Here is a 57671-nt window from a genome sequence, read left to right on the forward strand (position 1 = left end):
CGCCACCCCCGCCGGAGCCTTCGGCTGTGCCACGCGCCGGGCCGCGGCCTTCTTCGCCACCCCCGCCGGAGCCTTCGGCTGCTCCACGCGCCGGGCCGCGGCCTTCTTCGCCACCCCCGCCGGAGCCTTCGGCTGCTCCACGCGCCGGGCCGCGGCGATGCAGAGCACCTCGTCGAGGCTGGCGGTCTGCAATCCGACAGCGCCTGCCCGCCAACCGAGTTCGGCAATGGGATCTGGGTCGCTGCCCACTATGCTGCCGGCCCGATCTAGGCGTGCGGTGTCGAACATCGCCGGGCCGCTGGCCACCGCCTCGGCCAGGACGTAGCGGCCGGCGTTGGGTGAGCGGCGTACCTCCTGCTCGGCCGCGCAGACGCCGGTCAGCTTGACCGCATCGGCGAAGTTTATCCCCACCTGGAATACCTGCGGTTCGGATTCGAGCACCGCGATCAGGCGGGTGATGTAGGTTTCGGGCGCAAAAAACCGCCAGCCCTGCCCCAGGTGCAGCCAGAACCGTCCGACGATCCGCTTGCGAAGCTGCGCGAGCTGGGCTCCGGGCCCGTCGCCGGGGCTGCAATCGACAAACTCGAGGAACCGGTAACGCTCACGCAGCAGTGCGCGATCGTAGGTTGACAGGCCGGCATCGACCACGAGGAAGCGCCCGAACCAAAGCGGAAGATCGAGGCAGCAGTTCAGAAACGAGTTAATGGCCTGCTCGGTGGCCTCGCGGTCCGGTCCCGCGACCAGGCTAACGACCACTTTGGCCTCACCTGGCGCGGCGACCAGGCGCTGGACCAGCGTGCCGGGATACGACGACGACGCCTCGAGCATGACCGGCACGCTGATGTCGCGGTTGACCGCGATTCGTTGCCGATCACCGTCGGGGATGTCGGAGAGGGCAAGCAGGCGCCGGCAGAGCATGAACGCCTCCGCATGCTGGCCGAGCTGGGAGGCGCACACCGCCTGCTCGTCGAGCGCGCGCCAGGCATAGACGTCCGCGGCGATAAACAAGAGGTCGTTTTCGGGAAAGGGGATTTGCGCGGCGCGCTGGGCGAACAAGTGACCGGGTAAGTAGCGCTCATCTTCGCGATACCGTCGAGCGATGGCATACAGCGCCTCGGCGCGGGTCGGTCGAAACTCCCACGCCTGGAGGTAGATGTCCTGGACGACCAGCCACGGCCATTCGAGTCTCGTCACCGACTCCGCGAGCCGGAGCATCGAGTAATAGACTTCCTCCTCCCGGCCCTCCATCTCGATCCGCCGCTCATACCACTTGTGCGCGTTGACGAAATCTTCCAGATCGAAGTAGCTCTGCGCTAGATAGAACACCGAGCGCGCATCCTCGGGGTTGCGTTCGACCTCTGCTAGCAACAGATCGCGGTCATGCGCATATTTGTGCACATCCTGGTTGCGGCCACCGAGGCGACGAGATTCGACGTAGTAGTCGCCCTCGAGGCGCCCAACGACGCAGTCAGACTCCCAGACGGCCGTTTCGTGGACGACGCCTTCATAGCGCACGCGCACCCCGTCGCGGAACAGCTGCGGGCGCCAGTAGATGAAGGAGGCGTCTCCGAGGCGCATGCGGTAGATGTCGGCGCTTAGTTGGGTGAAGTCGGGTGTGCCCACGACGATGTCGTCGGCGTCGATGACCCAGATGTAGTCGCCGTGGCCTTGGGCGAGGTTGAGTGCTTCGGTGCGGTTGTGGCCGAAATTGCGCCATGGCCGTTCGTGAAGCTCGCCTGGAATGCCCAGGCGTGCCATGTGTTTGCGGATCACGTCCTGGGTTCCGTCCGCGGAACCGGTGTCGACGATCACCCACGAGCTGATGTAGGGAGCGACCGAATCAAGCGTCTCCGCGACGACGTCCGCCTCATTTTTCACGATCATGTTCAGGCAGATCGCGGCACGTGCTGTCACTGGCTTGGACACCGTTCAGAGTTTACAGAGCAATCGCGTGTCGCGGATCGGGTTGCACGCGAAATAGCGGCGGCTGTGGATCTTTGGTCGTGCTTTTCGGTGAACACCGCACCAGGCCAAGGCCGGCGATCCGCGACGGTTTAGTCGGGCGTGTTGCCGTGATGACAGCACCGCCTCCCCGCTGGTGCTTCGGGCTGGAGCAAGGTTAGCGAAAGTGCCTGTCCTGCAACGGACGACGACACTGTTCAAAGTCCATGATTCCGAACGGGAGCGCACTCTAGGTCTGCTCCTGCATCGCGATCGCGGTGGGCACTGAAGTAGCGAACCACCGTCACCGGCAACCCGTAGGCCGTGTGCACCGCGAAGACGAGATGCTCGGCCATGGCCTTGCTGGCGCTGTAACTCCACTGCGCCGTCCTGGTGGAACCGAGCACGCGGTCATCGTCCTCGGCGAAGGGGCGGGGTGGGGGTTCTTGCCGAACACCTCGGAGATGCTGGCGAACACCACGCGGGTGCCACGAACCGGAAGTTGGGGTACCGGTCGAAATCGATGCTGGTGTCGCGGGCGTTTTTGCAAAGTCGAACACCGTGACCGTGTCGCCGCGGTCCAGCAATGCGGAGACCAAATGCGATCCGAAGAAGCCGTAGCCGCCCGCCACGACATTGGACATAATTTGCTCTTTCGTTTCCATGGACGGCTTGCTTTCCCTGCCGACCGACTACCGGCCAATGCCTTTGTAGAGGAATCCGGCGGCGCGCACGGCCGCCGGGTCGAAGCTGTTGCGCCCGTCGAGGAACACGCAGCCGGGAGCCACCAGATCCGCAAGCCGCACCAGCGGGATCTGGTGGAACTCGCGATGCCCCGCCAGGACCACCAAAGCGTCGGCGTCCTTGACCGCCGACTCGATGTCCGGGCTCAACGGGATCTTCGTGACTGTGCGAGCTTCTTCGTCGGGCACCCAGGGGTCATGGATGGACAGCTCGCAGCCGGACTCCTCGAGCAAGGCGACGACGTACTTGGTGGGCGTGAGCCGGCAGTCGCCGGTGTTGTTCTTGAACGCGATGCCCAGGACCGCGATCTTGCTGGTCTCGATCGTCTTGTCCTGCTCGGCGAGCAGTTGCGTGAGCAGCTCGTAGGTGTAGGCGGGCATCGTGTCGTTGACGGTCCGCGACGTCCGCGAGATCGCTAGATCCAACCCGACGGACTCGCCGAGATGGTTCATGAACCATGGATCCTTCGTCAGGCAGTAGCCGCCGACGCCCATGCTCGGCCGCAGGATGTTCACGTTGTGGGTGCCCTTGGGCATCGAATTGGCCGCCTCGATCACCTGCAAGGCGTCCATCTCGAGCCGGTCGCATACCTTGGCCAGCTCGTTCGCCAGCGCAACGTTGAGGTCGACCCAGAGACTGTCCGCAAGCTTGACCATCTCGGCCGTGCGCGGATCATCGACGACGATCGATTCCACCCCCAGGGCGTATCGCCACAGCGTCGAGCAGGCGCGAGCGCTGCGCTCCTCAACCGGACCGACCACCACGGGGATCGACGTCAGCTCACGGATCGCTTGACCTTCGGCGAGCCGCTCCGGGCAAAACGCCAACCCGAAGTCGACGCCGGCCCGCAGCCCCGAGGCCTCCTCGAGGATCGGCAGCACCAGGTTCTCGGTGGTGTCGGGCGGCACCGTGCTCTTGAGAATGACCAGGTGGCCCCGTTGTAAGTGCTCCCCCACCGCCCGCGCCGCCGCCTTCATGTCATCGACAATGGGCTCGTAATCCGGACCCAGCCGCGTCCCGACGGTCACGATGACGAAGTCGTTATCCGCCAGCGCGCCGAAATCGGTCGTGGCGCGCAGCCGACCGACCCGGACGCTGTCGGAGACGAGATCGCCAAGCCCCGGCTCGGGCACGGTGGTCCTGCCCGCGTTGATCTCGTCGACCACGTTCTGCCGCACGTCGATCCCGGTCACCGGCCAGCCGCGGTCAGCCAACACAGCACCAATCACGGTGCCCATGTAGCCGAAGCCGACCACTGCGATCCCTGACCGCATGCCTCGGACGATCAGATCAATCTCAGCGTCGCTGCGCCCGAACACACCTTCAGCCATCGCGGACCTCGCCCTTCACTCCCCCGTGCGCGCCCTAAATCGACAGCGGTGGCCTCGCCATCCACGACGACAACTCAAGTCGATACGGCCAACACAGTCGATATCAGCCAGTCAAGGCACAGCCGCCCCGGCTGATTAGCTACCCGGTCGCGCCGTGGGCACCCTGAGCACCCTGGGCGCCCTCTGCACCCGAGGCACCCAAGATACCGCCGGGACCGCCGTGGCCGCCTTGACCGCCGATGCCGCCGGTACCGCCGGGAGCGGCAAGACCGCCGGTACCACCGGCGCCGCCCTGCCCGCCGGTTCCGCCGTCACCGCCAGCGCCCATGAAGAGCCCGCCGGCACCACCGGCACCACCGGCACCACCGGCACCACCGGGGCTACCACTCACGCCAGGGAGAACGCCATTAGCACCCGGGGCGCCCGCCCCGCCGGGACCACCGGCACCGCCATGGCCGAAGAAGAACCCGCCGGCACCACCGGCGCCCCCGGCACCACCGGTCGTGCCGGGCGTAATGGCCGAACCACCGGCACCACCGACACCACCGTTGCCCCACAACCAGCCACCGCGGCCGCCAGCACCACCGGCACCGCCGGGACCGCCTAGGCCGCCGGCGCCGCCATTACCGATCAAGCCCGCCGCGCCGCCGGCACCGCCGGCATTGCCCGCTCCCGTGCTATTACCACCGGCACCGCCGCTGCCGAACAACCACCCGCCGGCGCCGCCGGCCGTCCCCTGCACCCCAGAGGTCCCATTCGCGCCGTTTCCGATCAGCGGACGTCCCGACGCCGCCGCGACTACCCCGTTGATCGTCGCGGCCGGCGAGCGCATCGCAGCTTCCACCATTTGCGCCGCATTCGCCGCCTCAGTACCCGAATACGCAGCCGCGCCGGCCGCCATGTTCCGGGTGAACTGGTCGTGGAAGGCCACTGCCTTTGCGACCAGCGCCTGATACTCCTCCCCAGCCTGGGAGAACAGCGAACCGATCGCCGTCGACACCTCATCGGCCGCCGGGCCCATCACCCCGGTCGTCGGAACAGCCGCCGCCGCACCGGCGTTCGCCAAGTTCGCGCCGATGCTGTCAAGGTTCGCAGTCACCCACTGGACGACGGCGGGGTCAATGAAAAACGGAGAGCTCATGACATTCCACCCTCATGTTCATCGCCAGCCCTGAGTAAGGGCGTTAATGCGAGACTGTATTCGAGCAACCGAATCGAAACGTACCGCACGCGGTCGGTCATCGAAATAGTTTTGCTAACACTGGAAATGGTCGAATTTATGAACTGGATTGGGTCGGAATTACGAACTGGATCAGGTCGGAATTATCAAATAAAACTGGAATCAATCCGAATTATGAACTGGATTCGGTCGGATCTACAAACTGGACTCCGTCCGTTTAACGCTTCGTCCAGACCCGTTCGCCCTTGAATCGTGGTGAGTCGGCGGGCCGGGCAAACAGCTCCAGCACGCCGTTGCGCCTCCCGCGACAGGCCAGTCAGCGAAGTAGTGCGGTGGCATGGCACGAACCAGGTTGTCGCGCTGCGCTATTCGGTCGCGCTACCGTCCCAACTGTTCGGCAGCAGCGGGACGGTCGGGGCACCGTTGCTTCCGTCGTCGGCCAGTGTCACCAGCCCGGCCGGACGGCCGGCGGCGGGCGTGACGGTGGTACCGACGAATCCGAGTGGCCCGGCCCCTTGACCCGAAGCCTCCGGACGCGGGCTCCCGTCGTCGTCGAGGTCCATGAACTCGTGGCGATGGGCGCGATCCTCGATCGTCGCGCCCCGACGGCGCCGCCGCGTTCGGCCGTTCGCCGCGGCTGAGGCGGCCGCCGGCTCGTCGGCGTCCTCCGGCGCCGGTTCCGCCGAGCGACGACGCGCGCGAGCGCTTGCGCTGCCGCGCGCCGACAACCCGGAGAGGCCGACGGCGTAGAGGACGTCGGAGAGGCCCGCGCTAATGCCCGTTGACGCCGACGGACCGAACCCCACCCCCGGCCCACCACCGACCGGTCCCCCGCCGATGGCGGACGTCGGGCTCGGCGCCGCGGGACCGGGCACGGTTCCGGCGCTGCTCGCGCTGGCGGGCGCGGCGACGGTCGCAGGGGCAGGCATCGAGCCGGGCGCCGGCGCTGTCGCGGCCGTCGGCACGGAGCTGGCGACCGACACGGGGACCGCGATGCCGGTTGCGACCGCGGCGCCAGCCGCCACCCCCGCGGCGCCGGCGGCCGGAACGACGGCGGCCAGCGCCGGGGCGAGCGACACCGCCAACTGGACCGCCTGCTGCCCGAAGGGCCAGAAGATCATCAACGTGTGGAAGGTGGCCCAGGCGAGCGCGCTGGCCAAGACTGGCGACATTCCGGGGATCTGCATGAGGGCGGAGGTGAGGCCGTTGGCGAACGGGACGGCGGGAATGGGCCACCCCGCGGGGTTGAGGTCCTTCGACACCGGCCACGCGAAATTCTTGGTGTATTGCTGCAGGAGCGCCGCGAGCTGATCCTGCCAAGATGCGGTAGCGCCGGACGCCGCTGCGGCGCTTGTGCCGCCGCCCGTCGCGACGATCTGCGGCGCCGACGTGGCCGTCGGCACCGCCGCCACCGCCGACTCGGTCGCGGCCTGATAGGCGGTCATGATTTCGGCGGCCTGCAGCCACATGCGCGCGTAGTCGGCTTCATTGACCGCGATGGGAATGGTGTTGATGCCGAAGAAATTGGTTGCCACCAGTGCCGCGTGAGTGGCGTGGTTTGCGGCGAGCTCGGCGAGCGTCGGCATGCTGGCCAGCGCGGTGGTGTGGGCGGCCGCCGCATTTCGGTGTGATGACGCGGCGAGCGCGCTGTGGGACGCCCTCTCGAGTAGCCAGCTCAGGTAGGGCGCGTGGGCGGCGACGTACCGTTCGGCGCTGGGACCATCCCATGCGGCCTGCGCCGCACCCAGCACGCCGACGAGTTCGTCTGCCGCGGCGGCGTATTCGGCGCCCAGCGACGACCATGCCTCCGCCGCGGCGAGCAGCGGGCCAGAACCCGGGCCGCTGCTGAGCAATGAGGAGTGCACCTCTGGCGGCAAGGCGATCCAGATCGGGGCGGTCATCGTCGGGAGCCTTCGGGCAGGGACACGAATACCTCTTCGGTGGACGTCGTGGCGGGCGCGCTTGTCTTCAGTGGTCGGTTTGCCGGGCGGTTTGGTTCCCCGTCGCCGCTTTTGGGCTTCTTTGCGCGCCGACGGAGCATGCGCAACGATGCAGGGATGCGGTGTGACGTTGCGCGTGAAGCGCTTTCTGCGCGGCTGGACGGCGAGCGTCCGCAGGTGCTCGCACAACAGGTCGACGCCCACCTGGAGTCGTGCCGGGGTTGCCGCACCTGGCTGATCGGCGCGGCGGTCCAGTCGCGCCGGCTGTCCTCCATCGCGCCCGGCGAGGGACCGGACCTGGTCGACAAGATCATGGCGAGCCTCGATCAGCAGTCCCCGGCGCATCACCGCTCGGTGCGTTGGTTGCGGTCGCGCTACCGGCGCTGGGGGCTGATCGCTGTCGGCGTCTTCCAGGTGGCAATCGCGGCGGCCCAGATCAGCGGCATCAATTTCGGCATGGTGTCAAGCCACATGCATGGCGCCATGTCGGGCGAGCACCTGATGCACGAGTCCACCGCGTGGTTGCTGGCGTTGGGTCTGGCCATGATCGCCGCGGGGGTTTGGCCCGCGACCGCGATCGGCGTGGCCGCGATTACCGGCGTGTATTCCGTCGCGCTGTTGAGTTACGTGATCGTCGACGCCTTCGCCGGCGAGGTGACCGCGACACGCATCGCAAGCCACATGCCCCTGCTGTTGGGGCTGGTTTTCGCACTGCTGGTGGCGCGCGAACATGTGCGGACACGGCGGCCGCGCTCCTCCGGCACGGACGCCGATTACCCCGGGCGGCCGTCGGAGGCGCCCGGCGGTCGGCGGCATCGGCATCTTTGGCCGATCAATCGCACGGCGCCACACCCCACCGCCCCGTCTACGACAAGCGGTCGTAGACTGACGACGCCCGCACAACGAAGGTGGTTGGCCATGACCGCGTCAAGCGACGACGAGGCCGTCACCGACCTCGCGTTGGCCGCCGCACGCGGGAACGCGCGAGCGCTCGAGGCCTTCATCAAGGCGACCCAACAAGACGTCTGGCGATTCGTCGCCTACCTGTCCGACACCGGGACCGCAGACGACTTGACGCAAGAGACCTTCCTGCGGGCGATCGGCGCGATCGAGCGGTTCTCCGGACGGTCCAGCGCGCGAACCTGGCTGCTGGCCATCGCGCGCCGTGTCGTGGCCGATCACATCCGCCACGCGCAATCGCGGCCGCGCACGGCTGCCGGCACCGATCCGGCTCACTTCATCACGGGCGACCGCCACGCCCGTGGCTTCGAAGACCTGGTCGAGGTGACCACCATGATCGCGAACCTCTCCACCGAGCAGCGCGAAGCACTGCTGCTCACGCAGCTGCTCGGGCTACCCTACGCCGACGCCGCGGCGGTCTGCGGATGCCCGGTCGGTACCATCCGATCCCGTGTCGCCCGCGCCCGGGACGCGCTGCTGGCCGACGCAGAACGCGAAGACCTCACCGGCTAGCCCAGCGCCGCAACCCAATCGGCGGCCTCGTAAACGGTGCCCACCGCTGACACGCCCGCCGGAAGTTTCGGTCTCGCGATCATGACCACCGGAATATCAAGCGCGGCAGCCGCATCCAGCTTCGCTCGGGTCATGTCGCCGCCGCTGTTCTTGGTGACCAACGCGTCGATGCGGTGGTCACGCAACAGCGAGAGTTCATCGTCGTAGCGATACGGCCCGCGGGACAACAGCAGCCGATGGTGACGCGGCAGCCCGGTGTCCGGCGCGGTGACCACGCGGATCAGCAACCATGCGTCGCTGTCGGCGAAGGCTTGCAGGCTTGAGCGGCCGGTGGTGAGGAAAACCCGCGAATATCGTCGCTTTGCAACAGCTTCCGCTGCTTCGACGTCCGAGTCAGCGACGAGGGCATCGCCCGTCGCCCAGGCCGGGCGTGCCAGCACCAAGTGCGGTATCTGCAGCGCGGCGCACGCTTCGGCCGCGTGGGCCGTCATGGTCACCGCGAAAGGATGGGTAGCGTCGACGACGGCGTCGATGTGCTCGTCCTGCAACCAACGCTGCAGTCCGTCCACGCCGCCGAAACCCCCGACGCGCAGTGGGCCGACGGGCAGGGCCGGGTCGGGGACACGGCCGGCCAGCGAACTGACGATATCGACGCGCGGGTGCAGCGTTTTCGCCAGCGCGCGAGCCTCGCCGGTGCCGCCGAGCAGCAGGACCCGCATCAGTGCCGGCTCCCCCGGATCCGCCCGGTGGAATACAGGTAGCTGTCGGTGAATCCCTCGGCCGCGAGGACATTGCCGACGATGATCACGGCGGTCTTGGTGATATTGGCGTCGTGCATCTGACCGGCGATGTCGGCCAGCGTGCCGCGCAGCACGATCTGCTGCGGCCAGCTCGCGAAAGCCACCACGGCAGCAGGTGTTTCGGGGTTATAGCCGCCGTTGAGCAGCTGCGGGACGATGGTCTCGACCTGGGCGGCCGCCAGGTGCAGCACCAGGGTGCCACCGGTCTGGGCGAGGGTCTGCAGCTCTTCGCCGGGCGGCATGGGTGTCGAGAGGGTGGCGACCCGGGTCAGCGTCACCGTCTGCGCAATCCCGGGGACGGTGAGCTCGCGCTTCAGGGCGGCCGCGGCGGCGGCGAAAGCCGGTACGCCCGGGACGATTTCGTAGTCGATGCCCAGCGCGTCGAGGCGGCGACACTGCTCGGCCAGCGCGCTGTACAGCGACGGGTCTCCGGAGTGCAGGCGCGCCACGTCGTTGCCCGCAGCGTCGGCTTCGGCGATTTCAGTGATGATCTGGTCCAGCGTAAGGGGGCCGGTGTCAATGATTTTCGCGTCGGGTGGGCACAGCGCCAGCAGGTCGTCGGGCATGATGGAGCCCGCGTAGAGGCACGCCCTACAGCGTTGCAGCAACCGCTGGCCGCGGACCGTGATCAGGTCCGCGGCGCCGGGGCCCGCGCCGATGAAGTACACCGTCATTTCGTCATCGTCCACTGGGTGACCGGATATTGAGGGCGCCAACCGGTGAAGCCGCCCAACGGCTCCCCGTGATGGTGCTGGAAGCGACGCAGCTGGCCGCCGAGTCGGGAATAAGACTGTGCCAGAACCGCTTCTGACTCCGAGGTGACCGCGTTCGCGACAAGGCGTCCCCCTTCGACCAGCTTGTCGAGGCACGCGTCGAGCAGGCCGGGTTGGGTCAGGCCGCCACCGATGAAGATCGCCGATGGTGCGTCGATGCTGTCGAACGCCTGCGGCGCATCGGCGTGGACGTCGATGGTGACGCCGAACGCCGCAGCGTTGGACGCGATGTTGCGGCGGCGGCGCTCGTCGCGTTCGAACGCCACCGCGCTGCAACCCCGCCAACTCAGACACCACTCGACGCTGATGCTGCCCGAGCCCGCGCCGACGTCCCACAGCCGCTCCCCCGGTCGCGGTGCCAGCGCGGCCAGGGTCACCGCCCGGATCCCGTGTTTGGTGATCTGCCCGTCGTGGACGAAAGCGTCGTCCGGGTATGGCGACATGCGCTCGTCGGGCAGGTAGCGGAGGGCGATCACGTTGAGGTCGTCGACTTGCGGTGGGGCGTCGGCCCAGTGGCGCGCGGTGCCGTCGCGGCGTCGTTCGGTTGGGGCGCCGAGGTTTTCGAGCACGCTGAGCTCGGAGTCGCCGCGCCCGTGTGCGCTGAGCAGTGCCGCCAGTTCCTTGGGTGTGGCCGCGCTTTTCGACAGCACGATCGCTTGGCCGCCGCGGCGTACGGCGGTGTGCGGCGGCGCGGTAACCAGGCTGATGATCTCGGTTTCGTGGGCGTTCCAGCCCATCCGCGCGCACGCCAACGTCACCGACGACACGTGCGGCAACACCCTGACTTTCTCGGGGCCGTACAACCGGATCAGCGTGCCACCGATGCCGTGCAGGAGCGGATCGCCACTGGCGACGATGTGGATTTCGTCGTCTACGGGTAGGGCTTGCAGAGCCGGGAGCATCGGTGACGGCCACTCCCGACGGGGTGCCGCCACCGTGTCGTCGAGCAAGTCGAGCTGACGTGGGGATCCGTAAATGACTGTGGCCCTGCGTAATTCGGCACGCGACGTTTCGGCGAGCCCGGCCATGCCGTCGGCGCCGATGCCGACAACGACGATCATCGCGGCATCCTGCGCCAGACGAACTGCGGCAACAGCCGGAACACAAATGCCACGGGACCCAACGCCCACGGGATCCACACCGTGCGGCGGCCCTTGGCCAGGGCCCGCGCGGTGGCGGTGGCCACCTGCTCGGGGGTGATGGAGAGCGGCGCGGGCTCCATGCCCTGGGTCATGCGCCCGATGACGAAGCCCGGGCGCACGAGCAGCAGCCGGACCCGGGTGCCGTGCAGCGCGTCGGCCAGGCCGTTGGCGAAGCCGTCCAGGCCGGCCTTGGCGGAGCCGTAGACGTAGTTGGCGCGACGCACGCGGGCGCCGGCGATCGAGGAGAACACCACGAGTTGGCCGTTGCCGGCTTTGCGCATGGCCGCGGCCAGATGGGTGAGGATGCTGACTTCGGCGACGTAGTCGGTGTGCACGATGGCGACCGCGTGCGCGGCGTCGGTCTCGGCGCGGGCCTGGTCGCCGAGGATGCCGAAGGCCAGCACCGCGGTGCCGATGGGTCCGTGGTCGGCGACGATCGAGGCGACCAGCGGGCCGTGCGAGGCCAGGTCGTCGGCGTCGAATTCGGTGGTGTGCACCGCCGTGGCGCCGGCACCTTTGAGGATGGCGATCTGCTCGTCGAGCTGATCGGATCTGCGCGCGGCAAGTACCACCGTCGCCCCGGGGGCCAGCCGGCGCGCGAGCTCGATGCCGATCTCGCTGCGGCCGCCCAGGATTAGTACCGGACCTGCGCCCGTGTCGTCCACGGCTGCGATTATGACCTGCGCTAGCGTGGGCGGTGATGGCGAATACCACTACGCGGCTGACCGACGATGCGCTGGCTTTCCTGTCAGAACGTCACCTGGCCATGTTGACCACGCTGCGAGCCGACAATTCTCCGCATGTGGTCGCCGTCGGTTTCACCTTCGATCCGAAGACTCACATCGCGCGGGTGATCACGACCGGCGGGTCGCAGAAGGCCGTGAACGCCGACCGCGCCGGGGTGGCCGTGCTCAGCCAGGTCGACGGCGCGCGGTGGCTTTCGCTGGAGGGCCGGTCGAAGGTGAACAGCGACGCCGACGCCGTGCGAGACGCCGAGCTTCGGTATGCCCAGCGCTACAGGACTCCCAGGCCCAACCCGCGGCGGGTGGTCATCGAGGTGCAGGTCGAGCGGGTGCTGGGGTCGTCGGATTTGCTGGACCGGGGCGAGTAGGTTCGCGCGCAGTTAGCCTCGGATGTCACGCCAGAGCCTGAAGAGCGGCTTGCCGTCTTCGGCCAGGTAAGAGCTCCTGATGGTGTCGACAGCTGCGTCCAGATAATGCGATAACTCGACTAGCCTGTCGAGGGCTCCAATTGCGACAACATTGCCATTGCGATCAATGAGAGTACGCCGCTCCCGCCCAGCGAACTCCTGCTTGCCAATTTGATATCCCTCTCGCAATTCATCTCGCTCAAATGGGGCTCGTATGGATGGAAGTTCGTCGCCGCGAACCGAGCCCCCGAACACTCCATACAGATACTTCTCTATGACCGGCATGGAATCTGCTGCGAACTCATAGTACTCCGGGCCCATGCGGTCAGAATCACTAATAACATACCACCCGTCCGTGGTATCGATAAAATATCGAACTTCGCCACCTTTGTTCCATATAATGGTCCGGCCATCATTCGTTTGTGACCCCTGGATCATATCGAGTCCAGCGAGTTGAATCCACGCAGCTAAATCTGGCGAAAGATCCACAGCGGTCGTCACTTCAGCAGCACCCCTTTTTGTACCAGCTCGTCGACAGGGCGTGGGAAGCCCTCGTCGTCGAATACTCGAACCTGAATCGATCCGCCCGGTTGTCCTACACCGGGCGCAACCTCCGACACCTCGATGCTCCACCCCTCAGGCAACTTACCGAATTCATATGCGTTATATGGGTCGCGTAGCGAATCGACATGAAGGGCGCGTTGTTCCCACGAGGCCGGTTGACCATCTTCCATTACGGCTAAGTATTTGCCATTAGTCTTGCCGACGCGGTCAAGTTGAGAACCATAGTCTCTAAAGAAGCTTTCCGGGTCTGTATAGGCAACGCGTGTGCCGGGTACAGCGCCGTCGTTCAGAGGAAAATTGTACCAATGTTGGCCTTTGTCTCCCACCATATTAAAGCGCTCTGCATATTGCTGCTCAGTGTACGCGTGGCCCAGGGGATCACGGCCAAACGGCGCGTCAGGGTCCTTAATCAGTTGAGCAACCGACGGCTTGATGTGGCTTGGATCGGCTGGATTATCTGTAAAGTCCCAATGCTCCGGCAAGGGTTGGCCGTAGTCGGGGTCCATCGGTCCATCTGGCAACCGATGCCATCCATCACCGGAGGGCTCGTGGGAATGTATGGGATCCTGACGCTCACCGTCTGAGAAGCCGCCATGACCAGGCCCGGGCGAACCATCGCCTCCCGGCGGGAGTCCGGCCGGGCGATCACCCGGCGACCCTCCATCGGCGGGGCGGTGCGGACCGCCGCCGTCGCCTGAGTGGCCACCCGCAGGACCGCCGTGACCGGGCCCGTGCCAGCCGCCACCCGGCAGCTCAGTCGCACGACCTTCCGGCAGCGTGGAATGCGGAGCTGCAGCAGAGAGCGACGGCGTCGATGAGTGTGCTGCGGCCGATGCGGGTTCACCGACTGCCCCGCTGGGTGCTGCCTGCACCGGAGCCGGCGAATGATCCGCCAGTTGCGGAATGGTCGACGGCGCGCGTTCGGCTACCGCAGCGGCAACAGCCGGCGGATGCGATGCGGGCGCGGTTGCCGGAATGGGCTCACGCGGACCGCCCGCAGGCAACGAGGCCGGATCATGCGGACCACCTGCGGGCGCTGACACCGGTTCGCGCGGGCCACCCGCGGGATCGTGCGGACCACCCGGCGGTGCCGGCGCCGGCGGCGGCGGGCCACCGGGATCGTGCGGACCGCCCGGCGAGGCATGGGCCGGCCCCGGCGCGGCAGTTGGCTCGTGAGGCGCTCCGGGCCCCCCTTCCGGCGCACGCGGCGCCGGCGCGACCGGCGCCTCAAGCGGCTTCGGAGGCAACGCGACGGGCTGGCCACCGACCGGAGGCTCGATCTTGGGCAGCTTCCCGGTCACGCCTTCGAGGTCTTTGGTGAGGCTGCTGCCCGTCCCGGCGATATCGGCCAACACACCTCGGGGTCCCGCGACACCCGCAATCCCATCCACCGCCCGCCCAGTCGCACGCTCCGCCTGCGCAGCGGCTTCGGCGCCGCGCGCGGCGGCCCCGGCTCCATCGGCCGCGGCGGCGGCCTCTCCGCCTCCCGGTATCAGCAACGTCGCGACGTCGAAGACGTTCTCCCCCAGACCTAATCCCGGCCGGGCCGTACTCCAATCATCGAGGTGCAGAAGGCCTTTGAGCTGCTGCCAGTTCGATTCGACAAACTCCTGCGGGTTGGCCAACCCATTGATCACGCTGCCTTTCCACATGCCCTTCCCGAGGCCCGCCCAGGTCTCGGCCGCGCCGTGCGGATCTAGCGCGAACCACCGCGGGTCGAGGTCGGCAATCGACAGCGCCATCCCGACGGCGCCCTTCAATACCCCTTCGTTCGCGTTGGCGAAAACGTCGAAAACCGTTGCCACCTGGTTGCCGACGGCATCACCCAGATATTGCTTGAGTTCGCCGCGCACGTACTTCTCGAGCTTGACGACCAGGCCGTCGACGACCCCCAAACCGATCTTGATCGCCTGTTCGGAGGCCCGTGCTTCGCGGCCCAGGTTGTGCAGCACGTCGTTGACGTCCTTGGCGATCTTCTTGATCTCATCGAGCGCGTCGCCCTTGACGATCAACATCAGGTCGTGGCCCAGGTCGGCCAGTGACCCCAGCCGGTTCAGCAGGTCGCGGATCGCGTTCTGGGCCCGACCCACCTCGTTGGCGAATTTGTCGAGGCCCGCGGCCAACTCTCCGCTCGCGTCGCTGATCTTGACAACGCAGTCGCGGATCTGCGACAAAGCGACATCGATCTTGCCGCCTTCGGGAATCTGATGCGCATCCATCAGCACCATGGCGGCGTTGAGGGAGTCGCGCATCCCCGCGGCCGCGGCGCTGAAGCCCCGCCACCGAGCCGCGGCGGCATGCATCCCCGCCACGTCACCGTCGGGCCACACGTCGTCGACGAACGACTGCACCACCGCCCACAGCAGCGGCGGCGGCTGGCCCGGCCCGAGCGTTCCGGGAGGCCCGGGCGGCGAGATGTTGGCCGGTTCGGGTGGGGCCTGTAGGACGCCCTCGCCACCACGAATATTCGATGCGGCCTCGACATTCGAATAGTTGGCCGCGCCTTGTTGGATTTTGGCGCCGCTCTGCCGGCACGCGTTGACCGCGGCGGCCGCGGCCTGCAACAGCTTCTCGGCCGCGTCCTGATACCCGAGGCCGAACACCTCGCCGGCGGCGTCATGGCCGGTGTTGGCCGAAAACCCCGCCGTCAACACCGTCAGATTGGCGGCCAGACCGCCTCCGGCGGCGACCACGGCGCTGCCCACGGCGAACAGCGCTTGAGGATCGACGACCAAGGGCACCACGCGCCAAATTCTCGCCCAGGCCGACCAACGCCGCTATTCACCCAGGTCCGGCCATCAGCGAGCTCACTCGTCGGCGCGCAACGTGATCCGGTGCCGCCCGGCCGGCACGGCCACGGCGGGCCCGGCGGGCTCACCGTCGAGTTGCACCGACACCCCGTCGGGCAAACCACCGAGCGTGATCTGCGCGGCGGTGTCGCTGACCACCGTGATCGTCGACGACGGCAACCCGGCCAGCCCGGCGCGCGCGACGTCGACCCTGAGGCCCGCGACCCCGATCAGGCGCAGCGTCAGATACGGCAGCGGCGCGACGGGGCGCCCGACTTGCCAGTCCAGCTCGCTGTACAGCCCCGGCGTCGGCTCGAAGTTCAACACCACGCCGCGGTGGTGGCGAATCGCGTGCGTCGGGTCCGGCCGCGCGTACGACCGCGCGTCGACCTCGGCGACGGCCCCGCGCCGCGCGGTTACCGAGGGATCGGCGGCGAGCTCCGAGAGCCACCACACCTGGTGCGGCCCGATACCCAGATCCGCCCGCACCAACTGCGGGTACCACGCGAACGTGATGTGTCCCGGATCGGCTTGGCGCAGACCGGTTCCCATGTGCGCGATCGGGTCCTCGAACTTGTCCTGCAGCACCCAGGCGATGTGATCCTCGAACGGATACACGGTGAACCGGTGGCGGTAACCCAGCCGGTCAAGTTCGAGCACCTGCTCGGCCGCCGACGCGAACGGCACCAGTTCGTCGACCAGCCCGTGGGCGATGACGTATGGCAGCCAGCGGGCGTTCACCAGCAACTTCCAGGAATCACCCTCCCGGGCGCAGGGCGAATCCAGGTCAAGGTCCGCCGGAATGTCGACGTTGGGAATCAGCCGCACCCCGCACGCCGGCGGCCCGGCCAGCACCACCGCCTGCGAGAACACCTGCGGATAGCTCAACCCGAGCTTGTAGGCCGCGTACCCGCCCATCGAATAGCCGGACACGACAGTGCGATTGGGGTCGGTGCCCAGCTGCTCGGCGACCCGGGCCCACACCTCCCACACGTCGAGTTCTCCCGTGTCGAAGTACCACGTCGACGGGCCCCGGGCCAGCGGCGTCACCACCACCGAGCCCCGGCCCTCGCACACCTCGTGCAACAGCCGGGGGTCGATCGCCGCGAACTGGCTCTGCCCCAACGCAAGCGAGTGCAGCAACAGCGTCAGCGGCAGCGCGCGGCCCGGCGCGTACGTCGACGGCAGGCAGATCGAATACGGCTGCACCCGCCCGAGGAACTGCGGCTTGGTGCTCAAGATGTCGTCGGCCGCGATCCCCTGCCCGAGCTCCACCGAGGACACGTACCAGCGGGTCGACGGGCCGGTGAATACCGGCTCGGGCTCGGTGTCGCGCGCCGCGAGCCGGGCCCACGGCACCGTCACCGCGAACGCCGACACGTCGCCGCCGGTCAGCGCCGCGGCCTGGGCCGAGTCCGACCAGAAGTTCAGGTGCGGCGGCTCCTGCTCGTTGGTGCGAAACGCGACGTTGTAGACGTTGGGCTGCCCGGGCAGCGCACCCCGTTCGGCGGGCACGTCGGCGAACCCGTCCCCCGCCCCGTTGGCCAGCCCGGCGGCCAGCCGCACCGTCCAGCTTCCGTCCGGTTCCACCAGCGACCGCGGGACCTGCGCCAGAAACGACGACGACTGCAGATCGACGCTGTGCTCGACCGGCGTCCTCACCTGGGTGGTCAGGTCGATCAACGCGGCACCTCGCCCGGACACCAGCAGCGCGGTGTCGATGCCCTTCGAACGCACGCCCGCGCCGGCCGGCCAGTCCGGGGCGCCCTGGCGGGCGGGGTCGGTGTCGAAGGTGAACAGCGCGATGGGCACCGACGCGTCCAGCAGCGTGTTCCAGTCGACCCGCCACCAGGTGTGGGTGTCGGTGAGCCCGATGGCGACGCGGAAGATGTCGGCGCCGTTGCGGGCGGCGGGCCCGTGCGGATAGACGTAGGTGCCCCGCGGCGGCGCCTGGATTTTCAGGTCCCCGACCGGGATCCCGGTCGGGCCGTGGTCGTCGTAGAGGAAGTCGGTCCAGAACAGCGCGCCGCCGGCCAGCCGGCCCGCGCCGCAGGTGCGCGGAAACTGCTCCCCGAACGGCCAATTCGACGGCGTGGGCAGCCGCGGCTCGGGCCGTCGGGCGGCCGGCGGCACGCCCTCGGGCATGCCGTCGACGACGACGAACTCGCCGGGTGGCGCCGGCGCGGGCGCCGCCGGGTGCAGTACCGCGTCGGCGACATGGCGCGCGATGCGCAGCGGAAGCAGCGTGAGGTCCAGGATCGACACGTCGCCCAACCTACGCGGCGGCACCGTCACGCCAGCTAGGACGCGGGCACCACGATCAGTTCGTGCGGCCGGTTGTTGACGGCCGACGCGCCGTCCTCGGTGACGACGACGATGTCCTCGATCCGGGCGCCCCACCGGCCGGGAAAGTAGATGCCGGGCTCGACGGAGAAGGCCATGCCCGCGGCCAACGGCAGGTCGTTGCCGGCGACGATGTACGGTTCCTCGTGCACCGACAGCCCGATGCCGTGCCCGGTGCGGTGCACGAAAAACTCGGCCAGCCCCGCCTCGGCCAGCACGTCGCGGGCGGCGGCGTCGACCTGCTGGGCGGTGACGCCGGGGCGGACTGCGTCGAGCGCGGCGCGCTGGGCGCGTTGCAGCACCGAATACTGTTGCGCCACATCGGCGCTCGGTTCGCCAATGCTGTAGGTGCGGGTCGAGTCGGAGTGGTAGCCGGGCTCGTAGGATCCCCCGATGTCGACGACGACGACGTCGCCCGCTTGTAGTTCCCGATCCGAGTAGCCGTGATGCGGGTCGGCCGCGTGCGGTCCGGACCCGACGATGATGAACGCCACCTCCGAATGCCCTTCGGCCACAATCGCTTCGGCGATGTCGGCGGCGACGTCGGCCTCGGTGCGGCCGGGCCGCAGAAACTCCGGCACGCGCGCGTGCACCCGGTCGATGGCCGCGCCGGCCTTGCGCAGCGCGTCGACCTCGCATTCCTCCTTGACCATCCTCAGCTCGCGCAGCACGTCGGTGGCCAGCACCGGTGACACCCCGAGCACGCCGGCCAGCGGCACAAGGTGCAGCGCGGGCATGGAATCGGTGACGGCGGTCGCGGCGGGTCCACCGCCCAGCGCCTCGCTCACCATCCGGTACGGGTCTTCGCCGTCGACCCAATCCCGCACCGCCAGGCTCAGTTCCGTAATGGCCGACCCGGTGAGGGACGCCAGCTCCAGCCGCGGCACCACGACGGTCGGGTCGCCGGATGCCGGCAGTACCAGCGCGGTGAGCCGCTCGAAGGTCTGCGCGCGGGAGCCGACGAGGTAGCGCAGGTCGTAGCCGGGGGTGATCACCAGGCCGGCCAGCCCGGCGTCGGCGGTCGCCGCGGCGGCCGCGGCCAGCCGGCGGGCGTACACCCCCGCGTCGAATCGGTGAGAATCCATGGCAGCCAGGCTAACCCCGTCGGCCGAACGTCGACTTGTTGCGCCGATTCCACAGGAAAGGCGACAACAACTCGACGCTGGGCGCCAGAGAAGACGTGAGACCATAGCCCGCATGCCCGAACCGCTCGTGCTCCTCGACGGCGCCAGCATGTGGTTTCGCTCGTACTTCGGGGTGCCGTCGTCGATCACCGCGCCCGACGGCCGACCGGTCAACGCCGTGCGCGGCTTCCTCGACTCGATGGCAGTGGTGATCAGCCAGCAGCGGCCCGGCCGGCTGGTGGTGTGCTTGGACCTGGATTGGCGGCCACAGTTCCGGGTAGACCTGATCCCGTCTTACAAGGCGCACCGCGTCGCCGAGCCCGAGCCGCAAGGCCAGCCGGACATCGAGGAAGTGCCCGACGACCTGACGCCGCAGATCGACATGATCATGGAGCTGCTGGACGCGTTCGGGATCCCGACGGCGGGCGCGGAGGGTTTCGAGGCCGACGACGTGCTGGGCACGCTGGCGGCGCGGGAACGCACCGACCCGGTCGTCGTGGTCAGCGGCGACCGCGACCTGCTGCAGGTGGTCGCCGACGACCCCGTCCCGGTTCGGGTGCTCTATCTGGGCCGCGGCCTGACCAAGGCCACGTTGTTCGGGCCGGCCGAGGTGGCCGAAAACTACGGCGTTCCGCGGGAACGGGCGGGCCCGGCCTACGCCGAGCTCGCGCTGCTGCGCGGCGATCCGTCCGACGGCCTGCCCGGCGTGCCGGGCGTCGGTGAGAAGACGGCGGCGACGCTGCTGGCCCAGCACGGTTCGCTGGAAGCGATCCTGGCCGCCGCCCAGGACCCAAAGTCCAAGATGGCCAAGGGTTTACGCGCGAAGCTGCTGGGCGCGACCGACTACATCGAGGCCGCCGGCAAGGTGGTGCGGGTGGCCACCGACGCGCCGGTCACGCTGTCGACGCCCACCGACACGCTGCCGCTGGCCGCGGCCCATCCGAAACGCACCGCCAAGCTGGCGACGGAGCTGGGCGTCGGGTCGCCGGTCACCCGCCTGCAGAAGGCGCTCGACGCGCTGCCCGGCTGACGGCCCTACTGGGGCCGGCCGACCTCGTAGGTGCCCTTGCTGTCCTGGAAGGTCACCGTCACGCGCTTCTTGGCGCCGTCGATGTTGACGTCGCAGTCGAACGTGCCGCCCTTCTTGACGACGGGGTCCTGGCCGTGGTTGCAGGAGACGTCCTTGACGTTCTTGGCGCCATAGCCATTGGTCTCGTCGGTCAGCACCTGCTGGACACCGGCCTGCGCCTTGTTGACGTCCAGCTTGGTGGTGACGAAGAACCCGGGCTGCCAGAAGCCGAGCACCAGCACGACGGCGATCACCAGGAAGGCGATCACGCCGACCACGCCCCCGATCAGCGCCATCGAGCGCTTCTTCGCCGGCTGTTGTTGGTCGTAGGGCGCGTACTGCTGCGGGTACTGGCCGGGCTGACCGTACTGACCCGGTTGACCGTATTGGCCGTACTGGCCGGGCTGGGCGGGCTGACCGGGCTGTCCATACTGGCCCGGCTGGCCGTACGGCGCGTACTGGCCGGGCTGGGCGTACTGCGGGGGCTGCTCGCCGTACTGCTGGGGCTGGCCGTAGCCGGGCTGCTGGGGGTACTGCTGCGGGTACGCCTGCTCCGCCGGCTGCTGGTATTGCGGGTACTCGGCGGGTGGCGTGTAGGCCGGGGCCTGCCAGGTCTGCTCCTGGCCCGGCTGCTGCTGCGGCGGCTGCCAGGGCGTCGGCGCGACCTGGGTGGGCTCCGAGGACTGATCGCCGCTCTGTCCGGGCGGTTGCCACTGGTGACCCGGGTCCGACCCCTGCGGTCCGCTCATTACTTTCTCCTCAGTTGCCTTGTGTCTGGCCCTGTTAGCGCCCTGTAACGGTAGCTCGGGCCCAGCCTACCCGGCGTCAACTGCAACGACGCCGCGCCGGACGTCATTGATGGCGCGCTTGGCGGCGGCGCGCAGCTCCGGATCCGGCGCAGCGTTGCGAACCTGGTCCAACAGGTCGAGGACTTGGCGGCACCAGCGCACGAAGTCCCCCGCCGACAAGGGCGAGCCGGCGCCGGCCACATCGGCGACGGCCAGCGCCGCGGCCAGGTCGCCAGTTCGGGCCCACCGGTAGATGACGTTGACGAAGCCGTCGTCGGGTTCGCGGCTCGGGCCGATCCGGTGCGCCTGCTCGTCGGCGCGCAGCTCGATCGACAGCCTCGAAGTCTGCTGCAGCGCCTGCCGCAGCCGCTGGGTGGGCACCTCGGCGGCCAATGCGGCACCCGCCCCGTCGCCGCCGCGGGACTCGTACAGCACGGACGAGACCACCGCCGCCAACTCGGCGGGTTTCAAGCCCGCCCACGCGCCGGTGCGCAGGCATTCGGCGACCAAGAGGTCGCTTTCGCTATAGATGCGGGCCAGCAGCCGGCCGTCGTCGGTCACGTGCGGATCGGCGGCCGGACCCTGGATGAAGCCGCGCTCGGTGAGCAGCCCGACGATCCGGTCGAAGGTCCGGGCCAGCGAGTTGGTGGCGGCGCCGACCTTTTTCTCCAGCTGCGCGTTGTCGCGTTCCATGCGCAGGTACCGCTCGGCCTGACGCATCCGGGGCTCGAGGTCGGGGGCGCTGTGCGCGGGGTGCCGACGCAGTTCCGCGCGCAACGACGCCAGCTCCGGATCGTGAAACGCGCCGTCCCCGTCGCCGCGACCGCCGCGGCGGGTGGCCGGAACAGCCAGCCCGGCGACCGCCGACCGCAGCGCCGACGCCAGGTCGCGGCGCACCCGCGGCTGGCGGTGTTCGACGCGCTTGGGCAACGGCATCGAGCCGACGGGCGCGGTCGCGCCCGAATAGTCGGCCGACGAAATCCTTCCCGCCCAACGGTTTTCGGTGAGGACCAGCGGGCGCGGATCGTCGCCGTCGCGCGCGGACTCCAGCACCACCGCCAGCCCGCCGCGCCGGCCGTGGGTGATGGTGATGATGTCGCCCCGGCGCAGCGCGGCCAGCGCATCGCTGGCGGCCTGTCGCCGCTGCAGCCGCGACGCGCGGGACTGCGCGCGCTCCAGCTCGGAGATCCGCGCCCGTAGCCGCGCGTATTCGAAGATCGGCGCGTCCCGCCCGCCGAGCTCGGCGGCGATCTCGTCGAGCATCCGCTCGCCGCGCTCGATGCCGCGGACCAGGCCGACGACCGAGCGGTCGGCCTGGTACTGGGCGAACGATTGCTCGAGCAACTGGTGCGCCTGCTCGGGACCCATGTGCTGCACCAGGTTGATCGTCATGTTGTACGACGGGGCGAACGAGCTGCGCAGCGGGAAGGTGCGGGTGGACGCCAGCCCGGCTACCGCGGAGGGTTCGGTGGTTTCCTCGCTGGGATTCCACAGCACCACCGCGTGGCCCTCGACGTCGATGCCGCGTCTGCCGGCGCGCCCGGTCAGCTGCGTGTACTCCCCCGGCGTGAGCGGCACGTGCTGCTCGCCGTTGAACTTGACCAGCCGCTCGAGCACCACCGTGCGGGCGGGCATGTTGATGCCCAGCGCGAGGGTTTCGGTGGCGAATACCGCCTTGACCAGGCCCGCGGTGAACAGCTCCTCGACCGTGTGCCGGAACGCCGGCAACATCCCCGCGTGGTGGGCCGCCAACCCGCGCAGCAACCCCTCGCGCCACTCGTAGTACCCGAGCACCGCCAGGTCGGCGTCGGCCAGGTCACCGCAGCGGTGCTCGATCACCTCGGCGATCTGCGCGCGCTCCTCCTCGGTGGTCAGCCGCAGCGGCGAGCGCAGGCACTGCGCGACGGCGGCGTCGCAGCCGGCGCGGGAGAACACGAACGTGATCGCAGGCAGCAACCCCTGCGAGTCCAGGATGCCGATCACGTCCGGCCGCGCGGGCGGCCGGTAGAAGCGCGGCCGGCCGGAACCGGCCCGTCCGGCTCCTCGTCGCCGGGGCTGCCAGTCCGACATCCGGTCCGCCTCGCGGCGATGCGCGATGTGGCGCACGAGGTCGGGGTCCACGCGCGGCTTGGCACCGGCGTCCGGCTGCGCGTGCGAGTAGTCGAACAGGTCGAACAGCCGCTTGCCGACCAACACGTGCTGCCACAACGGAACAGGGCGGTGCTCGTCGACGACGACGGTGGTGTCGCCGCGGACGGTCTGGATCCAGCCCCCGAACTCCTCGGCGTTGCTCACCGTCGCCGACAAGCTGACCACGCGCACCTCGTCGGGCAGGTGCAGGATCACCTCCTCCCACACCGGACCCCGCATCCGATCGGCCAGGAAATGCACCTCGTCCATCACCACATAGGAAAGCCCTTGCAGCGCAGTCGAATTGGCGTAGAGCATGTTGCGCAGCACTTCGGTGGTCATCACCACGACGGGTGCGTCGCCGTTCACCGACATGTCGCCGGTCAGCAGCCCGATCCGGTCGCGGCCGTAACGCTCGCAGAGGTCGGTGTGCTTCTGGTTGCTCAGCGCCTTGAGCGGCGTGGTGTAGAAGCATTTGCCGCCGGAAGCCAGCGCCAGGTGCACGGCGAATTCGCCGACCACCGTTTTCCCGGCGCCGGTCGGCGCGCACACCAGCACGCCGTGGCCGCGTTCCAGCGCCTCGCACGCGCGCCGCTGAAATTCGTCGAGCGTGAAGCTCAGTTCGGCGGCGAACCGCACGAGCTCGGGCAGCTCGGTCAGCTCCGTCACGCCGCCGCCATGCGACGCCGACATCTAGGTGACGTCGTCATGTTGCCCGGCCGTGAAGGACGGCTCCGGTATCGGCTCGGGCGGCTCGATGACCGACGCCTCGTCGTCGGGAATCGTGACCTGGGCTTCGCGCTTGGCCTTGCGGCGGTCGTGCAGTCGGGAGATCTGGATGGCGAACTCGAGCAGCACCGACAGCGCGATCCCGAGCGCCGTCATCGAAAACGGGTCGGATCCGGGCGTGAAGATGGCCGCGAAGGCGAACATGCCGAAGATCAGCCCGCGCCGCCAGGACTTGAGCCGCTCGTAGCTCAGCACGCCGACCGCGTTGAGCATGACGATCAGCAGCGGAAACTCGAAGCTGACCCCGAAGACCACCAGCAGGTTGATCAGGAAGCCGAAATACCGGTCCCCCGACAAGGCGGTCACCTGCACGTCGCTGCCGACGGTCAGCAGGAACCCCAGCGCCTTCGACAGCACGAAGTAGGCCAGCACGGCGCCGACGACGAACAGCACCGCCGCGGGCACGACGAACCCGACCGCGAAGCGGCGCTCCTTCTGGTAGAGCCCGGGCGTGATGAACGCCCACAGCTCGTAGAGCCACACCGGGCAGGCCAGCACGAGGCCGGCCGTCAGCCCGACCTTGAGGCGCAACATGAATTGGTCGAACGGGGCGGTGGCCAGCAGCCGGCACTGCCCGTCGGCGCTGATGCTCGCCCGTGCCGACTGCGGCAGCGAACAATACGGATGGCGCAGCCATTCGCCGAGGCTTTCCAGCCCGAAGAGCGAATGCGAGTACCAGAAGAACCCGAAAATCGTGGTGACCAGGATGGCGGCCAGCGAGATCAGCAGCCGGGTGCGCAACTCGGTCAGGTGGTCGACCAGCGACATCGTCGCGTCCGGGTTGGTGCGGCTGCGCCTGTTACGAGGGTTGAGCCGTTTCAGCAGGCCAGCGGTGCGCGCTGAAACCTTGAAACCTTTCACGGTGGTCTTTGCGGTCGGTCAGTGGCGCTCGGGCACCGCGGCGGCGCGGCTAGGCCGGGCGCGCTTCGGTGTGGCCCTGCTCGGTGGCCGCCGGCGGGTCGACCCGCTGCGACTGCACGGGCTGGGGCGTCTCGATCGACGGCGTTTCAGACTTGCCTTCGGTCTGCATTTCCCGCATCTCGGACTTGAAAATGCGCATCGACTTGCCCAACGAGCGCGCGGCATCGGGGAGCTTCTTGGCACCGAACAACAGGATCACTACGACAGCGAGGATCGCCCAGTGCCACGGACTAAGACTGCCCACTTTGATTACCTCCAGACGTCCACCCGATGCTACCGCAGCGACGGTCCCAGCTAGTCGGGCCGCGCCGCGACCTGGTAGGACTCCAGGGCCGCGGCCGCGGCATCCCGTACACGTCGGGCCAGCGACTCCGGTTCAAGCACCCGCACCGCCGACCCGAAGCCCAGCACCAGGCGCGTCATCCAGTCCTCCGAGGCGTAGGTCATGACGGCCTCGCACGACCCGTCGGCCAGCTCGACCACCTCCCGCATCGGGTAGTACTCGAACATCCACGACGCCGCGGGCGCCACCCACAGCCGGGCCGACGGCAGCGACGGATCGCCGTCGAACAGCGACGTGTCCGGCGGCGCGTGCAGCGCCGGTTCCGGCGGGGCGGCCGGCTCGCCCAGCTCGGTGGCGTCGACGATCCGGTCGAAGCGGAACAGCCGGACGCCCTCGGCCTCGCGCGACCAGGCCTCCAAGTAGCTGTGGCCCCCGATCAGCAGGACGCGAATGGGGTCGACGACGCGGCTGGTCAGGGTGTCGTGCGAGGCGGAGTAGTAGTCGATGGCCAGCGCGCGCTTGTACTGCACCGCCGTGCGGACGGCGGCCGCGGCGCGGCTTTCGACGGGTGCGGGCTCGTCGACCGCCGCCACGGCCGCCGAGGCGTCGTGCCCGACGGCGCCGGCGGCGGCTTCGATCTTGGCGATCGCGCTGCGCGCCGCCTCCGGGTTGACCACGCCGGGGATTTCGGCCAGCGCCCGCAACGCCACCAGCAGGCCGGTGGCCTCCGGGGACGTGAGTTTGAGCGGCCGGTCGATGCCCGCGGAGAACGTCACCTCGATGGTGTCGCCGGAGAACTCGAAGTCGATGAGGTCACCCGGGAAGTAGCCGGGAAGCCCGCACATCCACAGCTGGTTGAGGTCCTCCTCCAACTGCTTTTCCGACACGCCGAGGTCGGCGGCGGCCTTGGCCCGGGTGACCTTCGGATTGGCCTGGAAATACGGGACCATGTTGAGCAGCCGAACCAAGCGGGTGGACACAGGAGTCATGGCACCACCACGTGCGCTCGCAACCTGGCCACCACCTCGTCGCGCAGGGACTGCGGCTCGAGCACCACGGCGTCGGCGCCGTAGCCGGCGACGTCACGCGCCAGCTGGTCGGCGGAGCCGATGCCCAGTTCGATCACCTCGCCGTCGCGGCCGGCCAACTGTTGCGCCCCGATCGACCTCCCGGCGCGACGCAGCGCGGTGGCCCGCCCGTCGGCCACCCACACCCGGGCCTGCCCGCCGGCCGGCCACTCGGTGACCGTCTGTGCCACGATCTTGCGCAAGTCGGCGCCGTCGGGCACGGTGACGGCGCCGGGCGGGCCGATGGGGGTGATGTCGGCGCCGATCCGGGACAGCCGGAAGGTGCGAATGGCGTCGCGGTCGCGGTCGTGGCCGACCAGGTACCAGCGGCCCTTCTCGGTGACCACACCCCACGGCTCGACGGTGCGCGTCGTGTAGGGCTCGGCCCGCGATGGCCGGTGCGGAAACTGCACCGCTTGTCGGGAACCGATGGCGGACAACAGGATTCCGAGCACCTCCTCCGATCCGCGCAGGCCCGGCACGCCCGCCGGCGACGCGATGGCCACCGGGGCGTCCGGGTCGACCTCGACCCCGGCGGCGCGCAGCTTGAGCAAGGCGCCCTGGGTGGCGGTGATCAGTTCGGGCGACTCCCACAGCTGCGTGGCGACCGCCACCGCGGCCGCCTCGTCCGGGCTGAGGTCGACCGCCGCCAGCGCGTAGGCGTCGCGGTTGATCCGGTAGCCCTCGGTGGGATCCATGACGGACACCCGGCCGACCTCCAGCGGGATCCCGAGGTCGCGCAATTCGTTCTTGTCGCGCTCGAACATCCGCGAAAACGCCTCGGCGCTGGGGCTGTCGGAATAGCCGGCGACGCTGGACCTGATCTTTTCGGCGGTGACGTAGCCGCGGGTGGACAGCAGGGCGATGACGAGATTAACCAGCCGCTCGACTTTCGAGGTCGCCATTTGTACCAGGTTATTCGATGAGCCGCGGCGGGCGCTTCCGGCGCGCGCCGCTGGCTACATGCTCGCGATCAACCGCTTGACCCGCTCGTCGACCGCCCGGAACGGGTCCTTGCACAGCACGGTGCGCTGCGCCTGGTCGTTGAGCTTGAGGTGCACCCAGTCGACGGTGAAGTCGCGGCCCGCCGCCTGGGCGGCGCTGATGAACTCCCCGCGCAGCCGGGCGCGGGTGGTCTGCGGCGGGTTGTCGACGGCCTCCGCGATGTCCTCGTCGGTGGTCACGCGCGCGGCCAGCCCCTTGCGCTGCAGCAGGTCGAAGACGCCACGACCGCGCTTGATGTCGTGGTAGGCCAAGTCCAGCTGGGCGATCTTCGGGTCGGACAGCTCCATGTTGTAGCGGTCCTGGTAGCGCTGGAACAGCTTGCGCTTGATCACCCAGTCGATCTCGGTGTCCACCTTGGCGAAGTCCTGGCTCTCGACGGCGTCCAGCTGCCGGCCCCACAGGTCGACGACCTGCTCGATCTGGGCGTTGGGCTCCCGGGTCTGCAGGTGCTCGACGGCGCGGCTGTAGTACTCGCGCTGGATGTCCAGGGCGCTGGCCTGCCGTCCGCCCGCCAGCCGCACCGGCCGCCGGCCCGTGACGTCGTGGCTGACCTCGCGGATGGCGCGGATCGGGTTGTCCAGCGAGAAGTCGCGGAACGGAACGCCGGCCTCGATCATCTCCAGCACCAGCGCGGCGGTGCCCACCTTGAGCATGGTGGTCGTCTCGCACATGTTGGAGTCGCCGACGATGACGTGCAGGCGCCGGTACTTCTCGGCGTCGGCGTGCGGCTCGTCGCGGGTGTTGATGATCGGGCGGCTGCGGGTGGTGGCCGAGGAGACGCCCTCCCAGATGTGCTCGGCACGTTGGGACAGGCAGAACGTCGCGGCCTTGGGGGTCTGCAGCACCTTGCCGGCGCCGCAGATCAGCTGCCGGGTGACCAGGAACGGCAGCAGCACGTCGGAGATCCGGGAGAACTCACCGGCCCGCACGATCAGGTAGTTCTCGTGGCAACCGTAGGAGTTGCCCGCCGAGTCGGTGTTGTTCTTGAACAGGTAGATGTCGCCGCCGATGCCCTCGTCGGCGAGCCGCTGCTCGGCGTCCACCAGCAGGTCTTCCAGCACCCATTCACCGGCCCGGTCGTGGGTGACCAGCTGCACCAGGCTGTCGCACTCGGCCGTGGCGTACTCGGGGTGGCTGCCGACATCGAGGTAGAGGCGGGCGCCGTTTCGCAAGAAGACGTTGGAGCTGCGGCCCCACGACACCACCCGCCGGAACAGGTACCGGGCGACCTCGTCGGGAGACAGCCGGCGATGGCCGTGGAACGTGCAGGTGACACCGAACTCGGTCTCGATGCCCATAATTCGTCGCTGCACGTAATCGAGCGTACTGGTTGTCGCGCCGCAAAGGTGCAGAAGCCGCGCCCAGGGATGTTTTCGGGCGGATCTAGTCCGAGGACTCGCCCGTCGCTTCCGACTCTTCTCCGCCCGACTTCGCGTCCTTGGACTTCGCGCCACCCGACTTCTTCAGCAAGTTCTCCAGGGTGGGGCGATTGATCCGCCGGAACGCCCGCCGCGGCCGGTTGGCGTCGAGGATGGCCACCTCGAGGCTGCTCACGTCGAGGGCGGGCTGGTCGCCGTTCGAGGCATCCGCGCTACCCGCCCGGAGCGCCGCCACCGCGATGCCCAAAGCCTCACGCAGGTGCGCGTTTTCGGCGTAGGAGTCCTTGAGCGCCGTGACGATCGGTTCGGTGGTGCCGCCCATCACCACGAAATGCGGTTCGTCGGCGATCGAGCCGTCATAGGTAATGCGGTACAGCTCAGGCGGTTTCGTCTCGCCGTAGTGCGCCACCTCGGCGACGCACAACTCGACCTCGTAGGGCTTGGCCTGCTCGGTGAAGATGCTGCCCAGGGTCTGCGCGTACACGTTGGCCAGCTGCCGGCCCGTCACGTCGCGGCGGTCGTAGGCATACCCGCGGGTGTCGGCGAACTGGATGCCCCCGCGGCGCAGGTTGTCGAACTCGTTGAACTTGCCCGCGGCCGCAAAGCCGACGCGATCGTAGAGTTCGCTGATCTTCTGCAGCGACCGCGACGGGTTCTCCGCGACGAACAGCACGCCGTCGGCGTAGGCGAGCGCCACCACGCTCTTGCCCCGTGCGATGCCCTTGCGCGCGAGCTCGCTGCGCTCGCGCATCGCCTGCTCGGGCGAGATGAAATACGGGAAGCTCACTTCTTCTTACCCCGCGGTTCGGCGTCGGGTCCGAAAGTGTCCGCCCGCGAGCGGCTTTCGATGACCTCCCGGGCCAGTTCGGCAATACGGCTCTCCGGCACTTCGGCCGCCCCCTCGGCACCGATGGTGACCGCCGTGGGGTAGATGCCGCGGACCAGGTCCGGGCCGCCGGTGGCCGAATCGTCGTCGGCGGCGTCGTAAAGCGCCTCCACGATCACGCGCAGCGCCGAATCGACGTCGGACACTTGTGAATACAGCTTCTTCATCGACGACTTGGCGAAGATCGACCCCGATCCCACCGCCTGGTAGCCCTCTTCCTCGATGTTCCAACCGCCGGCGGCATCGAAAGACACGATGCGGCCCGCGCTTTCCGGGTCCGCCGCGTGGATGTCATACCCGGCCAGCAGCGGCAGAGCGACCAGCCCCTGCATCGCCGCGGCCAGGTTTCCGCGCACCATGATCGCGAGCCGGTTGACCTTTCCGGCAAACGTGAGCGGCACGCCCTCGAGCTTCTCGTAGTGCTCGAGTTCCACAGCGTAGAGCCGGGCGAACTCGACGGCGATCGCGGCGGTGCCGGCGATGCCGGTCGCGGTGTAGTCGTCGGTGATGTACACCTTCTTCACGTCGCGCCCGGCGATCATGTTGCCCTGCGTCGAGCGCCGGTCACCCGCCATGACGACGCCGCCCGGGTACTTCAACGCGACGATCGTGGTCCCGTGCGGCAACTGGTCCCCGACGGCACCGCCTTGGCCGCCCCCGCTCAGGCTGGCCGGCAGCAACTCGGGCGCGTTGCGGCGAAGGTGGTCAGCAAACGACGACAGGTTTATCGCCGGATTCCCCGAGAGTGGGGAGTTGATGGACAGTCGATCAGCGAACGGCCAGGTCACTGTCCGCCCTTTTGGACATACGCGCGGACAAAGTCCTCGGCGTTTTCCTCAAGGACGTCGTCAATCTCGTCAAGCAGGTCGTCGGTGTCTTCGGCTAGCTTCTCGCGACGCTCCTGGCCCGCGGCCGTGGCGTCGCCGAAGTCGTCTTCGTCGCCACCGCCACCACCACGCTTGGTCTGCTCCTGAGCCATCGCCGCCTCCTGCTTAGTTATCGGCCGCTCACACGCCCGCTGGTTCTCTCTACATTACCGGTCAACGCCGACGTTTCCCGATCCAACGCCACTTAGCTGGTCAGTTGTGCCACCAGCTCCACCGCGCTGTCCACCGAGTCCAGCAACGCTCCGACGTGGGCTTTACTGCCGCGCAGCGGCTCCAGCGTCGGGATGCGGACCAGCGAATCGCCCCCGAGGTCGAAAATCACCGAGTCCCAGCTGGCCGCGGCGATGTCGGCGCCGAACCTGCGCAGGCATTCCCCGCGGAAGTACGCGCGCGTGTCCGTCGGCGGATTGTCGACGGCATCGATCACCTGGTGTTCGCTCACGAGGCGCTTCATCGAACCGCGGGCGACCAGGCGGTTGTACAGCCCCTTGTCCAGCCGGACGTCGGAATATTGCAGGTCGACCAGGTGCAGCCGCGGCGCCGACCAGTTCAGGTTCTCCCGCTGCCGGAAGCCCTCGAGCAGCCGCAGCTTGGCCGGCCAGTCCAGCAGCTCGGCGCAGTCCATCGGGTCGCGCTCGAGCTTGTCGAGCACGTCCGCCCACGTTTCGACGACGTCGGCCGCGCGCGGGTCGGGGTCGCGGCTGTCGATCAGCTTCGCCACCCGGTCGAGATAAATCCGTTGCAGCGCAAGGGCGGTCAGTTCGCGCCCGTCGGCCAGGGCCACGGCGACCCGCAGCGACGGGTCGCGGCTGATGGCGTGGACCGCGTGCACCGGCCGCGCCAACGCCAGGTCGCTCAGGTCGATCCCGTGGGCGGGGCCGTCTTCGATCAGATCGAGGACCAGCGCGGTGGTGCCCAGCTTCAAATAGGTCGACGTCTCGGCCAGGTTCGCGTCGCCGATGATCACGTGCAGCCGGCGATACCGGTCCGCGTCGGCGTGCGGCTCGTCGCGCGTGTTGATGATGCCGCGCTTGAGCGTGGTCTCCAGCCCGACTTCGACCTCGATGTAGTCCGAGCGCTGGGACAGCTGGAAGCCGGGTTCGTCACCGGCGGGCCCGATGCCGACCCGGCCGGAACCGGTGACGACCTGCCGGGACACCAGAAACGGGGTCAGGCCGGCGATGATCGCCGAGAACGGCGTCTGCCGCGACATCAGGTAGTTCTCGTGGGACCCGTAGGAGGCGCCCTTGCCGTCGACGTTGTTCTTGTAGAGCTGCAGTTTCGCGGCGCCGGGCACGCTGGCGACGTGCCGCGCGGCGGCCTCCATCACCCGCTCACCGGCTTTGTCCCAGATCACCGCGTCCAGCGGGTCGGTGCACTCGGGGGCGGAGTATTCCGGGTGCGCGTGGTCGACGTAGAGCCTCGCCCCGTTGGTCAGGATCATGTTGGCCGCGCCCACCTCGTCGGCGTCGACCACCGGCGGCGGCCCGGCCGAGCGGCTCAGGTCAAAGCCGCGGGCGTCGCGCAGCGGCGATTCCACCTCGTAGTCCCAGCGGGTGCGCTTGGCGCGCTGGATGCCGGCGGCGGCCGCGTAGGCCAGGACCGCCTGCGTCGAGGTGAGGATCGGGTTGGCGGTCGGGTCCGACGGCGACGAGATGCCGTACTCGACCTCCGTCCCGATAATCCTTTGCATTACTTCAAGATAGGCCCGGTGACGATGTAGCCCCCGAGGCGGGGCCACGACGGGCCGCGCGATTCACTCGGGGCCAGCGACAATGCGGCCCGAATCGGGTGCAATAAGCGCCATTTGGTGGCGCGCTGCCATTAGGGTTTGCGCGCATGGGGCTTTCCCTTCGCCCGGCGCGCGGGACGGCGAATGCCGCGGCCGAAAGCTGGTTTCTGAACCGGGGTTTGCCGTCGGTGCTGACGAGGCGGTCGCGCTGGCGACGGCTATGGCCGCGGTCGGCGCCCATGCTCGCGTCCTACGCGACGCTGCAGGCCTGCGTCCTGCCCGTCTACCTGATCACCGGCGGGCGCGACGTCCACATCAGCGGACAGCCGACAACCTCCGAGGTGCTTCTCCTGACGATCATCGGGCTCGCCCTTCCGCTGATGGCGCTCGTGGGCTGGCTGGTGTCGCGGTCACACAGCGGCCGGACCCGCGCGGCCGTGTCGACGATCGCGGTGATCTTGGTGGCCTGCGTGGGGGCCACGGTGGGCGGGCTCGGGCAACTGATGCAGGAAGCCGTCGTGGTGGCCGCGGTGCTGGTGCTGACCGGCTGCGGCCTCGGGTCGGTCGTCGGGTGGGCGGTGCGCATGATGCTGTCGCACCTGACGACGGTCGGTGCCCTGGCGGTGCGTGCGCTGCCCGTCGTGCTCCTGACCGCCTTGGTGTTCTTCAACACCTACGTCTGGCTCATGGCGGCGACGATCAGTGGGGAACGGCTCGGGCTGGCAATGGCGTTCCTCGTCTCGATCGCCGCGGCCTTCGTCGTCTCCGCCACCCACGACCGGGCCAGGCCGATGCTGCAGTCGACGGCGGCGCTGCCCGGGGACACCGAAGGGCTGGCCGACACGCCCTTCGCGGCCCTGCCGGATAAGCCCGACTGCGCGCCGCTGAAACGAGCCGAACGCCTCAACGTCATCTTCGTTTTGGCCGCCTCGCAGCTGGCGCAGATCCTGGTGGTCGCGGTGGTCACGGCCGCCATCTACCTGATCCTGGGGCTGATCGTGCTCAGCCCGTCGCTGCTCAACGAATGGACCCACACCTACACGAGCACCGCGACCGTGCTGGGATTCACGCTGCCGGTGCCCGATTCGCTGATCCACATGACGTTGTTCCTCGGCGCGTTGACATTCATGTACATCAGCGCCCGCGCGGCCGGCGACGCCGAGTACCGATCGACGTTCCTCGACCCGCTCATCGACGACTTGCACACGACCCTGATCGCGCGCAACCGCTACCGCGGCGCCGTGGCCGCTCCGGCGTGTGAAGTTGACGCCGACCAGGGCAGTGATTAATTTCACAGGGTGTCCCGCCACCGCGCCGAAGAGGCCGAAGCAATGCATGAACCGGTGAGCGACCTGGCCGGGAAGCGTTACGGGGAAGTGCTTCTCGTGACTCCCGGCGAGGCCGGCCCGCAGGCTTCGGTTTACAACAGCTTCCCGCTCAACGACTGTCCCGCCGAACTGTGGTCGGCGTTGGACCCGCACGCGATCGCCGCCGAGAACGGCGCGGCCGCGGCCCTGCTCAACGGCCCCCGCTATTGGCTGATGAACTCCATCGAAAAGGAGCGGCAGGGCCCGCAGGTGACGAAGACCTTCGGGGGCATCGAGATGATCCTGCAGGCCACCGTCCTGCTGTCCTCGATGAACCCCGCACCCTTCAGCGTGAACAAGGTGAGCCGCCACACGGTGTTCGTCTTCAACGCCGGCGAAGAGATCTACGAGCTGATCGATCCGCACGGGAAACGCTGGGTCATGCAGACCTGGAGCCAGGTCACCGACCCCAACCTCAAGCGGGAAGACCTGCCCGGGCTGGCCAGCCGGCTCGAGCTGCCCGACGGGTGGAGCTATCAGCCGCGCGTGCTCACCGACGAACTGCGCGTGGACACCAGAAGCCAAGCCGCCCAGGTGCTGCAGGACAACCTGACCAACAGCTATTCGCTGGAGACCTGACGGCCGCTCAGGCCGCGCGGTGGCGCGACCTAAGCGCCTACAGGTACTGACCCAGGTTCGACTCGGTGTCGATGGCCCGGGACGCGCTCGACGACTTGCCCGTGACCAGCGTGCGGATGTAGACGATCCGCTCGCCCTTCTTGCCCGAAATCCGCGCCCAGTCATCGGGGTTGGTCGTGTTGGGCAGGTCCTCGTTCTCGGCGAACTCGTCGACGATCGAGTCGAGCAGGTGCTGAATGCGAAGCCCGGGTTGACCGGTCTCCAGCACGGACTTGATCGCGTTCTTCTTCGCCCGGTCGACGACGTTCTGGATCATCGCCCCGGAGTTGAAGTCCTTGAAGTACATGACCTCTTTGTCACCGTTGGCGTAGGTGACCTCCAGGAACCGGTTGTCGTCGATCTCGGCGTACATCCGCTCGACGACCTTTTCGATCATCGCCTTGATGCAGGCGGTGCGGTCGCCGTCGAACTCGGTGAGGTCGTCGGCGTGCAGGGGCAGCGACTCGATCAGGTACTTCGAGAAGATGTCTTGCGCTGCTTCGGCATCCGGGCGCTCGATCTTGATCTTCACGTCGAGGCGCCCGGGCCGCAGGATCGCCGGGTCGATCATGTCCTCGCGGTTGGAGGCGCCGATCACGATGACGTTCTCCAGCCCCTCCACACCGTCGATCTCGGACAGCAGCTGGGGAACCACCGTCGTCTCGACGTCGGATGAGACCCCGGTGCCGCGGGTGCGGAAGATCGAATCCATCTCGTCGAAGAAGACGATCACCGGCGTCCCTTCCGACGCCTTCTCGCGGGCCCGCTGGAAGATCAGGCGGATGTGCCGCTCGGTCTCGCCGACGAACTTGTTCAGCAGCTCCGGGCCCTTGATGTTGAGGAAGTACGACTTCGCCTCGCGGGCGTCGTCGCCACGCACCTCGGCCATCTTCTTGGCCAACGAGTTGGCGACCGCCTTGGCGATCAGGGTCTTACCGCAGCCGGGCGGGCCGTAGAGCAGCACACCCTTGGGCGGGCGCAGCGCGTACTCGCGGTAGAGCTCCTTGTGCAGGAACGGCAGCTCGACAGCGTCGCGGATCTGCTCGATCTGGCGCGTCAGGCCGCCGATGTCCTGGTAGCTGACGTCGGGCACCTCTTCCAGGACCAGGTCTTCGACCTCGGCCTTGGGGATCCGCTCGAAGGCGTAGCCGGCCTTCGTGTCGACCAGCAGGGAGTCACCCGGGCGCAACTTGCGCGGCTTGGTGTCATCGTTGAGGGCGTCCGGAACGCCGTCCGGCAGGTCCTCGGCGACCAGCGGCTCGGCCAGCCACACGATGCGCTCCTCGTCGGCGTGGCCGACGACCAGGGCGCGGTGACCGTCGTTGAGCACCTCGCGCAGGGTGGAGATCTCGCCGACGGATTCGAACGTGCCCGCCTCGACGACGGTCAGGGCCTCGTTGAGCCGGACCGTCTGGCCCTTGCGCAACGAACCGACCTCGATGTTGGGCGAGCACGTCAGGCGCATCTTGCGACCCGAGGTGAACACGTCGACGGTGTCGTCCTCGTGCGCCCCCAACAACACGCCGTAGCCGCTGGGCGGCTGACCCAGCCGGTCGACCTCTTCGCGCAGCGCCAACAGTTGCTGACGGGCCTCTTTGAGGGTTTCCATTAACTTTGAGTTTCGCGCCGCGAGGGAATCGATGCGGGCCTCGAGTTGATGCACGTCGCGTGCGGATCGAGTGCCGCCGGCCGAACCAACCGCGTGGTCCAGTTGCTCGCGCAGCACCGCTGCCTCACGGCGTAACTGTTCCAATTCGGCAGCATCGCCGCTGGACATGCCAGTTTCACGGGCATTGCCGAATGCTTCAGAACGCTCTGAGTCACCCATGTTGCGCTCCTTTCCCGCCCCGAAATGTGCGGTGGTACTTCAACGCTACCGGCGATTGCCGGTTGATGTGCGCAGTCAAATGCTCACGAAAAGTTAAGACTTTGGTTCCACTGGTAATCTCGGCCACGAATCTTGCCGAGCGAAAGGACGGTCGTGGCCCTAAAAGCCCTTGCCATGGGCTCCGCCGGCACCGTCTTCTTCGGCGTGGCAGGCCCGGTGTGACTTCCATTGCACCCGTTGGCCCGACGGCGGGCGCGAACGCCTAGCCCCAGAACGAACCGGACGCCCCGACGGTGGTTCGTTGCGCTGAGCGCCGCGGTGGTGGCGGCCGCGCTCGCCGCGTGCGCGCACACCGGACCCAAGGTCGTGTCGTCCTCCTCCTCGAGGGTCCCGGTGACGTCGACCCCGCTGATCGTCGCCGCTCCCCCGACCGCTCCGCTGCCGCCGCCCGACGCCCTGATCGACGTCCTGAACCGGCTCGCCGACCCTAACGTGCCGGGCATCAACAAGGTGAACCTCGTCGAGGGCGCGACCCCGGACAGTGCGGGCACCCTGGACAAGTTCACCACCGCGCTGCGGGACAACGGCTACCTCCCGATGACCTTCGCGGCGAACGACGTCGCGTGGTCGGACAAGAATCCGTCCCACGTGATGGCCACCGTCGCCGTCAAAACCGCGCAGGCCAACAACGGCAACTTCACGTTCCCGATGGAGTTCACCCCGTTCCAAGGCGGATGGCAGCTGTCCCGCCGGACCGCGGAAATGCTGCTGGCACTGGGCAACTCGGCCACCGGGACACCGCCCGCCAACCCGCCGCCCGCCAACCCGGCGCCCGCCCCACCCCCGGCTCCGCCTCCCGCAGCGACGCCGCCGGGCTAGCCATGTGGATCGGCTGGCTCGAGTTCGACGTGTTGCTGGGCCCGGAGCTTGGGGTGCGATCCCTCAAACAGAAACGATCGGTCGTTCGTCCCGTCGTGGCGGAGCTGCAGCGCAAGCTCGGCGTGTCGGCCGCCGAAACCGGCGCGCAGGACCTGTATCGACGGGCGGGCATCGGCGTGTCCGTGGTGTCCGGCGACCGCGGCCACGTGGTCGACGTGCTGGATGCGGCCGAACGCCTGGTCGCGGCGCATCCCGAGTTCGAGCTGCTGTCGGCGCGGCGGGGCCTGCACCGCAGCGAGGACTGAGCATCTAGCCGTCGCGGCCCGGGCGCTTACGGCCCAGCGGCGCCGGAGCGACGACGCCCGGTGCGAGCCGTCGCGTGAATATCAGGAACGCCGTGTGCCCGCGCATCGAGTGCTGCGGCCGGACGGCCAGCCCGACGACGTTCCAGCCGCGTTGCAGCGTCTCCCACGCCCGGGGCTCGGTCCAGCACTGCTGGGCCCGCAGCGCCTCCACCGTTCGCGACAGCTGGGTGACGGTGGCGACGTAAATCATCAACACCCCGCCGGGGATCAACAGGCGCGCCGCCGCACCGAGCACCTCCCACGGCGCGAGCATGTCGAGCACGGCGCGGTCGAAGGAACCGTCGGGCATGTCGGAGTCCACCAGGTCGCTGACGATCAGTTGCCAGTTGCCGGGTTCCCCGTCAAAGAACACCGATACGTTGCGGCGGGCGTGTTCGGCGTGGTCGGCGCGCTGCTCGTAGGAGACCACCCGCCCCGCGGGCCCGACGGCGCGCAGCAGCGAGCAGGTCAGCGCGCCGGATCCGGCCCCGGCCTCCAGCACCCGGGCCCCCGGGAAGATGTCGCCCTCGTGCAGGATCTGGGCGGCGTCCTTGGGGTAGATCACCTGCGGCCCGCGGGGCATCGACATCAGGTAGTCGATGAGCAGCGGGCGCAGCACCAAGTAGTCGGCGCCGTTGCTGGATTTGACCACGCTGCCCTGCTCCAGCCCGATCACCGCGTCGTGCGGGATGGACCCGCGGTGGGTGTGGAACTCCGCGCCCGGGGTGAGCGACATCGTGTAGTGCCGACCCTTGGCGTCGGTGAGTTGGACCCGTTCGCCAACGCTGAATGGGCCGGTCGCGGACACGCCGTCTAGCGTGCCAGCCGACGCGCCGCGGCCGGTGCTTGGGGGTTGTCGGCACCCGGTTCTACGCTGCGGACATGACGGACCAGCCGGAGGAGCGCAGCCGACCGGCTTCCAAACCAGCGCTGTCACCGTCGCGCGCGGCGGATTTCAAGCAATGCCCGTTGCTGTATCGCTTCCGGGCGATCGACCGGCTGCCCGAGGCGCCGTCGGCCGCGCAGCTGCGCGGTTCGGTGGTGCACGCCGCGCTGGAGCAGCTTTATGGCCTGCCCGCCGAGATGCGCGGCCCCGACACCGCCGCATCGCTGGTGGAGCCCGCCTGGGACCGGGTGATCGCCGCCGAGCCCGACCTGGCCGGCGACCTGGACCCCGAACAGCGAGCCGAACTGCTGGCGGAGGCCCGCGCGTTGCTCACCGGCTATTACCGGCTGGAGGACCCGACCCGGTTCGACCCGCAAAGCTGCGAGGAGCGCGTCGAGGTGGAGCTCGCCGACGGCACCCTGCTGCGTGGCTTCATCGACCGGATCGACGTCGCGGCGACCGGCGAGCTGCGGGTGGTGGACTACAAGACCGGCAAGGCACCGCCCGAAGCGCGGGCGCTGGCCGAGTTCAAGGCGATGTTCCAGATGAAGTTCTACGCGGTGGCGTTGCTGCGTTCCCGTGACGTGCTCCCCACCCGGCTACGCATCATCTACCTGGCAGACGGCCAGGTGTTGGACTACGCGCCCGACCACGACGAGCTGCTGCGCTTCGAGAAGACGCTGATGGCGATCTGGCGCGCCATCCAGTCCGCCGCGCCGACGGGCGATTTCCGCCCCAGCCCGTCGCGATTGTGCGATTGGTGCCCGCACCAGCAGCTCTGCCCGACCTTCGGCGGAACACCCCCGCCCTACCCGGGCTGGCCGGATGTCACTGCGGCGCAACCCATCTCGCATCCGACCGAACCAGCGGCATAATGCATCGGGTAACGACGAAACCGTCGAAGACGCGGATTGCGCCCCGGGTGCGGTATCCTGTCTAAAGCGTCGGCGACCGAGTGGGTTGCCGACGAGTCGTGATCGATTCTTTGTTTTCTTTAGCTCAGATCCCTGCGGGGCGCCGAGTCCAAGACGACCAGGCGCGCCTGCGGAAGCTCGAGTCGCGGCGACCGATATCGCCAAACCGGCGATCTCGTCACCATCGAAGCTTTAGGGACATCGAAATATGCTGGAAAACAAAACTTTTGCCCACCTGGGTGTGAGCCCCCCATTGGTCGACGCGCTCGCCGCGCGGGGCGTCTGCCAACCGTTTCCGATTCAAGTAGAGACCTTGCCGGACACGCTTGCCGGCCGCGACGTGCTGGGCCGCGGCAAGACGGGCAGCGGCAAGACGCTCGCGTTCTCGATCCCGCTGGTCAGTCGGCTTGATCCGGCCGACCGGCAACCGGGCCGGCCCACCGGGCTGGTGCTGGCACCGACCCGCGAACTGGCGACCCAGATCGCCGCGACCATCGAGCCCCTCGCCAAGGTGCGGGGCCTCCGCGTCGCCACGATCTTCGGCGGCGTCTCGCAGAACAGGCAAGCCGCGGCGCTGAGGGCGGGCATCGACATCGTCGTGGCCTGCCCGGGCCGCCTCGACGACCTGATGAAGCAGCGCCTGATCCGCCTGGACGCCGTTCAGGTCACCGTCATCGACGAAGCCGACCACATGGCCGATCTCGGTTTTCTCCCGACCGTCACCCGCATCCTGGCGGCCACTCCCGCGACCGGCCAGCGGATGCTGTTCTCGGCCACCCTGGACGGCGCCGTGGACACCCTGGTCAAGCGATTCCTCAACGATCCGGTGACCCGGTCGGTGGTGGAAGCGACGTCGTCGGTCCCCGAGATGACGCATCACGTCTTCTGCGTCGACGGGATCGAAGCCAAGAAGGAATTGGTGCACCGGTTGGCCTCGGGAGAGTCCCGGCGGATCCTCTTCATGAGGACCAAGCATCAGGCGCGCAAGCTGGCCCGCCAGCTCACCCAGTCGGGCATCGCGTCGGTGGAGCTGCACGGCAACCTTTCCCAACCCGCGCGCGACCGAAACTTGGCGGCTTTCGCCGCCGGCCACGCCCGGGTACTGGTGGCGACCGACATCGCCGCCCGCGGCGTCCACGTCGACGACATCGAACTGGTTGTGCACGTCGACCCACCCGCCGAGCACAAGGCCTACCTGCACAGGTCCGGCCGCACGGCCCGGGCCGGCGCGTCCGGTGACGTCGTCACCATCGTGCTGCCCGAGCAGCGCCGGGAAACCGAGTCGATGATGCGCAAGGCGGCCATTCGTGCGGTGCCCCAGCGGGTCAGCGCGGCCTCCCCCGCGATCCACGCCCTCGTCGGCCCGGCCGGGCCCCGCAAGGCCGTCGCACCCGTCGCGACGCCCTCCAACCGTCCGCCCGCGGCGCGCAATAGACGCCGCCGGTCTCGGCGCCCCGCAGCGACCACCCACCGTTAGGGAAATCATGGCCGAACAGCAGATTCATCCGTCCAAGGTTCGCGTCGGTGACGTCATCGGCACGGCGAACCGCACCGAGCACCGCTATACGGTCAAGATGATCGGCGGTCCGCAGACAAGCCCACAGCGGTGGACGTTCTTCGGCCGCGACGCCCAGGGCCAGCAGCAGACGAGCTCGTTCGGTGAGGACGACGTCGTCCGCAGGTACGCCAAAGCGCCGTAACCGCACGCTCAATCGAGCGGCGACATCTCCTGCAGCATCGTGGGAATCAGCTCGCTGACGGTGGGGTGGATGTGCATCGTGCGCGACAGCGTCGTGTACGGCGCCTTGGCCGACATGACATCCAGAATGGCATGGATCGCCTCGTCGCCGCCGACGCCGAGAATCGCGGCGCCCAGGATCTCGTCGGTTTCGGCGTCCACCACCACCTTCATAAAGCCTTGCGTCTCACCCTTTTCCACCGCGCGGCCGACCCGCGTCATCGGCCGCTTGCCGAGCAACGCCTTGCGCCCGGACGCGCGAACCTGGCTCACGCTCATCCCGGCACGCCCGAGCGGCGGGTCGATGTAGAGCGCATAGGTGGTGATGCGGTCGCTCACCCGGCGGGGATCGTTGTCGAGCAAGTTGGCGGCGACGATCTCGAAATCGTTGTACGAGGTGTGGGTGAACGCGCCCTTGCCGTTGCAGTCGCCCATCGCCCAGATGTGATCGACGTTGGTCTTGAGGTGGTCATCGACGACGATATAGCCGCGCGCATCGGTCTGCACCCCGGCCGCCTCCAGGCCGAGGTCGTCGGTGTTGGGTCGGCGCCCCACCGCCATCAGCAGGTGGCTCCCGGCGATGGGCTCGACGCCGGCCCGCGGCGTCAGTTCAAACCCGTTGTCCGTCTTGGCGATTCGCACGTCGTCGGCGCCGACGACGATGTCGATGCCCTCGGCCTCCAGGATCTCCCTGACCGTGGCGGAGACGTCCTCGTCCTCGCGGGACGCCAGCCGCGGGCCGCGCTCGACCACGGTCACCCGCGCCCCGAAGCGCCGGTACATCTGCGCGAACTCCAGCGCGATATAGCTGCCCCCGACGATGACGAGATGCGCTGGCAGAGTGTCGAGTTCGAGGATCGACACGTTGGTGAGGTAGTCGATGCCGGACAGTCCGGGGAGGTCGGGCACGACGGCGCGCCCGCCGACGTTGAGGAAGATCCGCTCGCCGTGCAGCAGGTCGCCGTCAACGCTGATGGAGTGCGGGTCCTCGAAGCGGGCGTGACCGCGAATGACCGTGCAGCCCTCCATGCCCTCCAGCCAGCTTTCGACGCCGTTGCGGTCGCCGAGCATGATTTCGTCTTTGCGCGCCTTGACTTTCGCCATGTCGACGCTGACCGGCCCCGTCCCCACGCCGTATTCCGCGCCGCGGCGCGCCAGGTGGGCGGCGTGCGCGCTGGCCACCAGGGTCTTGGTCGGGATGCAGCCGGTGTTGACACAGGTTCCGCCGATCAGTTTGCGCTCGATGATCGCGACGCGCTGCCCGGCCGCGGTCAGCCGGCCCGCCAGCGGAGGCCCGGCCTGCCCGGCGCCGACGATGATCGCGTCGAAGCGCTCCGTCACTTAACCGCCGTCAGGATGTATTCGGTCAGCACGTGACCCGTCATCGCGACGATGGCGAACCCGCCCAGGATGGCGACCGCATCCTCGAGCAGCGCGATCGGCAGGTCCTTGCCGGCCACGGCGGCCAGACGCTTGCGCGCCTGATAGCCGCCGAAGGTGCCGAGCACCGCCCCGATGATGCCCGCGCCGAGCGCGGAAAAGGTCCAGTGCGGCCACGCGCCCAGCGCGGCGCCGGCCAACCCGCCCGTGAGGATCCGCGCGGCGAAGATCGGTGGCGCCGTGCGGGCCGGCGTCTTGGGCAGCTTGTCGTTGACCAGTTCCCCGATCGCCAGAACGGTAAAAATAATGGCGGTGATGATGTTGCCCATCCACGACGCCCACGTGCCGTGCAGGTCGATCCAAGCGAGGTAGGCGCCCCAGGCGACGACGGCGGGAGCCGTCAGCGAACGCAACCCGGCGACGACGCCGATCAGTAAAGCCAGCAGCAGAATTAGCGCGTGTGTCACGAAGATCCCTCCTGGGGACTAGACAGCCCGGCAACGGAAGGGATGACGGCCCATGAAGATAAAACGGGCGACAGCCCTTAGGCGGACGCTAACACAGCCGCCGCCGCGGCATGGGGTCAGAACCGGCAGAACCTGATGTCGGACGCCAGGATCGCCTTGGCGCCGATGGCGGCGAGCTCGTCCATGATCTCGTTGACGCCGCGGCGGGGCACCAGGGCGCGGATCGCCACCCAATCCGGATCGGCCAGCGGCGCGATCGTGGGCGACTCCAATCCCGGCGTGATCGACGTCGCCTTGTCCAACACCGCACGCGGGCAGTCGTAATCGAGCATCAGGTATTGCTGGCCGAACACCACACCCTGGACGCGCGCGACCAGCTGATCGCGGACCGCTTTCGTCGCGCCGTGGCCATCCTCGTCGGTCCGCTCGATCAGCACCGCCTCGGAATCGCACAGCGGCTCACCGAAGGCCACTAGGTCGTGCAGGCTCAGGGTGCGCCCGGACCCCACCACGTCGGCGATGGCATCGGCCACGCCGAGCTGCACCGAGATTTCCACCGCCCCGTCGAGCCGGATGACCGTCGCCTCAATGCCCTTTTCCGCCAAGTCCTTTCGGACCAGGTTCGGGTAGGCGGTAGCGATCCGTTTGCCGGCCAGGTCGGCCGTCGTCCAGTCGCGCCCGGCCGGCCCCGCGTAGCGGAAGCTCGAGGAGCCGAAACCCAGCGCCAGGCGTTCGCGCACCGGGGCGTCGGAATCCCGCACCAGGTCCCGCCCGGTGATCCCGAAATCCAGCTCCCCCGAACCCACATAGATCGCAATGTCTTTGGGCCGCAGGAAGAAGAACTCGACCTGGTTGACGGGGTCGACGACGGTGAGGTCCTTGGAATCGGTGCGGCGACGGTAGCCGGCCTCCGAGAGGATCTCGCTGGCCGGCTCGCTCAGCGTGCCTTTGTTGGGAACCGCAACGCGCAGCATGCTCACAGCTTCCGGTAGACGTCGTCGAGGGACAGTCCGCGCGCGATCATCAGCACCTGCGTCCAGTACAGCAACTGGCTGATCTCTTCGGCCAGCGCGTCGTCGGGTTCGTGTTCGGCGGCCAGCCACACCTCGCCGGCCTCCTCCAGGATCTTCTTGCCCAGCCCGTGGATGCCGCCGTCCAGGGCGGCGACCGTGGCGCTGCCGGCCGGCCGGGTGCGGGCACGATCGCCGAGTTCGGCGAACAGCTCCTCGAAGGTCTTCACGGCCAGCGATTGTTTCACGTGCCTGCCGGCGAAGTCACGGCGGTTTCGGCGCGGCCTCGCCCACGAGCGACCGCAAACCGTCGCGATTCACGGCGTGTCGCCGTACAAACACGGTCACTCGCGGGAGAGACGTACGCGCTCAGTCCTCCGGGTTGTAGCCGAGATTGGGGGCGAGCCAGCGCTCGGCCTCCTGCAGGGTCCAGCCCTTGCGCTTCGCGTAGTCGGCGACCTGGTCCTGGGCCAGCCGGCCGATCACGAAGTACTGCGACTGCGGGTGCGAGAAGTACCAGCCGCTGACGGCGGCACCGGGCCACATCGCCATCGACTCGGTCAACTCGATGCCGGTCCGCTCCTTGACGTCCATCAACTTCCACAGCGTCACCTTCTCGGTGTGCTCCGGGCAGGCCGGGTAGCCGGGGGCGGGCCGGATTCCGACGTACTTCTCGTCGATGAGTGCGTTGTTGTCCAGCTGCTCGTCCGGCTGGAATCCCCAGAACTCCTTGCGGACCCGTTGGTGCATCCGTTCGGCGAACGCCTCCGCCAGCCGGTCGGCGACCGACTCCAGCAGGATCGCGCTGTAGTCGTCGAGGGCCGCCTTGAACTCGGCGATCTTCTCCTGGCTGCCCAGCCCCGCGGTGACGGCGAAGGCGCCGACGTAGTCGGCCAGACCGGTGTCCTTCGGCGCGATGTAGTCGCCCAGCGAACGGTTCGGGATGCCGTCGCGGTGCTCGCCCTGCTGGCGCAGGTTGTGCAGCGTGGTCAGCACCTCGGTGCGGGTGTCGTCGGTGTAGACCTCGATGTCGTCCCCGACCGCGTTCGCCGGGAAGAACCCGATCACGCCGTTGGCCGTCAGCCACTTCTCCTTGATCAGGGTGTCGAGCATCTCCTGGGCGTCGTCGTACAGCTTGCGGGCGGCCTCGCCCGAGGCCGGGTTGTTGAGGATGTCGGGGAAGCGGCCCTTCATCTCCCAGGCGTTGAAAAACGGCTGCCAGTCGATGTATTCGCGCAACTCGGCGAGGTCGTAGTCCTGAAATTCCCGCACTCCCGCACCGATCGCGGGCACCGGCGGGGCGTAGCCGTCCCACTCGATCGGCGTCCGGTTGGCGCGGGCCATCTGAAGCGTCAGCATCGGCCGCTCGTTCTTCTGGGCGTGCCGTTCGCGCAGCGATGCGTAGTCCTTCTCGGTGGCCTCCAGCAGGGCCGGACGCTGCTTGTCGTCGAGCAGCGCGGCGGCGACCGGCACCGAGCGCGACGCGTCCTTGACCCAGACCACCGGACCGCTGCGGCGCGGCGACACCTTGACGGCCGTGTGCGCGCGCGAGGTGGTCGCGCCGCCGATGAGCAGCGGGATCTCCAGGCCCTCGCGTTCCATCTCGGCGGCGAAGTTGACCATCTCGTCCAGGGACGGGGTGATCAGGCCGGACAGCCCGATGATGTCGGCGTCGTGCTCCTTCGCCGCGTCGAGGATCTTGCTCGCGGGCACCATCACGCCGAGGTCGATCACTTCGAAGTTGTTGCACTGCAGGACGACTCCGACGATGTTCTTGCCGATGTCGTGGACGTCGCCCTTGACCGTCGCCATGATGATCGTGCCGTTGGTGTCCTTGGTTTTACCGCCGGTGGTGGCGCCGGACTCTTCCTTCTCCGCCTCGATGTACGGCAGCAGGTACGCGACGGCCTTCTTCATCACCCGGGCCGACTTCACGACCTGAGGAAGGAACATTTTGCCCGAGCCGAAAAGATCGCCGACGACGTTCATGCCGTCCATCAGCGGGCCCTCGATCACCTCGATGGGGCGACCACCCGCGGCGGCGATCTCGGCGCGCAATTCCTCGGTGTCGGCGTCGACGTGCGCGTCGATGCCCTTGACCAGGGCGTGCGTGATCCGCTCGCGGACCGGCAAGGATCGCCACTCTTGGACTTGCGAGTCGCCGGTCGTCTCCGACTTGTTGAACCGCTCCGCGATCTCCAACAGCCTCTCGGCCGCATCCTCGCGACGGTTCAGGACGACGTCCTCGATGCGGTCCCGCAGCTCGGGGTCGATCGAGTCGTAGGGCACCAGCGCCCCGGCGTTGACGATGCCCATGTCCAGGCCGGCCTTGATGGCGTGGAACAGGAACACCGAGTGGATCGCCTCGCGGACGGGGTTGTTGCCCCGGAACGAGAACGACACGTTGGAGATGCCGCCGGAGATGTGCACCCCGGGCAGGTTCTCCTTGATCCAGGCGCAGGCCTCGATGAAGTCGATCCCGTAGGTCGCGTGCTCCTCGATGCCGGTCGCCAGCGCGAAGCAGTTCGGGTCGAAGATGATGTCCTCGGGCGGGAAGCCGACCTGTTCGGTCAGGATCCGGTAGGCGCGCCCGCAGATCTCCTTGCGGCGCTCCAGGTTGTCGGCCTGGCCCTGCTCGTCGAAGGCCATCACGACGACGGCGGCGCCGTACTTGCGGCACAGCCGGGCCTCGCGGACGAACTTCTCCTCGCCCTCCTTCATCGAGATCGAGTTGACGATCGGCTTGCCCTGCACGTTCTTCAGCCCCGCCTCGATGACCTCCCACTTGGAGGAGTCGATCATCACCGGGACCCGGCTGATGTCCGGTTCGGCCGCGATCAGCTTGGTGAACCGGTCCATCGCGGCGACGCCGTCGATCATGCCCTCGTCCATGTTGATGTCGATGACCTGCGCACCGACCTCGACCTGCTGCAGGGCGACCGACAGCGCGGTGTCGTAGTCCTCGGCCTTGATCAGGTTGCGGAACCGGGCCGAGCCGGTGATGTTGGTGCGCTCCCCGATGTTCACGAACAGCGACTCGTCGGTGATGTTGAGCGGCTCGAGGCCCGAGAGCCGGGTGGCCACCTCGATCTGCGGCAGCTCGCGCGGCGCCTTACCCTCGACGACCTTGGCGATCTCGGCGATGTGCGGCGGTGCGGTTCCGCAGCAGCCGCCGACCAGGTTGACCAGGCCGGCCTCGGCGAAGTCGGCGATGTAGCCGGCCTGACGCTCCGGGGTCTCGTCGTACTCGCCGAAGGCGTTGGGCAGGCCGGCGTTCGGGTAGCACGAGACGAAGGTGTCCGCGATCCGCGCCACCTCGGCGATGTACGGCCGCATCTCCGGCGCGCCCAGGGCGCAGTTGAGGCCCACCGCGATGGGCTTGGCGTGCCTGATCGAGTTCCAGAACGCCTCGGTGACCTGACCGGACAACGTCCGCCCGGACGCGTCGGTGATGGTGCCCGAGATGATCACCGGCCAGCGGCGCCCGCGCTCCTCGAACAGCGTCTCGACGGCGAACACCGCTGCCTTGGCGTTCAGCGAGTCGAAGATCGTCTCGATGATGATCAGGTCGGCACCGCCGTCGACGAGGCCGTTGACGGATTCGAGGTAGGCGGCGACCAGCTGGTCGTAGGAGACGTTGCGGGCCCCGGGGTCGTTGACGTCCGGCGAGATCGACGCCGTGCGCGTCGTCGGCCCGATGGCGCCGGCCACGTAGCGGGGCTTCTCCGGGGTGCTGTACTCGTCCGCCGCCTTGCGGGCCAGCGCGGCGCCGGCGTAGTTCAGCTCGTAGGCCAGGTCCGCCATGTCGTAGTCGGAGAGCGAGATCGCGTTCGCGTTGAAGGTGTTGGTCTCGATGATGTCGGCGCCCGCCTCGAGGTACTCGCGGTGGATGCCCTCGATGATCTGCGGCTGCGTCAGGGTGAGCAGGTCGTTGTTGCCCTGCAGGGCCGTCGGCCACTCGGTGAACCGGTCGCCGCGGTAGCCCGCCTCGTCCGGGCGGTCCCGCTGGATCGCCGTGCCCATCGCGCCGTCGATCACCATGATCCGTTGGCGCAGCCCAGCCGTCAGTTCGTCGGTGCAGTCGGCGCGGATGTTCGGCGCGAAGGTTTTCGGCTCAGAGGCATTCACGTGCGTTCCTTCCGTTACGGAAGGCGTCCTTGACTCTGCCGAGCGTGGCGGTACCGGCGAGGAACCGGAACCGTTGCAACGCCTCTCGACCGGAAAAGTCTACGTCGTCCCCCGATCGACGTCTGGACGCCCAACTCGTCGCCGCGATCGAGAGCTCGCGGATCGTGCCGGCGACGTGGTAGTTACCAAGGTTAACCAGTTTGCAGCCGAACGAATTTCTGAGCGGTGTTCGTCGGCGGCAGTCACTCCATAAGGATAGTCGTCCTATGCAATACGTCCGGACTTTGACAGGCCTCTGCCAGGCAAGCCGCGCGGAACGCCGCAGGCGGTTGGCGGCAGGCCGTACGCTGATTCTGTGACATTGCCGGATCGTGGCCCGGAAGCCCCTGCGCTGCCCGAACTGCACAACACCATCGTCGTGGCGGCGTTCGAGGGCTGGAACGACGCCGGCGACGCGGCCAGCGACGCGCTCGAGCACCTCGATGCCATCTGGGAGGCCGACCCGATCATCGAGATCGACGACGAGGCGTACTACGACTACCAGGTCAATCGCCCGGTCATCCGGCAGATCGACGGGGTGACCCGGGAGCTGGTGTGGCCGGCGATGCGGATCACCCACTGCCGGCCCCCGGGCAGCGACCGCGACGTCGTGCTGATGCACGGGGTGGAGCCCAACATGCGTTGGCGCACGTTCTGCGCCGAGTTGCTGGCCATCGCCGACAAGCTCAACGTCGACACCGTCGTCATCCTGGGCGCCCTGCTGGCCGACACCCCGCACACCCGGCCGGTGCCGGTGTCGGGCGCGGCGTACTCCCCCGAATCGGCCAAACGTTTCGGCCTCGAGGAGACCCGCTACGAGGGCCCGACCGGGATCGCCGGGGTGTTCCAGGACGCCTGCGTGGCCGCCGGGATCCCCGCGGTGACGTTCTGGGCGGCGGTTCCGCACTACGTGTCCAACCCGCCGAACCCCAAGGCGACGGTGGCGCTGCTGCGCCGCGTCGAGGACGTGCTCGACATCGAGGTCCCGCTGGGCGACCTGCCGGCGCAGGCCGAGGAGTGGGAGCAGGCGATCACCGAGATGGCCGCCGACGACGAGGACCTGGCCGAATACGTGTCGTCGCTGGAGCAGCGCGGCGACGCTGAGGTCGACATGAACGAGGCGCTGGGCAAGATCGACGGCGACGCGCTGGCCGCCGAGTTCGAGCGCTACCTGCGCCGGCGCCGCAAATAGCCGGCGACTACTCGGCCACTGAATCGCGCGTTTCGCGCAGCGACTCGACGTTGAACGCGGATAGCGACCGGCCGAGCGCGGCCGCCTCGGCGTCCATCCGGGGCAACAGCTCGTCGGTGATCCGGTGGATGGGAAATTCGCCCGCCGGGCTGGACAGCACCGGCTTGAGCCAGCGCAGCAGGCCGACCCACGGCGGGCAGTAGATCCGGCGCTGGCGGCCCTCGATGCCCTTGACGAGCGCGTCCGCGCACTCGTCGACGGTGGTGGTCTTGTTGAGGGGCCACGGCAGCTTCGCGATCATCTCACCGAAGGCGGGGATGTCGGCCTTGCTGTCGCGGACCAGGGCGGTGTCGATCCAGGACATGTGCGCCGAGCCGACGCCGACGCCCAGGTTGGCGACCTCGAGCCGCAACGCGTTGGCGAGGATCTCGTTGCCGGCCTTCGTGGCGTTGTACGGCGCCAGCCCCGGGGCCGCCGCGTATGCGGCCAACGACGAGACCACCAACACGTAGCCGCGGCGGTCGATCACGGCCGGCAGCGTGGCGCGCACGGTGTGGAAGACGCCGAGCAGGTTGACGTCCAGCACCCGCTTGACCGCTTCCGGGTCGACATGCAACAGCGACCCGTAGCTGGCGATGCCGGCGTTGGCCACCACGACGTCGATGCCGCCGAAGCGTTCGACGGCCTTCGCGGCCGCGGCCTGCATGGCGGGCAGGTCGCGCACGTCGGCGACCGCGGTCAGCACGCGGTCCTCGCCGAGTTCGGCGGCGACCGCCGCCAGTTCGGCCTTGTCGAGGTCGGTGAGCACCAGCCGGGCGCCCTTGTTGCGCAGCCGGCGTGCGACCTCGGCGCCGATCCCGCGGGCACCGCCGGTGATGAAGACGACTTTGTCCTGCAGCGACATCATGCGCGAAAACGTACCCCTTTCGGTTTCGCGGCGTCGACGCAGTGACTGAATCTACGAAGTTAGGGCGCAACGCTGGGGAGCACGGACGTCAGAAGAAGTTCGAATGCTCGATCGTCGGGCGGTACTGGGGCGCTGGTGAATCCGCCCTCGTCGGCGGACTCCGTGTGCTGTACGGCGTTGTGCTTTTGTGCCAATCTCGCGAGAAGTATTGACCCTCGAACGAGTTCGGACACCGCGGAGTACGTGTCGTGGGCTGTCTGCTCGTCGAGACCGCAATCGATCATGTTGGCGATCGCTTTCTGCGTCTCCTGTTCGCCGAGCCGTCGTGCCAGCGGACTCAGTGCGCCTCGAATGAGGATCAGGTCCGTCAACACCGGATCGCTGAGGAAGGTCCGGCGCACGCCGCGTGCGTGCGCCTTCAACGACTCGCGCCAATCGTCCGACTTGGTGAACGCCGGTAATCCGCTGCGGCGCAACGCGCGGTCGGTCATGGCGTCGAGAAGCTCTGATTTGTTGCGTACGTGCCAGTAGATGCTGGTGACGCCGACGTCCAGCGATTTGGCAACCAGCGGAATGCTGAGTTCCTCGATTGAGGACTCCGTTGCTATCGCGAAGGCTGTCTCCACGATGGCATCTGCAGTCAGCGAGCCTCGCGCTCGTCGGACTGATTGTCGCTGCGGCTTGGCAACCTGCACCCTTACCCCTTACCCGGCGTCGATATTCATCGTGTCATGATCGGCAGCTTGGACCATCCCCGCACGCTGGCGGTATGGGCCTTGCTCGCGCGCGCGTAGTCGACGTCCCACTGGGGCCACCGCTTGAGGAGCTCTTCCAGCACGACCCTTGCTTGCATGCGTGCCAGGGAGGAACCGAGGCAGAAGTGCAGACCTTGGCCGAAGCTGAGGTGGCCGCCTCTGCGGTGAATGTCGAACTGTTCGCCGTTCGGGAAGCGCGCTTCGTCGCGGTTGGCGGATCCGTTGATTAGCAACATGATTGAGCCTTCTGCGATCAGCTGGCCGTGACATTCCGTATCGTGGGCGACGTACCGCGCCTGCACCGGTGACGGCGCTTCGAAACGCAGCACCTCCTCGATGGCACCCGGGATTAGTGCGGAGTCGGCCACAAGCTCGCGGCGCTGATCCGGGTGGTCGGCCAGCAACTGGCACGCGAATCCGATGAGCCGGGTGGTGGTTTCGTTGCCGGCACCGGCGATCGTGCTGGTGTAGGTGAGTACCTCGGTGCGCGTCAGCTTGCGTACTCCACCATCGTCTTCCACTTCAGCGTTGAGCAGTTGTGTCATCAGATCGTCGGATGGATGGTCGGCCCGCCAGTCGATGTACTCGGAGGACAACAGGTACGACTCTTCGAACGCGTTGTCGGCGACCGCGAACTGACCCTCCTTCAGGTCGATAGCATGGTTCGTGGTGTCGCGGATCAGCTGCTGACCGTGTTCGGGGATGCCGAGCAGATAACCTATGGTGCGCATCGGGATCAGGGCACCGAGGTCGGCGATGACGTCGAATTCGTTCCGCCCCATCAACGAATCGAGAGCCCGCACACACAACTCGCGCGTCAACGGTTCGATGGCAGGCATCCGGCGCGGGGTGAACACCTTCGACAGCAGCCGCCGACGCAGGTCGTGTTGGGGTGGGTCCTCGAACAGGATCACCCCGGGAGGCACCTCGAGGCCGCTTTTGATGACGTCCATCACGGTGCCGCCCCCCGACCGGTATGTCTGCCAGTTCGGCAGCTCACGAGCGACGTCATCCCATCGGCTCAGCGCGTAGAAGTCGTGACGCTCGTTGTAGTACAGCGGCGCTTCCTCGCGCATCCGCCGCCACAGCGGATATGGATCGTCGTCGATGTCGAAGTCAAACGGGTCGTAATACAGGTCAACGATTTCCTGGTTCATCGTGTCAGCGCCGGATCTGACGGGTCACGATCGACGGGCCGGCTAGTGGCACGTCAAGCAGTCCGGGCGCGGCGTCGATGACCGCGGGGATGGCGTTGATTGCCGCCATCGCCGTCGCGGCGACGCCGGGGTTGGTGGAGTCGCCTGGTGCGGGGTCCAGACGGAGGTCGAGGGTCATGTTCGGGTTTCCTTCGATGCGAAACACCATGCCGCCCTGGCCGGGTTGCGCTGGGCGCGGCCAGCTCTCGGGCCAGGGTGTGGAGGTCACTGTCGCGAAGTATTGAACCGATGCGACGGGACGCTCGTCGTGCATCGCGGCAAGCTGCCAGCGGTGCCCGCAGATGGTGTTCGCCGGGATCACGCCCAGTGCGGTGTCCAGATCGTGCGGAGCCAGGATCGTTTCCCAGTCCAGTGCCACCCTATCGACGTCCACGCCAAGCGCATCGGCGATGTAGCGCACGACCGGTTCCCAGTCGTTGTTCACCTTGCCCACCGCGATGCGGATGGGAACGTGGCCATCAGGCTTTCCGAAGCCCATCGACTCATGCAGCACCTCCCAGATCGGGTAAGCCAAGTCGAGGTCGAGGGCGTACTCGTCCATGCGGTAGGTGTCGACCACACCGGCACCGGCTAGCAGGGCGGTGGGCAGATTGAGGCTGACGAAGCCGGGTTCGCACCCGGTGGCGTAGAACGTTGAGTTACCTTGACGCGCGGCGTTTTCAATCGGTTCGCGCCACTTGGCCGGTGCCGCCTTCGGATACACCATGGGGATGGCGGAGATGGTGACGACGTTGATGCCGGCTTCCAGGTAGCCGACGATGTCGGCGATGACCTCGTCTTCTCGTCGGACGGCGGTCGCGCAGTAGGCAACGCAATCGGGCTTGGTGTCGAGGACTGCCGCCCGATCGTCGGTTGCTGCGATGCCGACGTCGGGTCGTCCGCAGAGTTGACCGGCATCGGTGCCTACCTTCGTCTGGGAGGACACCTTGAGCCCGGTCAGCTCGAGTGCGGGGTCGTCGATGATTGCGCGCAACGCAACGCTGCCCGTCATGCCGGTGCCGACGTGAACGACGCGACGCTTCGCGGTGTCAGGAGATGAAGTCACAGGTCTTGCCTCTCAGGGCGCTAGGAGCGGTTGCAATTAGACTGTTCACAAGTTACTGTAGGCGATACCAGTATGGCTTACCAGTAGTTACTGCAGTAACGGTGCAGACGAGGGGTATGGCACCGGGGGCCGAAAGACGACGCTCACGACCGTGACTTATAAATGCTGAGAGACACAGCCCTTCACGCGCACGCGAAAGATCCGGAGTTCACCCCCACGAGGCGGCTCACAGAATGCGCGCCAATAATTGGGCAGATGCTGGGGGAAAGGTGCTGCGGGACAGCGCTTCCTAGAGCTGCACCCCGAGCAGCGCGTCGACCGCGGTCGCCACTAATGTCGGCGCGCCGGCATCGTGGCCGCCGTACTCCAGCGCGTCGGTCGCCCAACCATCAAGCGCGGCAAGGGCTTTCGGCGTGTTGAGGTCGTTGGCCAGATATTGGCGCACCCGGGCGACGACGTCGGTGGCGTCCGGGCCGGCGGGCAGGGCGGTAGCGGTACGCCAGCGCCGCAGCCGCTCGGTCGCCTCGTCGAGCACCTGCGGGCTCCAGAACCGGTCCGCGCGGTAGTGCCCGGCCAAGAGCCCCAGCCGGATCGCCGCCGGCTCGACGCCTTGGGCGCGCAACTCCGACACCAGCACCAGGTTGCCGCGGCTCTTGGACATCTTGTGCCCGTCCCAGCCGATCATTCCGGCGTGCACGTAGTGACGGGCGAACCGCCGCTCCCCGCGGACGCATTCGGCGTGGGCGGCGGTGAATTCGTGGTGCGGGAAGATCAGGTCGCTGCCGCCGCCCTGGATGTCCACGGGGCTACCGATGCGGCTGAGCGCGATCGCCGCGCACTCGACGTGCCAGCCGGGCCGGCCGTCCCCGAACGGCGAGGGCCAGCTGGGCTCGCCGGGCCGCGCGACCCGCCACAACAGGGCGTCGAGATCGTCGGTCTTGCCGGAGCGGCCCGGGTCGCCGCCGCGCTCGGCGAACAGCGCCAGCATGGTGTCCCGGTCATAGCCGGACTCGTAGCCGAACTGCATGGTGGCGTCCGCCCGGTAGTAGACGTCCGGATAGTCGCCCTCCAAGACGTAGGCCGCGCTCGCCGCCAGCATCTTCTCGACGAGTTCCACCACCTCGGCGATCGCCTCCGTCGCCCCGACGTACTCCCGCGGGGGCAGGATCCGCAGCGCCGTCATGTCCTCGCGGAACAGGGCGACCTCCCGATCGCCCAGCTCGCGCCAGCCGATGCCGTCGCGCTCGGCGCGCTCGAGCAGGGGGTCGTCGATGTCGGTGACGTTCTGCACGTAGTGCACGTCGTGGCCGAGGTCCAGCCACTGCCGGTGCACCAGGTCGAAGGCGAGGTAGGTGGCCGCGTGACCCAGGTGCGTCGCGTCGTAGGGCGTGATCCCGCAGACGTACATGGAAGCCTTCGATCCGGCCGCCACCGGCCGCACCTGCCGGTCCGAGGTGTCGTACAGCCGCAGCTCCGGGCCGCGCCCGGGCACCACCGGGACCTGTGCTGAAGACCACGTCTGCATAACGTCGACTCTAAACGCGCGCGGGATCAGCGAAATTCCTGCCGGATGGCACCCAGCAGGATCGGTGCCAGCTCGGCGCGGCACATGACGAAGTCGGGCAGGTACGGGTCGAGCTGGTTGTAGCGCAGCGGCGAGCCGTCAAGCCGCGACGCGTGCATGCCGGCGGCCATGAGCACCCCGGCCGGGGCGGCCGAGTCCCATTCCCACTGGCCACCCGCGTGCACGTAGGCGTCGACGTCGCCGTCGATGACGGCCATCGCCTTGGCACCCGCCGATCCGATCGCGACCGGCTGGATGTGCAGCGTCTGGCGGATGCGGTAGAGCACCGCGGGTGGCCGGGTGGCGCTGACCGCGATCCGGATGGTCGCGGGGACGCCGGTGCGCGCGGAGCCGGCGGTCACGGTGTCGCTGCGGTAGACCGTGTTCCCGCGGGCGGGCAGGGACACGGCCGCGTCGGTGATCTCGCGCTGCCCGTCGGTGGGGCGCTGCCACAGCGCGATGTGGACCGCCCAGTCGTCGCGGCCCGGCGTGGAGAACTCGCGGGTGCCGTCGAGCGGGTCGATGATCCACACCCGGTCGTGATTCACGCGGGACAGATCGTCGTACGCCTCCTCGCTGAGCACCGCGTCACCGGGCCGCTCGGCGCGCAGCCGGCGCAGGATCAACGCGTTCGCCAGGCTGTCGCCCGCGTCGCCGAGCGCCCAGGGGTGACCGAAACCGACCTCGTCGCGCACCTTGAGCAGCAGCTCCCCCGCGTCCGCGGCGAGATCGGCGGCCAAGGCGGCGTCCGTCATCTCGTCCGGGCCGCTCGTCACCGGTTCAGTATCGCCGACGCCGGTCCAAGCCTCAGAACGCCGGCCACGGAATGGGCCGGTGCCGGTTGGGCCCGGGCATGACCGGGTTGTCCAGCAGCGCGAGCGCGCGCCCGCGCAGCGCCGCGATTTCGGCCCGCGTGATGTGCTCGGCCAGTTCGTCGGCGAACGAGCCGGTGAGGGCCTCCGCGAGCGCGGCGATCGCCTCGCACGTGTTGTCGTCGATCGGCTTGCCCGCCCAGCCCCACAACACCGTGCGCAGCTTGTTCTCCACGTGCAGGGACACCCCGTGGTCGACGCCGTAGATGTGGCCCTCGAGATCGCGCAGGACGTGGCCGCCCTTGCGGTCGGCGTTGTTGATCAGCACGTCGAACACCGCCATCCGCCACAACCGAATGTCGTCGGCGTGCACCAGGACGACCTCGTCGCCGGCGTAGTCGTAGGCCCGCAGCACCGGCAGATAGCCCGGCCGCACCTTGTTGGCGGGAAACAGGTCGACCAGGTCCGGGCCCGGCGGCGGGTCGGAGTCAGCCGCGTCGCCGGCCTGCTCCACCCACAGCTGCAGCATGCCCGGACCCGCCGGCCCGTGCCGAATGATCGTGTAGGGCACGATGTTCCACCCCAATTGCGCCGCGATCCGATACGCGGCGAGTTCGCGGCCGGCCAGGGTTCCGTCCGGAAAGTCCCACAGCGGCGCCTCGCCGGAGACCGGCTTGTAGACGCAGTGCACGCTGGTTTCGCCCAGCGTCGATTCGCACAGGAAGGTGGCGTTGCTGGCCGAACGGATGCGTCCGAGGACCGTCAGCTCGCCGTCCCGCAGCACCGCACGCTGCTCGTTATTCCTCTGGTTCATCGTCGGGCCCGAGCAGCGCGCTGCGCTTGTAACCGTTGGTGCGCGCGCAGATGTGGCCCTCAGGGTCCAACGGTTCGTCGCACAGCGGGCACGGCGGACGGCCGGCCGAGATGACGCGGTTGGAGCGGGTGGCGAACTGGCGCGCCGACTCCGGCGTCAGGAACACCCGCACCGCGTCGGGACCCTCCTCGGTGTCGTCCAGCACGACCGAGGCGTCGAACTCGGCGTCGGTGACGGCCAGCAACTCGACCACCACCGTTTGCGCCTCCGAATCCCAGCCGAGACCCATGGTCCCGACCCGGAACTCCGCGTCGACGGGTGTGATCAACGGGTTGAGGTCGTCGACCTCGGCGGGCTCGGGCGGGACCGGCGTGCCGAACCTGCGGTTCACCTCGAGCAGCAGCGCGCCGATGCGCTCCGCCAGCACCGCGACCTGTTGCTTCTCCAAGACCACCGACACCACCCGCGAATCGCCCACGGCCTGTATGTAAAACGTGCGATTTCCGGGCTGGCCGACGGTCCCGGCCACGAAGCGGTCGGGCGTGCGGAAGACGTGAATTGCGCGGGCCATGGCACCTCCAAAATACCGGCTGTTGCCGTTGCCGTGCGATTCGATTGCCCCGCCCCAGGGAAACTAATCAGTCGAACCGCCGACCACCGCGTCGCTCGTCGGCACCGCTTCGGCCGGCCCGGTTTGCGACTCCCCCTTCGACTCATCGTGAGCCTCATCACCCTTGGACTCGTCTTTCGGCGGGGGCCCCGCCCGCAACGCGGCGGACAGCTTCGCACCGGTGTGGTTGACGTGCAACACGAACGGCCGCAGCGGGGTGTAGCGGATCACCGTCACCGATCCCGGATCGGCGGTGACGCGCTGGAAGCCGTCCAGGTGCATGCCGTACGCATCGGCGACAACGGACTTGATGACGTCGCCGTGGGTGCAGGCCACCCAGAGCGCGTCGCCGCCGTCTGTTCCGCCCTGCTCCAGGGCCAGCCGCCGGTCGTGCGCGCGGATGGCCGCGACCGCGCGCGCCTGTACCTGCGCCAGGCCCTCGCCGCCCGGGAACACCGCGGCGCTGGGATGGGCCTGGACCACCCGCCACAACGGCTCTTTCGTCAGCTCGCCGATTTTGCGACCGGTCCAGTCGCCGTAGTCCACCTCGGCGAGTTCCTCGTCGATCAGCGGCTCGAGGCACAGCGCCTCGGCCAGCGGCTCGACGGTGCGCCGGCAGCGCAGCAGCGGAGAGGTGACCACCGCGCGGATCGGCAGGTCACCGATCCGGTCGATCAGCCCGGCGGCCTGCTCGCGGCCCTTGTCGTCGAGGTCGACGCCCTCCGAGCGCCCGGCCAGGACGCCGGCGGTGTTCGAGGTGGAGCGGCCGTGCCTGAGCAGGATGACGGTCACCAGGACGACCGTACCCGGTAGGGGGGTGGTTGGTTCGCTAGCGCGAGACCGGCACCGCGTGCGCGATGGAGTCGCGTACCGCGGCGGTCAGGCTGCGCTCGTCGGTGAGGTCGATGTCGACCAGGCCGCGGATCG

At 68.3% G+C, this 57671-nt stretch carries 51 protein-coding genes and 3 pseudogenes (1 of these 54 running past the window's edge); 12 read left to right on the forward strand and 42 right to left on the reverse strand.

The genetic code is table 11. The features are described from left to right. From AC5Y5E_RS28025 to AC5Y5E_RS28050, 6 genes and pseudogenes are all read right to left on the reverse strand, one after another. Positions 1–1926: glycosyltransferase (locus AC5Y5E_RS28025; RefSeq protein ID WP_499906905.1), on the reverse strand; the 1926-nt coding region annotated here is incomplete at its 3' end. 233 nt (positions 1927–2159) lie between these two features. After that, a complete protein-coding gene (locus AC5Y5E_RS28030) occupies positions 2160–2606 on the reverse strand; it encodes an NAD-dependent epimerase/dehydratase family protein (protein ID WP_499906907.1) in 447 nt (148 codons plus the stop codon). A gap of 27 nt (positions 2607–2633) precedes the next feature. Continuing rightward, entirely contained in the window at positions 2634–3959 is a 1326-nt protein-coding gene (locus AC5Y5E_RS28035; protein WP_499906909.1) for a nucleotide sugar dehydrogenase, read from the reverse strand. 199 nt (positions 3960–4158) lie between these two features. Beyond that, positions 4159–4764: pseudogene (locus AC5Y5E_RS28040) on the reverse strand (PGRS repeat-containing protein); the annotation flags it as partial. Positions 4765–4932: 168 nt separating this feature from the next. After that, positions 4933–5157, reverse strand: a pseudogene (locus AC5Y5E_RS28045) (PE family protein); the annotation flags it as partial. A gap of 404 nt (positions 5158–5561) precedes the next feature. Continuing rightward, positions 5562–7097, reverse strand: a complete 1536-nt coding sequence (locus AC5Y5E_RS28050) for a PPE family protein (RefSeq protein ID WP_499906911.1) — start codon at positions 7095–7097, stop codon at positions 5562–5564. A 156-nt stretch (positions 7098–7253) separates the two neighbouring features. Between AC5Y5E_RS28050 and AC5Y5E_RS28055 the strand changes: the two are divergent. Both AC5Y5E_RS28055 and sigC read left to right on the forward strand, forming a co-directional pair. Further along, positions 7254–7871 (forward strand): annotated as a pseudogene (locus AC5Y5E_RS28055) (DUF2275 domain-containing protein); the annotation flags it as partial. Positions 7872–8054: 183 nt separating this feature from the next. After that, complete coding sequence (gene sigC / locus AC5Y5E_RS28060) at positions 8055–8609, forward strand: RNA polymerase sigma factor SigC (RefSeq protein ID WP_499907210.1); 555 nt, start codon at positions 8055–8057, stop codon at positions 8607–8609. Here sigC and AC5Y5E_RS28065 read toward each other — a convergent pair. Genes AC5Y5E_RS28065 through dprE2 form a run of 4 tightly spaced genes read right to left on the reverse strand, consistent with a single transcriptional unit; the run spans position 8606 to position 11989 of the window. Beyond that, positions 8606–9328 carry a cobalt-precorrin-6A reductase gene (locus AC5Y5E_RS28065; RefSeq protein WP_499906913.1) on the reverse strand — a complete coding sequence of 241 codons (723 nt, stop codon included), beginning with the start codon at positions 9326–9328 and terminating at the stop codon, positions 8606–8608. The genes sigC and AC5Y5E_RS28065 overlap by 4 nt on opposite strands. Next, positions 9328–10083: a precorrin-4 C(11)-methyltransferase gene (gene cobM, locus AC5Y5E_RS28070; protein ID WP_499906915.1), complete on the reverse strand. Its 756-nt coding sequence runs from the start codon at positions 10081–10083 to the stop codon at positions 9328–9330. Before cobM ends, AC5Y5E_RS28065 begins: the two co-directional genes overlap by 1 nt. Continuing rightward, positions 10080–11243, reverse strand: coding sequence for a precorrin-6y C5,15-methyltransferase (decarboxylating) subunit CbiE (gene cbiE / locus AC5Y5E_RS28075; protein ID WP_499906917.1), 1164 nt, complete (start codon positions 11241–11243; stop codon positions 10080–10082). The genes cobM and cbiE overlap by 4 nt, the downstream gene beginning before the upstream one ends. Then, on the reverse strand, positions 11240–11989 hold the full coding sequence (dprE2, locus tag AC5Y5E_RS28080) for a decaprenylphospho-beta-D-erythro-pentofuranosid-2-ulose 2-reductase (RefSeq protein WP_499906919.1): 750 nt from the start codon (positions 11987–11989) through the stop codon (positions 11240–11242). Before dprE2 ends, cbiE begins: the two co-directional genes overlap by 4 nt. Positions 11990–12024: 35 nt before the next feature. Here dprE2 and AC5Y5E_RS28085 point away from each other — a divergent pair, with 35 nt between their 5' ends. Then, positions 12025–12435 carry a F420-dependent biliverdin reductase gene (locus AC5Y5E_RS28085; protein ID WP_066913250.1) on the forward strand — a complete coding sequence of 137 codons (411 nt, stop codon included), beginning with the start codon at positions 12025–12027 and terminating at the stop codon, positions 12433–12435. Between the two features lie 12 nt (positions 12436–12447). On the opposite strand, the gene AC5Y5E_RS28090 is transcribed toward AC5Y5E_RS28085, so the two are convergent. The 4 genes from AC5Y5E_RS28090 to AC5Y5E_RS28105 form a co-directional block, all read right to left on the reverse strand. Beyond that, the gene (locus tag AC5Y5E_RS28090) at positions 12448–12975 is read right to left on the reverse strand and encodes a TNT antitoxin family protein (protein WP_499906921.1); all 528 of its coding nucleotides are present in this window, start codon (positions 12973–12975) and stop codon (positions 12448–12450) included. After that, the gene (locus AC5Y5E_RS28095) at positions 12972–15782 is read right to left on the reverse strand and encodes a TNT domain-containing protein (protein ID WP_499906923.1); all 2811 of its coding nucleotides are present in this window, start codon (positions 15780–15782) and stop codon (positions 12972–12974) included. The genes AC5Y5E_RS28090 and AC5Y5E_RS28095 overlap by 4 nt, the downstream gene beginning before the upstream one ends. Positions 15783–15845: 63 nt before the next feature. Next, positions 15846–18092 (reverse strand): alpha/beta hydrolase-fold protein, encoded by a 2247-nt coding sequence (locus tag AC5Y5E_RS28100; protein WP_499906925.1) that lies wholly within the window; start codon positions 18090–18092, stop codon positions 15846–15848. A 35-nt stretch (positions 18093–18127) separates the two neighbouring features. Continuing rightward, entirely contained in the window at positions 18128–19255 is a 1128-nt protein-coding gene (locus tag AC5Y5E_RS28105; protein WP_499906926.1) for a M24 family metallopeptidase, read from the reverse strand. 112 nt (positions 19256–19367) lie between these two features. On the opposite strand from AC5Y5E_RS28105, the gene AC5Y5E_RS28110 reads away from it, so the two are divergent. After that, positions 19368–20324, forward strand: a complete 957-nt coding sequence (locus tag AC5Y5E_RS28110; RefSeq protein ID WP_499906928.1) for a 5'-3' exonuclease — start codon at positions 19368–19370, stop codon at positions 20322–20324. 5 nt (positions 20325–20329) lie between these two features. Here AC5Y5E_RS28110 and AC5Y5E_RS28115 read toward each other — a convergent pair whose 3' ends face one another. The 11 genes from AC5Y5E_RS28115 to dop form a co-directional block, all read right to left on the reverse strand. Further along, the gene (locus tag AC5Y5E_RS28115; protein ID WP_499906930.1) at positions 20330–21112 is read right to left on the reverse strand and encodes a DUF4333 domain-containing protein; all 783 of its coding nucleotides are present in this window, start codon (positions 21110–21112) and stop codon (positions 20330–20332) included. Between the two features lie 66 nt (positions 21113–21178). Beyond that, positions 21179–23941 carry a DEAD/DEAH box helicase gene (locus AC5Y5E_RS28120; protein ID WP_499907212.1) on the reverse strand — a complete coding sequence of 921 codons (2763 nt, stop codon included), beginning with the start codon at positions 23939–23941 and terminating at the stop codon, positions 21179–21181. A gap of 33 nt (positions 23942–23974) precedes the next feature. Next, positions 23975–24931: a twin-arginine translocase subunit TatC gene (gene tatC, locus AC5Y5E_RS28125; RefSeq protein WP_499906932.1), complete on the reverse strand. Its 957-nt coding sequence runs from the start codon at positions 24929–24931 to the stop codon at positions 23975–23977. A gap of 49 nt (positions 24932–24980) precedes the next feature. Then, on the reverse strand, positions 24981–25235 hold the full coding sequence (tatA, locus tag AC5Y5E_RS28130) for a Sec-independent protein translocase subunit TatA (protein WP_066932188.1): 255 nt from the start codon (positions 25233–25235) through the stop codon (positions 24981–24983). Between the two features lie 50 nt (positions 25236–25285). Continuing rightward, on the reverse strand, positions 25286–26263 hold the full coding sequence (locus AC5Y5E_RS28135; RefSeq protein WP_499906934.1) for a helix-turn-helix transcriptional regulator: 978 nt from the start codon (positions 26261–26263) through the stop codon (positions 25286–25288). Then, positions 26260–27246, reverse strand: coding sequence for a helix-turn-helix transcriptional regulator (locus AC5Y5E_RS28140; protein WP_499906936.1), 987 nt, complete (start codon positions 27244–27246; stop codon positions 26260–26262). The genes AC5Y5E_RS28135 and AC5Y5E_RS28140 overlap by 4 nt, the downstream gene beginning before the upstream one ends. A gap of 54 nt (positions 27247–27300) precedes the next feature. Continuing rightward, a complete protein-coding gene (pafA, locus tag AC5Y5E_RS28145; protein WP_499881352.1) occupies positions 27301–28659 on the reverse strand; it encodes a Pup--protein ligase in 1359 nt (452 codons plus the stop codon). Between the two features lie 70 nt (positions 28660–28729). Then, positions 28730–29512: a proteasome subunit alpha gene (prcA, locus tag AC5Y5E_RS28150; RefSeq protein ID WP_499906938.1), complete on the reverse strand. Its 783-nt coding sequence runs from the start codon at positions 29510–29512 to the stop codon at positions 28730–28732. Further along, complete coding sequence (gene prcB / locus AC5Y5E_RS28155; protein WP_499906940.1) at positions 29509–30399, reverse strand: proteasome subunit beta; 891 nt, start codon at positions 30397–30399, stop codon at positions 29509–29511. The genes prcA and prcB overlap by 4 nt, the downstream gene beginning before the upstream one ends. Next, entirely contained in the window at positions 30396–30590 is a 195-nt protein-coding gene (locus AC5Y5E_RS28160; RefSeq protein WP_068237096.1) for a ubiquitin-like protein Pup, read from the reverse strand. Before AC5Y5E_RS28160 ends, prcB begins: the two co-directional genes overlap by 4 nt. Before the next feature lie 92 nt (positions 30591–30682). Continuing rightward, the gene (gene dop / locus AC5Y5E_RS28165; RefSeq protein WP_499906942.1) at positions 30683–32191 is read right to left on the reverse strand and encodes a pup deamidase/depupylase; all 1509 of its coding nucleotides are present in this window, start codon (positions 32189–32191) and stop codon (positions 30683–30685) included. Between the two features lie 146 nt (positions 32192–32337). Here dop and AC5Y5E_RS28170 point away from each other — a divergent pair, with 146 nt between their 5' ends. Together AC5Y5E_RS28170 and AC5Y5E_RS28175 are read left to right on the forward strand one after the other, a co-directional pair. Further along, positions 32338–33519 (forward strand): hypothetical protein, encoded by a 1182-nt coding sequence (locus tag AC5Y5E_RS28170; RefSeq protein WP_499906944.1) that lies wholly within the window; start codon positions 32338–32340, stop codon positions 33517–33519. 42 nt (positions 33520–33561) lie between these two features. Then, a complete protein-coding gene (locus tag AC5Y5E_RS28175; protein WP_499907214.1) occupies positions 33562–34176 on the forward strand; it encodes a hypothetical protein in 615 nt (204 codons plus the stop codon). Between the two features lie 37 nt (positions 34177–34213). Here AC5Y5E_RS28175 and arc read toward each other — a convergent pair whose 3' ends face one another. Beyond that, the gene (arc, locus tag AC5Y5E_RS28180; protein WP_499906946.1) at positions 34214–36043 is read right to left on the reverse strand and encodes a proteasome ATPase; all 1830 of its coding nucleotides are present in this window, start codon (positions 36041–36043) and stop codon (positions 34214–34216) included. 237 nt (positions 36044–36280) lie between these two features. Between arc and lppK the strand changes: the two genes are divergently transcribed. Both lppK and AC5Y5E_RS28190 read left to right on the forward strand, forming a co-directional pair. Next, the gene (gene lppK / locus AC5Y5E_RS28185; protein WP_499906947.1) at positions 36281–36922 is read left to right on the forward strand and encodes a lipoprotein LppK; all 642 of its coding nucleotides are present in this window, start codon (positions 36281–36283) and stop codon (positions 36920–36922) included. Between the two features lie 2 nt (positions 36923–36924). Then, a complete protein-coding gene (locus AC5Y5E_RS28190; RefSeq protein ID WP_499906948.1) occupies positions 36925–37227 on the forward strand; it encodes a DUF503 domain-containing protein in 303 nt (100 codons plus the stop codon). 4 nt (positions 37228–37231) lie between these two features. Here AC5Y5E_RS28190 and trmI read toward each other — a convergent pair whose 3' ends face one another. After that, positions 37232–38074, reverse strand: a complete 843-nt coding sequence (gene trmI, locus AC5Y5E_RS28195; protein ID WP_499906950.1) for a tRNA (adenine(58)-N(1))-methyltransferase TrmI — start codon at positions 38072–38074, stop codon at positions 37232–37234. A gap of 74 nt (positions 38075–38148) precedes the next feature. On the opposite strand from trmI, the gene AC5Y5E_RS28200 reads away from it, so the two are divergent. From AC5Y5E_RS28200 to AC5Y5E_RS28210, 3 genes are all read left to right on the forward strand, one after another. Further along, positions 38149–39027 (forward strand): RecB family exonuclease, encoded by an 879-nt coding sequence (locus tag AC5Y5E_RS28200; RefSeq protein ID WP_499906952.1) that lies wholly within the window; start codon positions 38149–38151, stop codon positions 39025–39027. Between the two features lie 247 nt (positions 39028–39274). Then, positions 39275–40543, forward strand: a complete 1269-nt coding sequence (locus AC5Y5E_RS28205; protein ID WP_499906954.1) for a DEAD/DEAH box helicase — start codon at positions 39275–39277, stop codon at positions 40541–40543. A 7-nt stretch (positions 40544–40550) separates the two neighbouring features. Beyond that, positions 40551–40766: a hypothetical protein gene (locus tag AC5Y5E_RS28210; protein WP_499906956.1), complete on the forward strand. Its 216-nt coding sequence runs from the start codon at positions 40551–40553 to the stop codon at positions 40764–40766. Positions 40767–40774: 8 nt separating this feature from the next. Here AC5Y5E_RS28210 and AC5Y5E_RS28215 read toward each other — a convergent pair whose 3' ends face one another. The 5 genes from AC5Y5E_RS28215 to metH form a co-directional block, all read right to left on the reverse strand. Further along, positions 40775–42145, reverse strand: a complete 1371-nt coding sequence (locus tag AC5Y5E_RS28215; RefSeq protein ID WP_499906958.1) for an FAD-containing oxidoreductase — start codon at positions 42143–42145, stop codon at positions 40775–40777. Continuing rightward, positions 42142–42651 carry a DUF4126 domain-containing protein gene (locus AC5Y5E_RS28220; protein WP_499906959.1) on the reverse strand — a complete coding sequence of 170 codons (510 nt, stop codon included), beginning with the start codon at positions 42649–42651 and terminating at the stop codon, positions 42142–42144. Before AC5Y5E_RS28220 ends, AC5Y5E_RS28215 begins: the two co-directional genes overlap by 4 nt. A 116-nt stretch (positions 42652–42767) precedes the next feature. Beyond that, entirely contained in the window at positions 42768–43625 is an 858-nt protein-coding gene (gene hisG / locus AC5Y5E_RS28225; RefSeq protein WP_499906961.1) for an ATP phosphoribosyltransferase, read from the reverse strand. A 2-nt stretch (positions 43626–43627) separates the two neighbouring features. Continuing rightward, positions 43628–43909, reverse strand: coding sequence for a phosphoribosyl-ATP diphosphatase (locus AC5Y5E_RS28230; RefSeq protein WP_499906963.1), 282 nt, complete (start codon positions 43907–43909; stop codon positions 43628–43630). Between the two features lie 121 nt (positions 43910–44030). After that, complete coding sequence (gene metH / locus AC5Y5E_RS28235) at positions 44031–47789, reverse strand: methionine synthase (protein WP_499906965.1); 3759 nt, start codon at positions 47787–47789, stop codon at positions 44031–44033. A 355-nt stretch (positions 47790–48144) separates the two neighbouring features. Here metH and AC5Y5E_RS28240 point away from each other — a divergent pair, with 355 nt between their 5' ends. Beyond that, positions 48145–49020 (forward strand): PAC2 family protein, encoded by an 876-nt coding sequence (locus tag AC5Y5E_RS28240; RefSeq protein ID WP_499906967.1) that lies wholly within the window; start codon positions 48145–48147, stop codon positions 49018–49020. Between the two features lie 7 nt (positions 49021–49027). Here the strand turns inward: AC5Y5E_RS28240 and AC5Y5E_RS28245 are convergent, their stop codons facing one another. The 10 genes from AC5Y5E_RS28245 to AC5Y5E_RS28290 form a co-directional block, all read right to left on the reverse strand. After that, entirely contained in the window at positions 49028–49927 is a 900-nt protein-coding gene (locus AC5Y5E_RS28245; RefSeq protein ID WP_499906969.1) for an SDR family oxidoreductase, read from the reverse strand. A gap of 59 nt (positions 49928–49986) precedes the next feature. Next, positions 49987–50622 (reverse strand): TetR/AcrR family transcriptional regulator, encoded by a 636-nt coding sequence (locus AC5Y5E_RS28250; protein ID WP_499906971.1) that lies wholly within the window; start codon positions 50620–50622, stop codon positions 49987–49989. Between the two features lie 26 nt (positions 50623–50648). Next, on the reverse strand, positions 50649–51839 hold the full coding sequence (locus tag AC5Y5E_RS28255; protein ID WP_499906973.1) for a cytochrome P450: 1191 nt from the start codon (positions 51837–51839) through the stop codon (positions 50649–50651). 4 nt (positions 51840–51843) lie between these two features. Then, positions 51844–52761, reverse strand: coding sequence for a dihydrodipicolinate reductase (locus tag AC5Y5E_RS28260; protein WP_499907215.1), 918 nt, complete (start codon positions 52759–52761; stop codon positions 51844–51846). 472 nt (positions 52762–53233) lie between these two features. Further along, complete coding sequence (mshC, locus tag AC5Y5E_RS28265; RefSeq protein WP_499906975.1) at positions 53234–54469, reverse strand: cysteine--1-D-myo-inosityl 2-amino-2-deoxy-alpha-D-glucopyranoside ligase; 1236 nt, start codon at positions 54467–54469, stop codon at positions 53234–53236. Between the two features lie 26 nt (positions 54470–54495). After that, positions 54496–55263, reverse strand: coding sequence for a 3'(2'),5'-bisphosphate nucleotidase CysQ (locus AC5Y5E_RS28270; RefSeq protein WP_499907217.1), 768 nt, complete (start codon positions 55261–55263; stop codon positions 54496–54498). Between the two features lie 52 nt (positions 55264–55315). Further along, complete coding sequence (locus AC5Y5E_RS28275) at positions 55316–56134, reverse strand: SCO1664 family protein (RefSeq protein ID WP_499906977.1); 819 nt, start codon at positions 56132–56134, stop codon at positions 55316–55318. Further along, entirely contained in the window at positions 56118–56705 is a 588-nt protein-coding gene (locus tag AC5Y5E_RS28280) for a DUF3090 domain-containing protein (protein ID WP_499906979.1), read from the reverse strand. The genes AC5Y5E_RS28275 and AC5Y5E_RS28280 overlap by 17 nt, the downstream gene beginning before the upstream one ends. 63 nt (positions 56706–56768) lie before the next feature. Beyond that, complete coding sequence (locus AC5Y5E_RS28285) at positions 56769–57536, reverse strand: histidine phosphatase family protein (RefSeq protein WP_499906981.1); 768 nt, start codon at positions 57534–57536, stop codon at positions 56769–56771. A gap of 37 nt (positions 57537–57573) precedes the next feature. Next, positions 57574–57671, reverse strand: partial view of a hypothetical protein gene (locus AC5Y5E_RS28290; protein WP_499906983.1) — the 3' portion only. The gene runs 205 nt beyond the window's last position; the window shows 98 of its 303 coding nt (coding positions 206–303); the start codon falls outside the window, past its right edge; it ends in the stop codon at positions 57574–57576.

This window comes from Mycobacterium sp. NGS54 (assembly GCF_059812465.1).

Bases quoted from the DNA above. Each gene is read 5' to 3' on its own strand.
- AC5Y5E_RS28210 (WP_499906956.1), top strand. From the start codon at position 40,551: ATGGCCGAACAGCAGATTCATCCGTCCAAGGTTCGCGTCGGTGACGTC.
- AC5Y5E_RS28190 (WP_499906948.1), top strand. From the start codon at position 36,925: ATGTGGATCGGCTGGCTCGAGTTCGACGTGTTGCTGGGCCCGGAGCTT.
- AC5Y5E_RS28085 (WP_066913250.1), top strand. From the start codon at position 12,025: ATGGCGAATACCACTACGCGGCTGACCGACGATGCGCTGGCTTTCCTG.
- AC5Y5E_RS28160 (WP_068237096.1), bottom strand. From the start codon at position 30,590: ATGGCTCAGGAGCAGACCAAGCGTGGTGGTGGCGGTGGCGACGAAGAC.
- dop (WP_499906942.1), bottom strand. From the start codon at position 32,191: ATGCAAAGGATTATCGGGACGGAGGTCGAGTACGGCATCTCGTCGCCG.
- AC5Y5E_RS28135 (WP_499906934.1), bottom strand. From the start codon at position 26,263: ATGACTCCTGTGTCCACCCGCTTGGTTCGGCTGCTCAACATGGTCCCG.
- AC5Y5E_RS28205 (WP_499906954.1), top strand. From the start codon at position 39,275: ATGCTGGAAAACAAAACTTTTGCCCACCTGGGTGTGAGCCCCCCATTG.
- cobM (WP_499906915.1), bottom strand. From the start codon at position 10,083: ATGACGGTGTACTTCATCGGCGCGGGCCCCGGCGCCGCGGACCTGATC.
- AC5Y5E_RS28065 (WP_499906913.1), bottom strand. From the start codon at position 9,328: ATGCGGGTCCTGCTGCTCGGCGGCACCGGCGAGGCTCGCGCGCTGGCG.
- AC5Y5E_RS28280 (WP_499906979.1), bottom strand. From the start codon at position 56,705: ATGGCCCGCGCAATTCACGTCTTCCGCACGCCCGACCGCTTCGTGGCC.
- AC5Y5E_RS28270 (WP_499907217.1), bottom strand. From the start codon at position 55,263: ATGACGGACGCCGCCTTGGCCGCCGATCTCGCCGCGGACGCGGGGGAG.
- AC5Y5E_RS28140 (WP_499906936.1), bottom strand. From the start codon at position 27,246: ATGGCGACCTCGAAAGTCGAGCGGCTGGTTAATCTCGTCATCGCCCTG.
- AC5Y5E_RS28105 (WP_499906926.1), bottom strand. From the start codon at position 19,255: ATGGATTCTCACCGATTCGACGCGGGGGTGTACGCCCGCCGGCTGGCC.
- AC5Y5E_RS28255 (WP_499906973.1), bottom strand. From the start codon at position 51,839: ATGAACCAGGAAATCGTTGACCTGTATTACGACCCGTTTGACTTCGAC.
- AC5Y5E_RS28245 (WP_499906969.1), bottom strand. From the start codon at position 49,927: ATGATGTCGCTGCAGGACAAAGTCGTCTTCATCACCGGCGGTGCCCGC.
- AC5Y5E_RS28175 (WP_499907214.1), top strand. From the start codon at position 33,562: ATGCATGAACCGGTGAGCGACCTGGCCGGGAAGCGTTACGGGGAAGTG.
- AC5Y5E_RS28050 (WP_499906911.1), bottom strand. From the start codon at position 7,097: ATGACCGCCCCGATCTGGATCGCCTTGCCGCCAGAGGTGCACTCCTCA.
- AC5Y5E_RS28110 (WP_499906928.1), top strand. From the start codon at position 19,368: ATGCCCGAACCGCTCGTGCTCCTCGACGGCGCCAGCATGTGGTTTCGC.
- AC5Y5E_RS28275 (WP_499906977.1), bottom strand. From the start codon at position 56,134: ATGAACCAGAGGAATAACGAGCAGCGTGCGGTGCTGCGGGACGGCGAG.
- AC5Y5E_RS28035 (WP_499906909.1), bottom strand. From the start codon at position 3,959: ATGCGGTCAGGGATCGCAGTGGTCGGCTTCGGCTACATGGGCACCGTG.
- sigC (WP_499907210.1), top strand. From the start codon at position 8,055: ATGACCGCGTCAAGCGACGACGAGGCCGTCACCGACCTCGCGTTGGCC.
- cbiE (WP_499906917.1), bottom strand. From the start codon at position 11,243: ATGATCGTCGTTGTCGGCATCGGCGCCGACGGCATGGCCGGGCTCGCC.
- arc (WP_499906946.1), bottom strand. From the start codon at position 36,043: ATGGGTGACTCAGAGCGTTCTGAAGCATTCGGCAATGCCCGTGAAACT.
- hisG (WP_499906961.1), bottom strand. From the start codon at position 43,625: ATGCTGCGCGTTGCGGTTCCCAACAAAGGCACGCTGAGCGAGCCGGCC.
- AC5Y5E_RS28200 (WP_499906952.1), top strand. From the start codon at position 38,149: ATGACGGACCAGCCGGAGGAGCGCAGCCGACCGGCTTCCAAACCAGCG.
- AC5Y5E_RS28170 (WP_499906944.1), top strand. From the start codon at position 32,338: ATGGGGCTTTCCCTTCGCCCGGCGCGCGGGACGGCGAATGCCGCGGCC.
- AC5Y5E_RS28030 (WP_499906907.1), bottom strand. From the start codon at position 2,606: ATGGAAACGAAAGAGCAAATTATGTCCAATGTCGTGGCGGGCGGCTAC.
- AC5Y5E_RS28115 (WP_499906930.1), bottom strand. From the start codon at position 21,112: ATGAGCGGACCGCAGGGGTCGGACCCGGGTCACCAGTGGCAACCGCCC.
- mshC (WP_499906975.1), bottom strand. From the start codon at position 54,469: ATGCAGACGTGGTCTTCAGCACAGGTCCCGGTGGTGCCCGGGCGCGGC.